This is a genomic window from Pseudomonas viridiflava, assembly GCF_900184295.1.
In the GTDB taxonomy this organism is placed as follows: domain Bacteria; phylum Pseudomonadota; class Gammaproteobacteria; order Pseudomonadales; family Pseudomonadaceae; genus Aquipseudomonas; species Aquipseudomonas viridiflava.
In genome coordinates this window covers 5255759-5313429 of sequence record NZ_LT855380.1, presented here as the reverse complement: position 1 = coordinate 5313429, position 57671 = coordinate 5255759, and the positions used below count along the sequence as shown (strand labels likewise).

Here is a 57671-nt window from a genome sequence, read left to right as displayed (position 1 = left end):
CGAGCTGGGAGGCTGCCAGCGTTCTGGGGCGCGACAGCCTTTTTCGATCCCGCGATTCCGGGCGGAACTGGTTTTTTAGCAATAACTGCCTATAGTCTGGCCCAGTTAGGCCGATAAGGAGAAGAAGAGTTTCAAGAACTTCCGGACTGTCCCTGAACCCGACTCAGTAAAGTATTTTCTCCTATGGCTAAAATTATCGGCATCATTGTCGTTTTCGCGAGTGTCCTCGGCGGATACGTCCTGTCTCACGGCAAGATCATGGCCCTGTTTCAGCCCTACGAGGTGTTGATCATCGGCGGTGCTGCGCTGGGTGCATTTCTGCAGGCCAACCCTGGCCACATGACCATGCACGTGTTCAAGAAGTCGCTGAAAATGTTCGGCACACGCTTCACCCACGCCTATTACCTTGAGGTGCTGGGGCTGGTTTACGAGATCCTCAACAAGAGCCGTCGCGAAGGCATGATGGCGATTGAAGGGGATATCGAAGAGCCGGCCGCAAGCCCCATCTTCGCCAAATACCCAGGTGTACTGAAAGATGAACGCATGACGGCGTACATCTGCGATTACCTGCGCATCATGTCCTCGGGCAACATGGCTCCCCACGAGCTGGAAGGCCTGTTCGACATGGAACTGCTGAGCATGAAGGAAGAGCTCGAGCATCCGTCGCACGCCATCACCGGTATTGCCGACGGCATGCCCGGTTTCGGTATCGTCGCGGCGGTACTGGGTATCGTAGTGACCATGGCGTCCCTGGGGTCGGGCGACAAGGCGGCCATCGGCATGCACGTAGGTGCGGCACTGGTGGGTACCTTCTTCGGTATTCTCGCGGCTTATGGTTTCTTCGGTCCGCTGGCCACTTCCCTGGCTCACGATGCCAAGGAAGAAATGAACGTCTACGAATGCATCAAGGCTTCTCTGGTGGCCTCGGCCTCCGGCATGCCGCCTTCGCTGGCCGTCGAGTTCGGCCGCAAGGTTCTGTATCCGCTGCATCGCCCCAGCTTCAGTGAGCTGGAACAAGCGGTTCGCGGTCGCTAAGCCATGGAAAATAATCAGCCGATAATCATCAAGCGCGTCAAGCGCTTCGGTGGAGGGCATCACGGCGGCGCCTGGAAAATCGCCTTTGCCGACTTCGCGACGGCCATGATGGCGTTCTTCCTGGTGCTGTGGCTGATGTCGTCCGCCACGCCCGAGCAGTTGATTGCCGTGGCCGGTTACTTCAAGGATCCGGTCGGGTTCTCCGACAGCGGTTCGCCCTACGTGATCGACCTGGGCGGCTCGCCGGAAATGTCGCCTAACCAGACGCTCAACCCTGAAGTGAAGACCACACCTTCGCCGGATACGGTGCCGATCGAGTCCGACACCTCGGAATCCAAGGCTGAAGAGGTCGAGCAGGAACGTCTCGAAATGCTTCTGCAGGAATTGCAGAACAAGGTCGAAGAGAACCCGCAACTGCAGAAATTCAAGGACCAGATTCTGTTCGAGATCACGCAGGACGGTCTGCGCATCCAGATCATGGATGCTGACAACCGGCCGATGTTCGACTCCGGCAGTGCGCGCTTGAAGCCTTACTTCGAAGACATTCTGCTGGCGATGGCTGACACCATCAAAAGCGTGCCCAACAAGATCAGCATCAGCGGCCATACCGATGCCACGCCGTTCGTAGGCAATGGCGGATTCGGCAACTGGGAACTGTCGGCCAACCGGGCCAACGCTGCGCGCCGTGCTCTGGTTGCAGGCAGTTATCCGGATCCGCAGGTGGCCCGCGTGGTCGGTTATGCCTCATCGGCGCTTTATGACCGTGAGAACCCGACCAACCCCGTGAACCGTCGTATCGATATCGTTGTGCTGACCAAGAAGGCCCAGGAACGTATTGAAGGTGCTCAAAACTCTGGTGGTGCCCCGCAGGTGCCTGCTGCTCCGGCAGCACCGGGTGCAGTGCCTGGCGCTTCGACGGCGCCAGCGCCGGTCGATCCGCAGGCCTATGCCCAGCCCCATGAGATCCGGCAGAAGCTGAACATCTTCGATCAGGGCACGCTGAAGGTCGAGCCGACCCAGAACTGAGTCCTGACACCTACAAAAATGCCGCGATCATCGCGGCATTCTTGTTTTCGGCAGAACGTCGGCGCAGACAGGTATCAGTAGCTGTCTTCCGGCAGGCTGGCGATGATCGAGCGATAGCTGTTCATGCGTTGCTGCTGAACGCGCCCGTCTTCGAGTGCCTTGAGCAGAGCGCAGCCCGGTTCGCGGTCGTGCTTGCAGTCGCGGAAACGGCATGTGCCGATCAGGTCGTTGAACTCGATGAAGCCCGCCTCCACGTCGGCGCGGCTGACATGCCCCAGTCCGAATTCACGGATGCCGGGCGAGTCGATGAGGTCGCCGCCACGCGGAAAGTGGAACAGTCGCGCAGTGGTTGTGGTGTGCGTGCCCTGGCCGGACAGCTCCGACAACGGGCCGACACGCGTCCCGACTTCAGGCAGCAGGCTGTTGACCAGCGAGGACTTGCCCACGCCGGACTGACCCACGAACACGCTGATGTGGCCATCCAGGCGCGCCTGCAACTGCTGCATGCCGTCGCCGTGATGCGCAGACACTTCCAGCACCGGGTAACCCAGCGTGCGGTAGACCGCCAGCAAGGCGTTGAGCGCAGGAGCGTTCTGCTCGTCGATCAGGTCAGCCTTATTGAGCAGCAACAGCGGATGAATCCCGGCATGCTCGGCGGCGACCAGATAACGGTCGATCAGGTTGGCATGCGGCTCGGGCATCGGGGCGAAGACAATGACGATCAGGTCGACGTTGGCTGCCACCGGCTTGAGCTGGCCGCGTGAATCCGGACGGCACAGTTCGGTGGTGCGGGGCAGTTGGGCGACGATGACGCCGATGCCCTGATTGCCGGCGCGCCAGACCACGCGATCACCGGTCACCAGTGCGGGCAGGTTGGCACGCAAGTGACAGCGGAACACCTGGCCTATCTGTTCGCCTTCCTGGGCCTCGACTTCGACCTGAACGCCGAAGTGGGCGATCACCAGACCGGTCTGTTCCGGGCCGAGGTCACCGCCTTCGAGTGTTTCGAGCGCGACAGACTCGCGTTTCGCAGCGCGGGCAGCACGTTCGCCCTGAATCTTTTCGATGCGCCAGTTCTGACGACGATTGAGTTGGCGTTTGGCCATGGGTGTTCCGATGTGATGAAGCAGATGAATAGGCAGTACGTTGAATCGGGCGGCAGTCTAGCACGGCCGGGTAAGCTAAACTGCGCGCCTACGCTGAGGAGTCGTCATATGCAGAACAAGCAGAACCTTATCTGGATCGACCTGGAAATGACCGGTCTGGACCCTGACACCGATGTCATCATCGAAATGGCCACGATCATCACCGATAGTGAGCTGAACACCCTGGCCGAAGGTCCGGTACTCGCGATTCATCAGAGCGATGAGACGCTGGCGCGAATGGACGAGTGGAACACCCGTCAGCACGGCGGCTCGGGCCTGACCCAGCGCGTACGTGAAAGCACGGTGACGATGGCGGATGCCGAGGCGCAGACTCTGGCCTTCATCATGCAATGGGTGCCTGAGCGCAGTTCGCCGATCTGTGGCAACAGCATCTGCCAGGACCGTCGCTTCCTGTACCGCCATATGCCGACCCTGGAACACTACTTTCACTACCGCAACCTTGACGTCTCCACACTCAAGGAGCTGGCTGCGCGCTGGTCGCCGAACCTCAAGTTCCAGAAGGGCAGTACGCACTTGGCGCTGGACGACATTCGCGAGTCGATTGCCGAACTGCGCTTTTACCGCGAGCACTTCATCAAGTAACACGTGAGGCCAGTGCAGCGAATGAATCTTCGCTGCACCCTTTCAGTGCATAAGCCTTTCGGCGCACAACGGCGCTGGTTAAACTGCGCGCCCTTGTCGCCGAGTCGTCACCATGTTGCTGATGCTTTACCTGATTGCAATCACTGCTGAAGCCATGACCGGCGCACTGTCTGCCGGACGACGCGGCATGGACTGGTTTGGCGTGGTGCTGATCGCCTGCGTTACTGCGTTGGGTGGCGGTTCGGTACGTGATGTGCTGATCGGCCATTACCCGCTGACCTGGGTCAAACACCCGGAATACCTGGTGCTGACTAGCATTGCGGCGCTGGTGACCATTTTCATCGCCCCGCTGATGCGGCATCTGCGCTCGCTGTTTCTAGTGCTCGATGCGCTCGGGCTGGTGGCCTTCACATTGATTGGCTGCATGACTGCGCTGGAAGCCGGGCACGGCATGCTGATCGCGTCGGTGTGCGGGGTGATTACCGGTGTGTTCGGCGGCATCCTGCGGGACATCTTCTGCAACGATATTCCGCTGATCTTCCGTCGCGAGCTGTACGCCAGCGTCTCGTTCCTCGCCGCGTGGTGCTTCCTGCTGTGCGGTTATCTGGAGTTGCCTTCCGAACAAAGCGTGCTGATCACCCTGTTCGGCGGCCTGCTGCTGCGCCTGCTGGCGATCCGTTTCCACTGGGAAATGCCCAAGTTCGTCTACAAGGATGAGCCTTGATCTGATGGGCGCTCTAACGCGCGTGGGTGCGGGGGCTTTACTGATCGCACATGCGTCAGGAGCGACCATGCCTGCCCAGCGCCCACGCCACATGTTCTCTGACCATCTCGGATGGATAATCACGCCGGGCTTCCAGCGCTTCTATCACGGGAATGGTCGAAGGTGCGTTGCCCAGTCCGACCGCCAGATTTCTCAGCCAGCGTTCATACCCGGCCCGTCGCAAGGGTGAGCCTTCGGTGCTGCTCAGAAATTTATCCTCGTCCCACAGAAACAGCTCGGCCAGCCCCGCGTTGTCCAGGTTGTGGCGCGGCTGAAAGTCGCTCTGGTCGGTAGGGCGGGCGAAGCGGTTCCAGGGGCAGACGATCTGGCAGTCATCACAGCCGAATACCCGATTCCCAATCAAAGGGCGCAGCTCTTCGGGGATGGAGGTCTTCAGCTCGATGGTCAGGTAGGAGATGCAGCGGCGCGCATCCAGCACGTAAGGACCGACAAAGGCTGCTGTGGGACAGATGTCGAGACACGCCGTGCAGCGCCCGCAATGTTCGGTGGCGTGTGGCGGATCGACCGGCAGCGGGATGTCCACAAACAGCTCGCCGAGAAAGAAAAAACTGCCAGCCTTGCGATTGAGCACCAGCGTGTTCTTGCCGATCCAGCCCAGCCCGGCCTGTTCGGCGATTGCTTTTTCCAGCACCGGCGCGCTGTCGACGAAGGCCCTGAAGCCAAAGGGGCCGATGGCTTGCTGGATGCGCTCTGCCAGTTGCTGCAGGCGTTTGCGGATAAGCTTGTGGTAGTCGCGTCCCAGGGCGTAGCGGGATACGTAGGCTTTTTCAGGCTCGCTCAGGCGCTGAGCCATTTCCGTGTCGCCTGGCAGATAGTCCATGCGCAGCGATACTACCCGCAGCGTTCCCGGCACCAGCTCTTCAGGATGGGAACGTTTGCTGCCATGGGCTGCCATATAGTCCATTTCGCCGTGATAGCCCGCTTCGAGCCAGCGCTGCAGATGCTGCTCATGCTCTGCCAGATCGAGCCCGGAGATGCCGACTTCCTGAAAGCCGAGCTCACGGCCCCACGCCTTGATCGATTGCGCAAGGGTGACAAGGTCGTCAGCGGTGGGAAGTTCAGCGGTAATAGCGGACATGCGCAGAGAGAAACCAGAGACAAGGTGCGTATAATTCTGCCAGACATCGGAGCCTAGAGACGCATGTTAGACACGAAACCCGAATTACCCGACGCGCTGTACAGCGCTGCGCAGGTGCGTGACCTCGATGCCCGGCTGATTGCCGCAGGCACGCCAGGCTTCGAATTGATGCAGCGTGCCGCGCACGCAACCTGGCGGGCGATCCGCAGGCGCTGGCCCGAAGCGAGCGAGCTGACGGTGCTGGCCGGGCATGGCAACAACGCCGGAGACGGTTATCTGGTGGCCTCGCTGGCCCACAAGACCGGCTGGCAGGTGCGGGTTCTGGCCGTCGGTGATCCTGCTGCGTTGAAGGGCGACGCTGCACTGGCCTACGCCGCTGCGTCGGGCGTCAATATCCAGCCCTGGGCCAATCAGGCCATGGCTGGCATTGTGGTGGATGCTCTTCTGGGAACAGGTCTGCAGGGTGATGTGCGCGATCCTTATCGTTCAGCTATCGAGGCGATCAATGCCAGCGGCTTGCCGGTGGCGGCGGTGGATATTCCCTCGGGCTTGTGTGCCGATACCGGGCATTGCCTGGGTGTCGCCGTCCGAGCAGACCTCACCGTGACATTTATCGGCCTGAAAATGGGCATGCTGACCGGCGATGCCCCCGATCTGATCGGGCAACTGATCTTTGATGATCTACAGGCCGACAAGGCCATCGTCGCCCAAGCGCCGGTAACTGCAAAACGACTCGACAAAACCAGCCTGCCTTTTCTGGCGCCTCGACCGCGCACGGCTCATAAAGGTATGTACGGCCGCGTGCTGATCATCGGTGGAGATCACGGTTTTGGCGGTGCTGCATTGTTGAGCGCCGAAAGCGCTTTGCGCAGCGGGGCAGGCATGGTCACGCTGGCGACCCGCACCGAACATGTGCCCGCCGCGCTGACGCGCATGCCCGAGATCATGAGCGCAGGCATCCACTCGGCCAACCAGCTCATGACGCTGATCGAGGCAGCCAGCGTACTGGTTGTCGGGCCTGGTCTGGGTCAGGATAGTTGGGGGCGCAGTCTGCTGTCTGCTGCGGCCAATGCAGATCGGCCGCAGGTCTGGGATGCCGATGCGCTCAATCAACTGGCAACCGGGCAGGTGGTCCTGCCGAAGAACAGCGTTATCACCCCGCATCCCGGTGAAGCGGCGCGCCTGCTGGGTATCAGTACTCAGGAGGTGCAGAACGACCGCGCCGCTGCAGCTCACGCGCTGGCGCGTAAATTTAACGCCGTCTGCGTGCTCAAGGGCTCAGGGAGTCTGATCGCCGATGTCGAGGGGCGACTGGCGCTGTGTGATCGCGGTCACCCTGCCATGGCCACTGCGGGCCTTGGCGATGTGCTGGCCGGGCTGACCGGTGCGCTGATGGCTCAACACATGAGTGCGTTCGATGCGGCCTGTCTGGCGGTGTGGCTGCATGCCAGTGCCGGTCAGAAAATCGGTGCATCGGGGCGTGGCATGGCAGCCAGCGATATTATTCCCGCCATTCGTCAGTTACTGGAGGAGCTGAAACCGTGTCTGATTTAACGCTGCATGTGATTGGCGAAGAGGCCATGATGGCTTTCGGTGCACGCCTCGCGCAGGTCTCCGAGGGTGTAGGCGTCATTTTTCTGGACGGGGATCTGGGCGCGGGCAAGACCACGCTTTCGCGAGGCCTGATACGTGGATTCGGGCACGAAGGGGCTGTGAAGAGCCCGACCTTCACCCTCGTTGAACCCTATGAAATAGGGACGATCAAGGTTTTCCACTTCGACTTGTATCGCCTGGTCGATCCGGAAGAACTGGAGTTCATGGGCGTGCGTGATTACTTCGACGGTGACTCACTTTGTCTCATTGAGTGGCCCCAGCGTGGTGCAGGCTTTTTGCCAAAGCCTGACCTGACCATTACCATTAGCCCGCACGGAGAAGGTCGTTCCGTGATATTGAGCCCCACGGGTTCGCGTGGCGAACGCTGGTGTGCCACTTTGGCTTTGGAATTCAAATAGATATGGGGTTAGGTATGCGCATGCGCGCGCTGGTTACTGTAGTAGGTCTGCTGTTGATGGCCTTGGCTGTCGAAGCGCTGGCCGCTACGCAAGTACGAAGTGTCCGCTTATGGCGAGCGCCGGACAACACTCGGTTGGTATTCGACCTTTCAGGACCTGTCCAGCACAGCGTATTTACCCTGACTTCACCTGACCGTCTGGTGATCGACATCAATGGTGCGACATTGGGCGGACCGCTCAATGTGTCGACCGCCAACACGCCGATCACCAGCATGCGCTCTGCGCAGCGCACTGCGACCGATCTGCGCGTGGTCATCGACCTCAAAAAGGCCGTGACGCCGAAAAGTTTCACGCTGGCGCCGAATCAGCAGTACGGCAACCGCCTTGTGGTTGATCTGTTCGACAACGCTGCCGACGCCAACCCGACGCCAGTGCCGACGATTGCAGACACCCCTGCGAACACTGCGCCTGCGGTGCCGATCAGCCCGTCCAAGCCTGAAGTCAAGCTGACGCCGGTGCCCAATGGCAAGCGCGATATCGTGGTCGTGATCGACGCCGGTCATGGCGGTGAAGACCCGGGTGCTTCCGGCAGGGGCGGTGAGAAAGAGAAAAACGTGGTGCTGTCGATTGCGCGTGAGCTCCAACGGCAGATCAATGCCGAGAAGGGCTATCGCGCCGAGTTGACGCGAACCGGCGACTACTTCATCCCGTTGCGCAAACGAACCGAGATCGCCCGCGCCAAGGGGGCCGACCTGTTCGTTTCCATTCACGCCGACGCTGCGCCGTCCACGGCGGCCTTTGGCGCGTCGGTGTTCGCCCTGTCTGATCGTGGTGCAACGTCCGAAACCGCACGCTGGCTGGCGGACAGTGAAAACCGTTCCGACCTGATTGGTGGTGCCGGTGCCGTGAGTCTCGATGACAAGGACCGCATGCTGGCGGGCGTACTGCTCGACCTGTCCATGACGGCATCGCTGTCTTCGAGCCTGAACGTCGGCCAGAAAGTCCTGAGCAACATCGGCCGGGTGACTTCGCTGCACAAATCCCGTGTCGAGCAGGCAGGCTTCATGGTGCTCAAATCGCCGGACATTCCGTCGATCCTGGTGGAAACCGGCTTTATTTCCAATGCCAACGAAGCCAACAAGCTGTCCTCGGCCTCGCATCAACAGGCACTGGCGCGCTCGATCAACTCCGGCGTGAAGCAGTTCTTCCAGCAGAACCCGCCACAGGGCACTTACATCGCCTGGCTGCGAGACAACGGCAAGCTGGCCCAGGGCCCGCGCAACCATGTCGTACGCTCCGGCGAAACGCTGGCCATGCTGGCCGCACGTTACGACATGAACATCGCCACATTGCGCAGCGCCAATGGCCTGAAGTCCGATGAGTTGAAAATCGGTCAGGACCTGCGCATTCCGAGCTCCGAGGTTGCAACACAGCCATGAATGATGAAGCCGTCAGCAGCGACCTTCTGCTCGAAGGCATTGAGCCGCAAGTCGAACAGGCCATCCTGAACGCCGCTCGCATCGAACTGCTCAGTCCTCGACTGGCGAACCAGATTGCGGCGGGCGAAGTGGTCGAGCGCCCTGCGTCGGTGATCAAGGAGTTGCTGGAAAACAGCCTCGATTCCGGTGCGCGACGCATTGACGTCGATGTCGAGCAGGCCGGTATCAAGCTGCTGAAAGTGCGCGACGATGGCAGCGGTATCTCTTCGGATGACCTGCCCTTGGCGCTGGCGCGCCATGCGACGAGCAAGATCCGCGATCTGGAAGACCTTGAACGCGTGATGAGCCTGGGCTTTCGCGGTGAGGCCCTGGCATCGATCAGTTCGGTGGCACGTCTCACCCTGACGTCTCGCACCCGTGACGCCGATCAGGCCTGGCAGGTCGAGACCGAAGGCCGCGACATGGCGCCTCGCGTGCAGCCTGCTGCGCATCCGGTCGGCACATCGGTTGAAGTGCGTGATCTGTTTTTCAACACGCCTGCTCGCCGCAAGTTTCTCAAGGCTGAAAAGACTGAATTCGATCATCTGCAGGAAGTGATCAAGCGCATGGCGCTCGCTCGTTTCGACGTGGCTTTCCATTTGCGTCATAACGGCAAGACCATTCTCAGTCTGCACGAAGCCCATGACGACACCGCTAGAGCGCGTCGCGTGTCGGCCATCTGCGGACCGGGCTTTCTGGAGCAGGCGCTGCCGATTGAGATCGAGCGCAACGGTCTGCATCTGTGGGGCTGGGTCGGATTGCCGACGTTCTCTCGCAGCCAGGCAGATCTGCAGTATTTCTTCGTCAATGGCCGAGCAGTGCGCGACAAACTCGTCGCCCATGCGGTGCGTCAGGCGTATCGCGATGTGTTGTTCAATGGCCGTCACCCGACCTTCGTGCTGTTTTTCGAAGTCGATCCGGCGGCTGTAGACGTCAACGTTCACCCGACCAAGCACGAAGTACGCTTCCGTGATGGTCGCACCGTGCACGATTTCCTGTACGGCACGCTGCACCGTGCGCTGGGTGACGTTCGGCCTGAAGATCAGTTGTCCGGCAGTGCACCTGTGACAGCGATTGTGCGTCCGACCGGCCCCGAAGCGGGCGAGTTCGGGCCGCAGGGCGAGATGCGTCTGGCCAATAACGTGCTCGAACAGCCGCAGGGCGAGACCTATGCACGTCCCGCAGGCTCTGGCTCGGGCGGCGGCTATCAGTATCAATACTCGCCGCGACCTGCTTCGCCGGGTGCGCCAGTCGCCGAAGTGCAAAGTGCCTACCGCGAGTTTTTCGCGCCGCTGCCGGGCACCACGCCGACGTCGTTGCCAGAGTCGCCTGCTGATATTCCACCGCTGGGTTATGCGCTCGCGCAGCTCAAAGGCATCTACATCCTGGCTGAAAACGCCCACGGACTGGTGCTGGTGGACATGCACGCCGCCCATGAGCGGATCATGTACGAGCGCCTGAAAATCGCCATGGCCAATGAAGGCCTTAGCGGACAGCCGCTGCTGGTGCCCGAGTCCATCGCGGTCAGTCAGCGCGAAGCGGACTGCGCTGAAGAACATCTGGCGACCTTCCAGCGCCTGGGTTTCGAATTGCAGCGTCTTGGCCCCGAGACGCTGGCCATCCGACAGATCCCCGCCTTGCTCAAGCAGGCCGAGGCCAACCGGCTGGTCAGCGATGTGCTCGCGGACCTGATGGAATATGGCACCAGTGACCGGGTGCAAGCGCACATGAACGAGCTGCTGGGCACCATGGCCTGTCATGGCGCGATCCGAGCCAACCGTCGTCTGGCGATCCCGGAAATGAACGGCTTGTTGCGCGACATGGAAAACACCGAGCGCAGCGGGCAATGCAACCACGGTCGTCCTACCTGGACCCAGATGGGGCTCAACGATCTGGATAAATTATTCCTGCGCGGACAATGAATGAATGCTTTACCTCCGGCCATCTTTCTCATGGGGCCAACCGCAGCGGGCAAGACCGATCTTGCAATCGAACTCACCAAGGTCCTGCCGTGTGAGCTGATCAGCGTCGATTCGGCGCTGGTCTATCGCGACATGGACATCGGCACGGCCAAGCCTTCCAAGGCGCAACTGGCCGAATTTCCGCACCGCCTGATCGACATACGCGACCCGTCTCAGAGCTATTCGGCGGCTGATTTTCGTACTGACGCACTGGCCGCCATGGCTGAAATCACCGCCCGGGGAAATATTCCTTTGCTGGTGGGCGGCACTATGTTGTATTTCAAGGCTCTATTGGACGGACTGGCGGATATGCCGGCGGCGGATGCGCAGGTTCGGGCACAGCTCGAAGCCGATGCGCTGGCCCATGGCTGGCAGTGGTTGCATGATCAATTGGCGGTGGTCGACCCGGTGTCGGCGGCACGTATTCACCCCAACGATCCGCAGCGATTGATCCGTGCACTGGAGGTTTATCGCGTCAGCGGAACGAGCATGACCGCACACCGCGAGCAACAAACTGCGCAAAGTACCGAAGCAGCGGCATCGGGGCGTCAGCAATTGCCCTATACTGTCGCGAATCTTGCGATAGCTCCGGCTGATCGCAAGGTACTGCATGACCGCATCGCACTACGTTTTTTGCAAATGCTGGACCAGGGGTTTCTGGACGAAGTACTGGCATTGCGCTCACGAGGCGACCTGCATTCAGGTCTGCCATCGATACGAGCCGTCGGTTATCGCCAGGTCTGGGATCACCTGGATGGAAAGCTGACACGGGATGAAATGCAGGAGCGCGGCATCATTGCAACGCGCCAACTGGCCAAACGGCAATTTACCTGGCTTCGCAGCTGGGAGAATTTGCACTGGTTGGACAGCCTGGCCAGCGACAATCTGCCACGCGCCTTGAAATACCTGGGATCGGTCTCCATATTGGGCTGAGTCCTTGCAATAGCCGTCTATCCTTGGGGGGTGGCCGGTAAGCCAATCGAATTCGATTTATTATTTATTGATCCTTAAAGGAGTGCGGCACATGTCAAAAGGGCATTCGCTACAAGACCCTTACTTGAATACCTTGCGTAAAGAGAAGGTCGGGGTATCGATCTACCTGGTCAACGGTATCAAGCTGCAGGGCACGATCGAGTCTTTCGACCAGTTCGTCATTTTGCTGAAAAACACTGTCAGCCAGATGGTTTACAAACACGCTATTTCCACCGTCGTACCGGTTCGTCCGATTCGTCTGCCCAGCGCCACCGACGCTGACGGCGCCGATGCCGAGCCAGGTAACGCCTGATAGGAGTCTGCCTTGTTCTTTGAGCGCCACAGCGGTGGTGAACGTGCGATTCTCGTTCACCTGGATGGTCAGGACCCTGAGGCGCGCGAAGATCCGCAGGAGTTTCAGGAGTTGGCCATGTCGGCTGGCGCCGATACCGTCGCGTTTATCAACGTGCCGCGTCATCGGCCATCCGCCAAATACCTGATTGGCTCTGGCAAGGTCGAGGAGCTTCGCGACCAGGTCAAGGCCGAGCAGGCCGACATCGTGATTTTCAATCACACCCTCACGCCCAGTCAGGAACGTAACCTCGAACGTGTTTTCGAGTGTCGCGTGCTTGATCGCACCGGTCTGATTCTGGATATCTTCGCCCAGCGCGCACGGACCCATGAAGGCAAGCTGCAGGTCGAACTGGCCCAGCTTGAGCACATGAGTACCCGTCTGGTGCGAGGCTGGACTCACCTTGAGCGTCAGAAGGGTGGTATCGGCCTGCGTGGGCCGGGTGAAACCCAGCTCGAAACGGACCGTCGTCTGCTTCGGGTTCGTCTGCGCCAGATCAAGGGCCGTCTCGAGAAGGTTCGCAGTCAGCGTGATCAGGCCCGTCGCGGCCGTCGTCGCGCCGACATCCCTTCGGTTTCGCTGGTGGGCTACACCAACGCCGGCAAATCCACACTGTTCAACGCCGTGACCGATTCCGACGTGTTCGCAGCCGATCAGCTGTTCGCCACGCTGGACCCGACGTTGCGTCGTCTGCAACTCGACGACCTGGGCCCCATCGTGCTGGCCGATACAGTGGGCTTCATTCGCCACCTGCCGCACAAACTGGTCGAAGCCTTCCGCGCCACGCTTGAAGAATCGAGCAACTCCGATTTACTGCTGCATGTGATCGACTCCCACGAGCCGGACCGCATGTCGCAGATCGAGCAGGTCATTGCCGTGCTCGGCGAGATCGGTGCCGAGGGCTTGCCGATACTTGAGGTCTATAACAAACTCGATCTGCTTGAAGGCGTAGAGCCTCAGATACAGCGTGATGCCGATGGCAAGCCGCAACGTGTCTGGGTGTCTGCCCGGGATGGTCGTGGGCTGGACCTGCTCAAGCAGGCCGTAGCCGAACTGCTGGGTGACGACCTGTTCGTCGGCACCCTGTGTCTGCCTCAGCGTCTTGCCCGGCTGCGCGCCCAGTTCTTCGAGCTGGGTGCCGTGCAGAGCGAGACGCACGACGAGGAAGGCTCAAGTCTTCTGGCAGTGCGTATACCGCGCGTTGAACTCAATCGTCTGGTGACTCGCGAAGGATTGCAGCCGCTGGAGTTCATCGAGCAACACACTTTGCAATAAAAGCACGGGAAAGCCGTTGTACGGCTTTCGCGGGCATTCTGTAGCATGGGGCGGCGCGCCGATGGTGCGTCTTTGCTTTATCAGATGGAGAGCGCTATGGCTTGGAATGAGCCGGGTGGCAACTCGAATAATCAAGATCCCTGGGGTGGTAAACGCCGTGGCGGCGACCGCAAGGGGCCACCTGATCTCGACGAGGCCTTCCGTAAGCTGCAGGAAAGCCTGAATGGGCTGTTCGGCGGCGGTAAGAAACGCAGTGGTGATGGCGGCAGTGGCGGCAGTTCGGGCAAGGGCGGCGGCTTCGGTCTGCTCGGCATCGGCCTGGTCGTGCTTGTCGCTTTCTGGCTTTACAGCGCGATCTATGTCGTCGACGAACAGGAACAGGCGGTTGTACTGCGTTTCGGCCAGTACCACGAAACCGTGGGTCCGGGTCTGAACATCTATTTCCCGCCGTTCGATCGCAAGTACATGGAAAACGTGACTCGCGAGCGTGCCTACAGCAAGCAGGGCCAGATGCTCACCGAAGACGAGAACATCGTCGAAGTGCCGCTGACCGTGCAATACAAGATCAGCAATCTTCAGGATTTCGTCCTGAACGTCGATCAGCCTGAAATCAGCCTGCAGCACGCCACTGAAAGTGCGTTGCGCCATGTTGTGGGTTCCACGGCGATGGATCAGGTGCTGACCGAAGGCCGTGAACTGATGGCGAGCGAGATCAAGGAGCGCCTGCAGCGTTTCCTCGACACCTACCGCACCGGTATCACCGTGACTCAGGTCAACGTGCAGAGTGCTGCTGCGCCGCGTGAAGTGCAGGAAGCGTTCGATGACGTGATTCGTGCTCGTGAAGACGAGCAGCGTGCACGCAACCAGGCGGAAAGCTACGCCAACGGTGTGATCCCGGAAGCCCGTGGTCAGGCCCAGCGTATTCTTGAAGACGCCAACGGTTATCGCGACGAAGTGGTTTCCCGTGCCAAGGGTGAGGCTGACCGCTTTACCAAGCTGGTCGCCGAATACCGCAAGGCACCTGAAGTGACCCGTCAGCGTCTGTACCTGGACACCATGCAGGAAGTCTTCAGCAATACCAGCAAGGTCCTCGTGACCGGTGATAAAGGGCAGAACAATCTGCTGTATCTGCCACTCGACAAGATGATGGAAAACAGTCGCAGCGGTACCGGTAACACCTCGAGTACCGGTGGTTCATCCGCGACTGGAACTGATGCCGGCGTGCGAGCGGCCGATACTCAGCAGCGCGATGTACGTACCAGGGAGAGTCGCTGATGAGCAATAAATCGCTGATCACCCTAATTGTTGGTGTAGTACTGGCAGTCATTGCCTGGAACAGCTTCTACATCGTGTCCCAGACCGAACGCGCAGTTCTGCTGCAATTCGGTCGCGTGGTGCAGGCTGATGTCCAGCCGGGCCTTCACGTGAAGGTTCCTTACGTGAACCAGGTGCGCAAGTTCGACGGCCGTCTGCTGACCCTCGATGCTCCGACCCAGCGTTTTCTGACGCTGGAGAAGAAAGCCGTGATGGTCGACGCTTACGCCAAATGGCGCGTGAAGGATGCCGAGCGTTTCTACACGGCAACTTCCGGTCTGAAGCAGATTGCCGACGAGCGTCTGTCGCGCCGTCTGGAATCGGGTCTTCGTGACCAGTTCGGTAAGCGCACCCTGCACGAAGTCGTGTCGGGTGAGCGTGACGCACTGATGGCGGACATCACCGGTTCCCTGAACCGCATGGCCGAGAAAGAGCTGGGTATCGAAGTGGTCGACGTTCGCGTCAAGGCCATCGACCTGCCCAAGGAAGTGAACCGCAGTGTTTTCGAGCGCATGAGCACCGAGCGTGAGCGTGAAGCCCGTGAGCACCGTGCCAAGGGTAACGAGCTGGCTGAGGGCATCCGTGCCGACGCCGATCGTCAGCGTCGTGTGCTGCTGGCCGAAGCCTATCGCGAGTCTGAAGAAGCGCGCGGTGATGGTGATGCCCAGGCAGCGGCGATCTACTCCAAGGCCTACGGTCAGGATCAGGAGTTCTATGCGTTCTATCGCAGCCTGCGCGCCTACCGTGAAAGCTTCGCGAACAAGAGTGACATGCTGGTGCTTGACCCGAACAGCGAGTTCTTCCGCTATCTGGAAAAAGCCAAGCCGTAATATCTGGCTGTAATAAATTACCCCGCCGGGCGGCAAAACCGTCCGGTGGGGTGATCGTTCGGTAAAACGTGTGTATCATGCGGCAGCCGGGAAATTCCCGGCTTTTTTGCGTCTGCACGATTGATTGGCTGAAGCCCGCGTGGCGATCGGCAAGATTTTTCGAGGAAAGTGGTCTGCAAGGCCTGTCTCGGGCGTTTGTCGTGCCCGTCATACAGCGCACCACTTTCTGCTTCACTCAAGGCTGGCCTCATGGCTGGCCGCCCGGATCACAGGGGAAAGGCGTAATGGCAACGGTTGACCGCTGGCTGCTACCAGATGGCATCGAAGAAGTACTGCCACCGGAAGCGGCGCGCATTGAAGTAGCGCGCCGCCAGGTGTTGGATCTGTTTCAGAGCTGGGGCTATGAGTTCGTCGTCACCCCGCATATCGAGTATCTGGAGTCTCTGCTGACTGGCGCAGGCTCGGATCTGGATCTGCGCACCTTCAAGGTCATCGATCCGCAATCGGGTCGGCAGATGGGCTTCCGTGCCGACATCACGCCGCAGGTTGCGCGCATCGATGCACACACCCTCAAGCGTGAAGGCCCGAGCCGTCTGTGCTACGCAGGCAGTGTTCTGCATGCCCAGCCGCGCGCGCTGTCGTCTTCGCGCAGCCCGATCCAGCTCGGTGCCGAGCTGTACGGCGATGCAAGCCCGAGCAGTGACGTTGAAGTGATCAGCCTCATGCTCGCCATGCTGCAACTGGCCGATGTGCCGGATGTGCATATGGATCTTGGGCATGTCGGTATCTACCGTGGGCTGGCGCGTGCTGCCGGTCTGTCGGGCGAAGTCGAGCAACAGCTGTTCGATGCGCTGCAGCGCAAGGCCATCGATGAAGTGATCGCCCTGACGGCCAATCTGCCGCAGGAGCTGGCGTCGATGCTGCGTGCGCTGGTCGACCTTTGTGGTGGTCATGAAGTCCTGGCTGCGGCCCGTGATCGTCTGGCCGGTGCGCCGGAACCCGTGCTCGCTGCGCTGGACGATCTGGTGAGCATCGCCGACCGCCTCGCAGCGCGCTTCCCGCAGTTGCCGTTGTATTTCGATCTCGGTGAGCTGCGTGGCTATCACTACCATACCGGCGTCGTGTTCGCGGTCTTCGTGCCGGGCGTCGGGCAGTCGATTGCCCAGGGCGGTCGCTACGACGACATCGGCGCCGACTTCGGCCGTGCGCGTCCGGCCACCGGCTTTTCCACTGACCTGAAAACCCTGGTCACGCTGGGGCAGGCAGAAATCGTATTACCGTCCGGTGGCATCTGGATGCCGGACAGCACGGATGCAGCACTCTGGCAGCAGGTTTGCCAGTTGCGCAGCGAAGGTCAACGTGTGGTTCAGGCGTTGCCTGGGCAGCAGGTAAGCGCGGCACGTGAAGCCGACTGTGACCGGCAATTGATTCAGCATGGCGAGCACTGGCAGGTAATGCCGCTGGCTTCTTGAGTATTCCTGCCGGCCGCCGCCGGCACCAAGTTTGCGTGAATGAGGACGAGTGTTATGGGTAAGAATGTCGTAGTCCTGGGCACCCAGTGGGGTGATGAGGGCAAAGGCAAGATCGTTGATCTGCTGACCGAACATGCTACCGCCGTAGTTCGCTATCAGGGTGGCCACAATGCGGGTCACACCCTGGTGATCGACGGTGAGAAAACCGTATTGCACCTGATTCCGTCCGGTGTACTGCGCGAAGGCGTGCAGTGCCTGATCGGTAACGGTGTGGTGGTTGCTCCCGACGCACTGCTGCGTGAAATCATCAAGCTGGAAGAGAAAGGCATTCCGGTGCGCGAGCGTCTGCGCATCAGCCCTTCCTGCCCGCTGATCCTGTCGTATCACGTTGCGCTGGATCAGGCGCGTGAGAAGGCCCGTGGCGAGTTCAAGATCGGTACGACCGGTCGCGGCATCGGCCCGGCTTACGAAGACAAGGTTGCACGTCGCGGTCTGCGCATCGGCGACCTCTTCCACCGTGAGCGTTTCGCGTCCAAGCTGGGCGAGTTGCTGGATTACCACAACTTCGTGCTGGTCAATTACTACAAAGAGCCTGCGATCGATTTCCAGAAGACACTCGACGAGTGCATGGAATACGCCGACATGCTCGAACCCCTGATGCTCGACGTCACCGCCACGCTGCATGAGATGCGTCGCGACGGCAAGGACATCATGTTCGAAGGCGCTCAGGGTTCGTTGCTGGACATCGACCACGGCACCTATCCGTACGTCACCAGCTCCAACACCACGGCTGGCGGCATCGCCACCGGTTCGGGTTTCGGTCCGATGTATCTGGATTACATTCTGGGTATCACCAAGGCTTACACCACGCGCGTCGGCTCGGGTCCGTTCCCTACCGAGCTGTTCGATGACGTTGGCGCTTTCCTGGCCAAGCGTGGCCATGAGTTCGGTGCTACCACCGGTCGTGCCCGTCGTTGCGGCTGGTTCGACGCCGTCATTTTGCGTCGTGCTATCGAAATCAACAGCATCTCGGGCCTGTGCCTGACCAAGCTGGACGTGCTCGACGGTCTTGAAACCATCAACATCTGTGTGGGTTACAAGAACGAAAACGGCGCGGTGATCGACGCGCCGACCGATGCCGACAGCTACCTGGGTCTGGAGCCGGTCTACGAGCAGATGCCAGGCTGGAGCGAATCCACGCTGGGCGCTCAGACGCTGGAGCAGTTGCCAGCCAATGCGCGCGCTTACATCAAGCGTGTCGAAGAGCTGGTAGGCGCACCTATCGACATCATCTCGACCGGTCCTGATCGCAACGAAACCATCGTTCTGCGTCACCCTTTCGCGTAACACGTCGTCAGCTGCAAAAAGAAGGGCCGCCATGTGCGGCCCTTTTTTGTAGCTCATTCAGAGCATGGGCACGGCACCACTGATCGTTCCTCACGCTCTGCGTGGGAATGCCGCTCAGGACGCTCCGCGTCCGATCCTCTCGGGACGGGCGAAATGTGAATTGCATCGCGGCACGGCCCTTGCTATACAAACGACAGAAAAGTGCCACTATTTTAATGGCGCTCAGGTTGGAGGGATTCTCCTGTGTCGGCTGTGTTATCTCTGTTGCAAAGTCGTTTGCTGCGCCCGGTGTTCATTGCACTGGGCATCGCCCTTTTGGTGCAGGTGGTGGTCGCGGTTGCGCTCACCCGGAGCACGGTCACCGCGCTTGAAGCGGATCTGGCCAATCGTCTGGGGGTAGATTCGCAACATGTCTCTTCCGAGCTGGAGCGGGCGAGTAGTGAAGTGACATCCAGTCTGGATGCGCTTTCTACCAGTACCCGTCAGCGTCTCAGTACCGGCCTGTCCACGCGTCTGAAAGAAGAGCAGGCGCAACTGCGCGCTACGCTGGAAAAAGACCTCAAGGAATCCGCCACTGATATGGCAGAACTGCTGGCTGCGGTTGCGCCGCGTGCCATGTGGGATAACGACACACCGACACTTTCCGAATTTGCCCGTCGTGCGCAGCGCAATCCCAATGTGCTGTTCGTGGTGTATGACGATGCGGCTGGCGAGCACCTGACGCGCTACATGAACCGCGACAATCCCCTGGTCAAGGCGCTTCTCGCCAAGGGGGAGGGCGAGCGGGCGATGGACAAGATTCTCAACGCTGCGAAAAACGATCCGTCGGTGTATTACGTCGAAGCCTCCATCAGTCCTAACGGTGTCGAGATCGGCAAGGTGCGCATGGGCGTCTCGACGGCGACGGTCGAGGAAAACCTGGCTGCGCTGGACAAGCGTTTCGCCACGTTGATCACCAGCGGCGAGCAGTTGGTATCAGAAAGCCTGGCGGGTGCTTCAAAAGACAGTTCTGCGGCGCTGCGCACTCGTCTGGAGTCCGCGCAAACAGCAGCAACCGCGATGGCCAGCAATACCCGTTCTGCCGTTCAGGGCGCGGCTCAAACCTTGCGCTGGAATATCGCCGTCGGACTTGCCGTCATCGGTCTCGGCGTTCTGCTTTTGCTGGCGGTGGTGCTGGGCCGTCGTGTGGTCAGTAAGCTGCATCTGCTGATCGCGGCGCTCAATGACCTGGCAGCAGGTGAGGGCGACCTGACGCGCCGGGTGAAGCTCGACAGCAACGACGAGATCGGCGACATGTCGGCTGCGGTCAATCGTTTCATCGACAAGCTTCAGCCCATCGTTCGAGAAGCAGGCGAGGTGGCGCAACTGACCGGTGTCGAAATCGGTGCCATGAGCCAGCGAAACGCGGGCGCCGATGCCGCAGCCGCGTTGCAGCGAGACGAGGTGGCTGCCAGCCTGCAAGCGCTTGAACAAATGGCTGATGAGGCTCAAGCGGAAAGCCAGGCCATGCAGGAAGCGCTGCGTCAGGTCATCGACATCAAGCAGGCAACCGATGAAAACACGCGTACGTCCAATCAGGTTGGCGGGCTCATAGAAGCGCTGGCCGGTCAGGTGGAAACCGGTGCTCAGGTGATCGAGCGTCTGGCGCGGCAGAGCGAGCAGATCGAGGTGGTGCTTGAAGTGATTCATGGCATCGCCGAGCAGACCAACCTGTTGGCCCTCAACGCAGCCATCGAGGCAGCGCGCGCAGGCGAGACCGGCCGCGGCTTTGCCGTGGTGGCTGACGAAGTCCGCGCCCTGGCCAGCAAGACCCAGAGTTCAACCGGTGATATTCAGGAGCACATCACCAAGTTGCAGGCCGGTGCCAAAGAGGCGGTCGCAACCATCGGTCTGGCCGGGCGTCAGGCGAAGGAGGGGCTGGCCGTGCTGCGTGACAGCGCAAGGCTGCAGCAAACCGTGCAGGCCTCGGTCGAGCAGGTGCATGCAGCAATTGGTCTGGCCACGCGAGCAGCGGAACATCAGGCGCAGGGCGCCCATGCGGTGAAAGGACGTGTTGAAGTGATTCATGCACAGGCCGAGAAAGCCGCCCAGGCGGTGGTGGAGACGACGGCAAGCGGCCGAACGCTGGACAAGCTTTCGGTGCGTCTGAAGGCGAGTCTTGGGCAGTTCAGGGCTTAGCTCCAGCCTGCGCGGCAGGTGTTGTAGCACCTTTTCATTTTGGGGCAACTATGAGTTCTGTGAGTAGCCAACAAGGGGCCTTGAAAGGTTAATGCTCTATGGAGATCGTCGCTGAAGGGGCGGGGATCCAGCGCCAAGCGCTGAAACTATGGAGAACTTTCAATGGTCACCAAGAAAAAAACCAGCAAAAAACCTGCGCTTCTAAGTAAGCCGTTTCCGCCGTTCATAGGTGAATTGCCTGATGTCGTGCTCAAGAGCGTCGGGGTTGAAGTGGATCTGGATGCCAAGGCTACCCCTGCCGGAGTGTCGGGGGCGATTTACAACATGGCGGGTGGTCCGTTGCGCGTCAGCGTCACTGCGGGTACATCATCTGCTTACGATCATCTTCCTTTTGTTTCCGGAGATAAGGTTACGCTTGAGCTTTCAGCGGGAGGAGGTTCAGGCGTTATCTGGAGTGACTCATTCACCGCAAGGTTCAGGTATATCCACGATCCACGGGGGACTTATTCCGGGGACTACCGCACGTTTTATATTTCTGCCGATGAGGTGAAGGCTTACGCAGGAAAAAAACTGGCTCTCACGTGCAGTGCGCAAAGTCCGGGCGGCAAGCTGCGTGTCTCCAGCCCATTGGAGTTTTTGATCCGCGGCTTGCCCGTGTCCGACGAGGACGCTGCGACCACGCCTGAGCAAAGCAGTGTCGCATTGCCTGGTCCAGTGGTTCTGGAGGCGATCAGCGATACGGTAGACCCGGACAACCTCAGCTCGCGGGGTGAGTTGAAATACATCACGGTTGCGATCGACTACCCAATGGAGCTTGACGACATCGTCAGATTGTCCATGACAGGGCGGGATGTCGATCAGAACGAAATTGTCTTCACGGACAGGGATCGTCCGATCAGTGAGTCCAATCTTGCACGGCGTCCGCTGACCATCACCTTTCTGGAGGAGCAGATCAAGCCTTTGATCGGAGGAGTCATCGTTCTCTCTTACCAGGTCGCAAGAAAGGGCGTCTGGCAGAGTTCTCCGGTAAAAGTGATCAGTATCGGGCCGAGCCTGGCCGGATTGCCGCCCTTTATCAATGAAGTCAAAGACGGTCGCCTGGATCCGGGCCTTATTGCTCAGTCAATCGATGTGCACATCCCGTCTGCGGGTACGAGAGTGGGAGACAGAATCACGCTTTACTGGAATGACTCCTCGCGAAAGAGGCCGTTCAGGGATAAGGCGACAGTGACGCAGCTCAATGTGGACGGTGACTTGTCATTCGATGTTTATGTGGATGAGGTCATACAGTTCAATCGCGGCAAAATCGTCACTCTTTTCTATACGATCGAGCGAGGTTCGGAGGGGGGTAGCAAGGCGACCTACAGGTCCGGCGATTACCGGTTTTTTGTCGGAAGCGAGCAGGAGCAGCGTACTGCGGGCTCTGCAATCTCTGTGGCCCCCAAAGTCAGTGGTCTCAGTGCAGGTGCCGTTGATCCTTCGCTGGTCGATGCGGGAGTTGGCGTGACTGTTCCTTTTTCCGATACTCAGGAGGGAGACAGCGTGACGGCCTTCTGGCAGACAGGTAGCGAAACGCCTTCGCCGATAGGGACTGTTCTGGTCGACGCCAGCAACGTTGACACTGATCTTTCATTTATGGCTCCTGCCGAGGTTGCAAAGGCAGCGCTCAATAAAAAGGTCAGCGTTTACTATGTGATCACTCGCAAGTGGACAGGAACTGCCGAGCAGAAAATCCGGTCTCGGGAAGTGATGTTCAGTGTGGGTGTCATTGCGGCTTCGGGGGCTCTTCCCGCGCCAGAGATCAGCCACGCTGAATACGACGTTCTTGATCCTATGGATGTTCTTGATGGTGAGACAGTGGTTGTCCGGCCTTACCCCACAATAGCCATCGGAGATCGGGTCAGACTTTTCTGGGTAGGAATGGAGGGGGCGGGGACGCCGGAATTGCCGGAGCAAGTTGTCAGTGATGTGAGTAAGCCGCTGATATTTACCATCCCGTCTTCAGCTATCGGCTGGAGTATGGGTGCGGATGTCTGGGTTTATTACCAGGTATCGCGCAACGGTGTTGCCAAGCCAATGGAGTCCGAGCCATCAGTTATCGAAGTGGAAATGCTCGGCTACGACCACTTGAGTACTCCTGTGGCTGATCAGGCTTCCGGGGGATTGTTGGACTTGTCCGAGATATCCACCCATATCACCTTCTCGTTGAAAGCATGGCCGTTCATCCAGGCAAAACAAAGAATATGGTTTTCGCTTGAGGGTGTGGATAAAAACGATGCGCCCTGGAAGGTTTATTTGTGGATCGCCAGAAGAGTCACTGCGCAAGAAGTTTCCCAGGGATTGAAAGCAAAAATTCCGTATCACAGATTCGGCAGCGTCAAGGACGGCAGCAAGATCAATGTTTACGCAAGCGTGACGTACGATGGCGACTTCAGTGAAAAATACGCTGACAAATTCCCCGTGCTGACCTTGACTGTCAGGCAGCCGACGCCCGTTGCTCCTGCCCAATTGAGCATCCTGCCCCTGAACATGACGTTGACTGCTGCTTACCCGCCTCAGGGCAGTACGCCTGTGGGCGAGGCGGCTCAGCTCAAGCCAATAGGGGGTACAAAGCCTTATCGCTTTAAGTCAGACGATCCGAGCGTTGTTCATGTAAGTGAGCTGGGCGTCGTCAAGGCAGTGAACAATGGTGATGCCGTCGTATCGATACATGATGCGACGGGTGCGAAGGTGGACGTGAGTATTTACGTCGAAGGTTTTCCTGAGCTTTATATGCTGGACCGGGATACTTACGAAGAGTGCGAGGCCTGGGCAAAAGAGGATGGGTTGACGATTCCGGCGCTGAGTGATTTGCGGCGTGTATGCACTGATCCAGGCAGGCCGATGGATTTCAGTGATGTTTCTCCACCCATTCTCTGGGCAAGTGATACGGATCAGGATCAAACCTACCGGACGCTTTATCTGCCGTTGGAGGATGTAGCGCGCATTGTTGACAGATCCAGTGCCGATCTCATGACGGCGTACGGCTCGGTAATCGTATTTCAAGCTCAGTATGAGGATGAGTAGGGCGAGGAGTAATCGAGCGCTCTAATCCAGCGACCGATTGGAGTCGCCAACGGCGGGCGTGAAGAAGTCATTGTCCGGAAAGCAAAAAACCGAGCCATTGGCTCGGTTTTTTTGAATTGGTGCCCAGAAGAAGACTCGAACTTCCACGACCTTGCGGTCACCAGCACCTGAAGCTGGCGTGTCTACCAATTTCACCATCTGGGCAGTATCAGCGACGTCGCCGTTGCTGATGGGGCGCACTATACGGCGATCGTTTTATTCTGTAAACCCCTGTTTTGATTTAATAATCAAAACCCCAGAATGCAAAAACCCGCTTTCGCGGGTTCTTGTGTGACATCAACCTGTTGTAGGCTGTTGCCTTGAATTGGTGCCCAGAAGAAGACTCGAACTTCCACGACCTTGCGGTCACCAGCACCTGAAGCTGGCGTGTCTACCAATTTCACCATCTGGGCAGTATCTTGAGGCCTTGGCCTGTCGATGGCGCGCACTATACGGAGCGTCTTTTGGGCTGTAAAGCCCATCGATGAAAAAAACTCCAAAAATTTCGCCAGCGGCGTGAATCGGGTCTTTCAGGGCAGTTTCAAGCGTTTTCAGTGAGCTGATTGAGCGTGAAATTTCCCGTTTCATAAGGTCTATGCCAAACTAACCCCTATATATACAAGGTGAAAACTATCTAATGGCCGATTGGCAGTCCCTCGATCCCGAGGCCGCTCGTGAAGCGGAAAAATACGAAAACCCTATTCCCAGCCGTGAGCTGATCCTTCAGCACCTTGCCGAGCGTGGTTCGCCGGCCAGTCGCGAGCAACTGGTCGAAGAGTTCGGCCTGACCACTGAAGACCAGTTCGAGGCTCTGCGCCGTCGCCTTCGTGCGATGGAGCGCGACGCTCAATTGATCTACACACGTCGTGGCACTTATGCGCCAGTGGACAAGCTCGACTTGATCCTCGGCCGCATCTCCGGCCATCGCGACGGCTTCGGCTTTCTGGTCCCTGATGACGGTTCCGATGACCTGTTCATGAGCCCGGCGCAGATGCGTCTGGTGTTCGACGGCGACCGTGCCTTGGCTCGCGTTTCCGGTCTGGACCGTCGCGGGCGCCGTGAAGGCGTGATTGTCGAGGTCATTTCCCGTGGTCACGAATCCATCGTGGGTCGCTACTTCGAAGAGAGCGGCATTGGTTTCGTCATTCCGGACAATCCGAAAATCCAGCAGGAAGTGCTGGTGACACCGGGTCGCAACAACGGCGCGAAGATCGGGCAGTTCGTCGAGGTGAAAATCACCCATTGGCCAACGCCGCGCTTCCAGCCGCAAGGCGATGTGGTTGAAGTGGTCGGCAACTATATGGCGCCGGGCATGGAAATCGACGTCGCGCTGCGCACCTACGACATTCCTCATGTATGGCCTGAAGCCGTGCTCAAGGAAGCGGCGAAACTCAAGCCGGAAGTCGAGGACAAGGACAAGGAACACCGCGTCGATCTGCGTCACCTGCCGTTCGTGACCATCGACGGTGAAGATGCACGCGATTTCGACGATGCCGTCTATTGCGAAGCCAAGCCGGGCAAGCTGCGTCTGTTCTCCGGTGGCTGGAAGCTCTACGTGGCGATTGCCGACGTATCAAGCTACGTGAAGATTGGCTCTGCCCTGGATGCCGAATCCCAGGTGCGCGGCAACTCGGTGTACTTCCCCGAGCGTGTCGTGCCGATGCTGCCTGAGCAGTTGTCCAACGGCCTGTGCTCGCTGAACCCGCACGTCGATCGTCTGGCCATGGTCTGCGAGATGACCATCTCCAAGACCGGCGAGATGACGGATTACGTGTTCTACGAGGCTGTTATCCATTCCCATGCGCGCCTGACCTACAACAAGGTCAGCACGATTCTGGAGCAGCCGAAAACGGCTGAGGCCAAGAGTCTGCGTGGCGAATACGGCGATGTCGTTCCGCATCTCAAGCAGCTTTATGCGTTGTACAAAGTGCTGCTGGGCGCGCGCCATGTGCGTGGTGCCATTGACTTCGAAACGCAGGAAACCCGGATCATCTTCGGTTCCGAGCGCAAGATTGCCGAGATTCGTCCGACCACGCGCAACGATGCTCACAAGCTGATCGAGGAGTGCATGCTGGCGGCCAACGTGGCCACCGCTGAATTCCTGAAGAAGCACGAAATCCCTGCGCTGTATCGCGTGCACGATGGCCCGCCGCCAGAGCGTCTGGAAAAGCTCCGTGCTTTCCTGGGTGAGCTGGGTCTGTCATTGCACAAGGGCAAGGATGGTCCGACCCCGAAGGATTATCAGGCGCTGCTTGAAACCGTTCGTGACCGTCCGGACTACCATCTGATCCAGACCGTGATGCTGCGTTCGTTGAGCCAGGCTGTGTACAGCTCGGACAACAACGGCCACTTTGGTCTGAACTACGAAGCCTATACGCACTTCACCTCGCCGATCCGTCGTTACCCGGATCTGCTGACTCACCGTGCGATTCGCAGTGTGATCCGTTCCAAGCAGGACACGCCGCACGTGCGTCGTGCCGGTGCTGCAACTATTCCGAAAGCGCGCATCTATCCGTACGACGAAGCGTTGCTGGAGCAAATGGGCGAACAGTGCTCGATGAGCGAGCGCCGTGCCGACGAAGCCACCCGCGACGTGGTGAACTGGCTCAAGTGCGAATACATGAAAGACCGCGTCGGCGAGTCGTTCCCGGGTGTGATTACGGCCGTCACCGGCTTTGGTCTGTTCGTCGAGCTGACCGATATCTATGTCGAAGGTCTGGTGCACGTCACTGCCTTGCCAGGTGACTACTACCACTTCGATCCGCTGCACCATCGTCTTGCCGGCGAACGCACCGGGCGTAATTTCCGCCTGGGCGACACGGTAGAAGTGAAGGTCATGCGCGTCGATCTGGATGAGCGCAAGATCGACTTCGAGATTTCCGAGAAGTCTGCCGCGACCACTTCTTCGCCGGGCCGCAAGAGCCGTGGCCAGGAAACTGCAGCGCCTGCTGCTGCCGCCGAAAAGGAAAAGGCTCCGGCCAAATCCGGGCGTCGTACAGCGGCTACCAAGGAAGCACCGGTCGAGGCCTATCGCCCGAGCGACGCTGCGGCGAAGAACGCAGAAGTGCGCAAGAGCCGTGAAATGAAAAAAGCCCTTCTGGCTGAAGCGAAGGGTGGTAGCAAGGCGTCGTCGGGAAAGTCTGAAAGGCCTGATTCGGGCTCTGCACCTTCTTCAGGCAAGACCAGTAAACATCGTAAAGGGGGCTCGTCGAAAACGGGCTCCGCGTCATCGTCCAAGGGCGGTAGCGTTCGTAAACCCAAGGCCAAGTCATGAGTCAGCTGGAAAAAATCTACGGCGTGCATGCCGTAGAAGCGTTGCTTCGTCATCACCCGAAGCGGGTCAAGCACATCTGGCTCGCTGAGGGTCGCAGCGATCCGCGCGTTCAGGTGCTCGTCGAGCTGGCGGGTCAGAATCGCGTCACCATCGGCCAGGCCGAGCGCCGCGAAATGGACGCCTGGGTTGAGGGTGTGCATCAGGGCGTTGTGGCCGATGTCAGTCCGAGCCAGGTCTGGGGCGAAGCAATGCTCGATGAGCTGCTGGATCGTACCGAAGGCCCGCCTTTGTTGCTGGTGCTGGATGGTGTGACCGATCCGCACAACCTGGGTGCCTGCCTGCGTACCGCCGATGCCGCAGGTGCGTTGGCGGTTATCGTTCCCAAGGACAAGTCGGCAACGCTGACACCGGCTGTACGAAAAGTAGCCTGTGGCGCGGCGGAGGTGATCCCGCTGGTGGCTGTGACCAACCTGGCGCGTACGCTGGAAAAGCTGCAGCAGCGCGGCCTGTGGGTTGTCGGTACGGCGGGGGAGGCTGAGCAGGAGTTGTATCAGCAGGACCTGACTGGCCCGACGATCATCATCATGGGTGCCGAAGGCAAGGGCATGCGTCGCCTGACCCGCGAGCACTGCGATTATCTGGTGCGCCTGCCCATGGCCGGTAGCGTCAGCAGCCTGAACGTATCCGTGGCGACAGGCGTTTGTCTGTTCGAAGCGCTGCGTCAGCGCAGCGCCAAGGCGACCGGCAAGAAGGGCTGATAATCAGCTTTTGATTGATCGTGTCCACGCCTGAGCGTGGACACGATCATCTGCTCCGCCTAGGCACTGGTGATCTGTTCAAATAATCACCAATTGCCTTGCGCCCCACACGACCCTTCTCTACAATTGCGCCCCTTGCTGTCATGGCAGGCGCGCATGTGCCTGTTCCTGAGCAAGACCAACAGTGTCATTCACTCCTTGTCTGACCGCTTTCGGCGGCAGGCTACAACCCGTAAGGAGCATTCATGCGTCATTACGAAATTATCTTTTTGGTCCACCCGGATCAAAGCGAGCAAGTCGGCGGCATGGTAGAGCGTTACACCAAGCTGATCGAAGAAGACGGCGGCAAAATCCACCGTCTGGAAGATTGGGGCCGTCGTCAACTGGCTTACGCAATCAACAATGTTCACAAGGCTCACTACGTGATGCTGAACGTTGAGTGCTCTGGCAAGGCTCTGGCCGAGCTGGAAGACAACTTCCGTTACAACGATGCTGTGATCCGTAACCTGGTCATCCGTCGCGACGAAGCCGTAACTGGCCAGTCCGAGATGCTCAAGGCTGAAGAAAACCGCAGTGAGCGCCGTGAGCGTCGTGACCGTCCTGAGCACTCCGACAGCGCCGATGGCGATGACGGCGACAACAGCGACGTTAGCGATAACGCTGACGAGTAATCCACGGACCTTTTGAGGAGCCAATTACATGGCACGTTTCTTCCGTCGTCGTAAATTCTGCCGCTTCACCGCTGAAGACGTCAAAGAGATCGATTACAAAGATCTCAACACTCTGAAAGCCTACGTATCCGAGACCGGCAAAATCGTTCCAAGCCGTATCACTGGTACCAAAGCACGTTATCAGCGTCAGCTGGCCACCGCTATCAAGCGCGCCCGCTTCCTGGCCCTGCTGGCCTACACCGACAGCCACGGCCGCTGAGACCAGGTAGTCGACAAAACGTAACAAGGGATAGAAAGCATGCGTGCCCTGGCTGAATTCATCATGCGCGGCCGTATGCAGGCCACTCTCGTAGTGGCTGGATGTGCGGCATTGCCGCTGTTTTTCTGGTTGAGTGCTGCCGCAGGATGCCTTGTGCTTCTGCGGCGCGGGTTCAGTGATGCCGTTGGTGTCCTGTCCTGGGCTCTGCTGCCGGCCTTGGTCTGGTGGTATTTCGGCGAACCACGTGTAGCCATGGTGCTGGCTGGTTCGCTGAGCTTGGCAATGGTGTTGCGTGCCAGCGAGTCCTGGGTCCGCGTGCTGCTGGTCAGCGTAGCGTTGGGTGTGGTGTATGCAGTGGTTCTGGGTGCGGTTTTTGGCGAACCCATTGAAGCGATGTCGCAGGAGTTGCAGAAACACCTGCCGGCGATGCTCTCTGGGCTCTACGAGCAAATGAACGTAGAAGAACGCGCGCGTCTGGGAGCATTGATTGCCCCCGTCCTGATCGGCCTGATAGCGGCCTTGCTGCAAATCGTCAGTGTGCTGAGCCTGATTCTTGGGCGCTACTGGCAAGCGTTGTTGTACAACCCTGGTGGTTTCGGGCGTGAATTTCGCGCCGTGAGACTCCCGCTGGTACCGTCGTTGGTGCTGTTGGTGTGCATGCTTGTCGGGCCGAATTTCGGTCCGCAGATGGCAATGCTTACACCGCTCTGCAGCGTACCTCTGGTATTTGCAGGGCTGGCATTGATACACGGACTGGTCGCTGAAAAGCGCTTGTCCAGGTTCTGGCTGGTAGGGATGTACATCACGCTGCTGGTGTTCATGCAGCTGATCTATCCGTTGCTCGTGGTAATTGCCATTGTCGACAGCCTGATTGATTTTCGCGGTCGCCGGGTATCGAAAGATTCCGGCAATGGTCCTGCGAACGGTGAAGGTTAAAAGTTAAGAGGATTTCCACATGCAACTGATCCTTCTGGAAAAAGTCGCCAACCTGGGCAACCTGGGCGACAAAGTAAACGTTAAGGCCGGTTACGGTCGTAACTACCTGCTGCCTTACGGCAAAGCCACCGCTGCAACCGCTGCCAACCTGGCTGCGTTTGAAGAGCGTCGTGCCGAGCTGGAAAAACTGGCCGCGGACAAGAAAGCATCTGCCGAAACTCGCGCTGCCCAACTGGCTGAGCTGGAAGTGACTATCACTGCCACCGCTGGTGACGAAGGCAAGCTGTTCGGTTCGATCGGCACCCACGACATCGCTGATGCACTGACCGCCTCTGGCGTTGAAGTTGCAAAAAGCGAAGTTCGTCTGCCGAACGGCACTATCCGCAACGTTGGCGAATTCGACGTAGCCGTGCACCTGCACAGCGACGTAGAAGCGACCGTACGCGTTGTCGTAGTGGCTGCTTAAGCAGTACGTAATCGTCTGGCGGCATCGCCGTCAGAGGATTAACATCGGGCACGATCCTGTTCACAGGTCGTGCCCTTTGTCTTTGTGGCATCCCTATTCTGTAAACCTCGAATTCAAGTGGCCATGAACGAAATCTCCAGCCCTGAGCAATACGATCTGCAAACCGCTGCCCTCAAGGTGCCGCCGCATTCCATCGAGGCCGAACAGGCTGTACTCGGTGGTCTGATGCTGGACAACAACGCCTGGGAGCGGGTGCTCGATCAAGTCTCGGATGGCGATTTCTATCGACATGACCACCGCCTGATCTTCAGGGCTATCGCTCGTCTGGCCGACCAGAACAGCCCGATCGACGTGGTTACGCTGGCCGAACAGTTGGACAAGGAAGGGCAGACCTCACAGGTCGGCGGCCTTGGCTACCTCAGTGAGCTGGCGAAGAACACGCCGTCGGTTGCCAACATCAAGGCCTATGCGCAAATCGTTCGTGCGCGGGCAACCTTGCGGCAATTGATCGGCATCAGCACCGAAATTGCCGACAGTGCGTTCAACCCCGAAGGCCGCACCGCCGAAGAGATTCTTGACGAGGCCGAACGGCAGATCTTCCAGATTGCCGAAGCGCGGCCCAAGACTGGCGGTCCGGTCAGTGTTAACGACCTGCTGACAAAGGCCATCGACCGTATCGATACACTGTTCAACAGTGATAACGCGATCACCGGCCTGTCCACCGGTTATACCGATCTGGATGAAAAGACCAGCGGCTTGCAACCGTCCGACCTGATCATCGTTGCCGGTCGTCCGTCGATGGGTAAGACCACCTTCGCGATGAACCTTGTCGAGAACGCCGTGTTGCGCAGCGACAAGGTCGTGCTGGTCTACTCCCTCGAGATGCCAGGCGAATCGCTGATCATGCGTATGCTGTCGTCGCTGGGTCGTATCGACCAGACCAAGGTGCGTGCCGGTCAACTGGATGACGACGACTGGCCGCGCCTGACGTCGGCCGTCAACCTGCTCAATGACCGTAAGCTGTTCATCGATGACACGGCGGGTATCAGCCCTTCGGAAATGCGCGCCCGTACCCGTCGTGTAGTGCGCGAGCATGGCGACGTGGCCATGATCATGATCGACTACCTGCAGTTGATGCAGATTCCGGGATCGAGCGGTGATAACCGCACCAACGAGATTTCCGAGATTTCCCGCTCGTTGAAAGCGCTGGCCAAGGAATTCAACTGCCCGGTCATCGCCCTGTCGCAGCTCAACCGATCTCTGGAACAACGCCCGAACAAGCGCCCGATCAACTCCGACCTCCGGGAATCCGGAGCGATCGAGCAGGACGCCGACGTCATCATGTTCGTGTATCGGGACGAGGTGTATCACCCGGAGACCGAGCACAAGGGCATTGCCGAAATCATCATCGGTAAACAGCGTAACGGCCCCATCGGTACCACGCGTCTGGCGTTCATCGGTAAATACACCCGCTTCGAGAACCTCGCGCCGGGCAGTTACAATTTCGACGACGATTGATTGCTCGACCAGTCCTGCGTTCTGCGCTCAGACGCGCAAAAATAGCCAGGCCGAGAGTGTCTGACTGGATGTGAACCTGCGGGAGGCGGCTTGCCGGCGATGGCGTCAGTTCGGTCGCTGATGTGTCGCCTCAAGGAGCGCATCGCCGGCAAGCCGCCTCCCACAGTCCGTTGGCTGCCGCAAGATTTGTGAGAAACGCCAAGCGTTCTGCGTGGTTATGCCGTCGAAGGCGCTCCACGTCCCGATTCGCGAACATCATGGAGTTGCATCGCTCCATTCAATTCCGACCGCCGCAGTCGGACTTGATCAAAAAATGTGCTATATTCCGCGCCCGCGATTTTTCCAACGTGCAAACGTAGGTCCTGAACATGCAAGCAGCCAAGCCGTTATTTGACTATCCCAAGTACTGGGCCGAATGTTTCGGACCAGCACCCTTCCTGCCCATGAGTCGGGAAGAGATGGATCTGCTTGGCTGGGATTCCTGCGACATCATCATCGTGACCGGTGATGCGTACGTCGATCACCCGTCGTTCGGCATGGCGATCATCGGGCGTCTGCTCGAGTCCCAGGGCTTTCGCGTGGGCATCATTGCCCAGCCCAACTGGCAGTCTAAAGACGACTTCATGAAGCTCGGCGAGCCGAACCTGTTCTTCGGTGTCGCTGCCGGCAACATGGACTCGATGATCAACCGCTACACTGCGGACAAGAAAATTCGCTCCGATGATGCCTACACGCCAGGCGGCATGGCGGGCAAGCGTCCGGACCGCGCGAGCCTGGTCTACAGCCAGCGCTGCAAAGAAGCCTACAAGCACGTGCCTATCGTGCTCGGCGGTATCGAAGCCTCGCTGCGTCGTATCGCGCACTATGACTACTGGCAGGACAAGGTTCGCAACTCGATCCTGATCGACGCCTGCGCCGACATTCTGCTGTACGGCAACGCCGAGCGTGCGATTGTCGAAGTCGCCCAGCGCCTGTCCTATGGCCAGAAGGTTGAAGACATCACGGATGTGCGCGGCACCGCGTTCATTCGTCGTGACACGCCGCAAGGCTGGTACGAAGTCGACTCCACGCGCATCGACCGTCCGGGCAAGATCGACAAGATCATCAACCCGTACGTCAACACCCAGGACACTGAAGCCTGCGCCATCGAGCAGGAAAAAGGCCCGGTTGAAGACCCGAACGAACCCAAGGTTGTGCAGATTCTCGCCAGCCCGCGCATGACCCGTGACAAGACAGTCATTCGTCTGCCGTCGGTGGAGAAAGTGCGTAACGACGCCGTTCTGTATGCCCACGCCAACCGCGTGCTGCACCTGGAAACCAACCCGGGCAACGCCCGTGCGCTGGTGCAGAAGCATGGCGAAGTGGACGTCTGGTTCAACCCGCCGCCCATTCCGATGACCACCGAAGAAATGGACTACGTGTTCGGTATGCCCTACGCACGTGTTCCGCATCCTGCGTACGGTAAGGAAAAAATTCCGGCCTACGACATGATCCGCTTCTCGGTGAACATCATGCGTGGCTGCTTCGGCGGCTGCACCTTCTGCTCCATTACCGAGCACGAAGGCCGCATCATTCAGAACCGTTCCGAAGAGTCGATCATTCGCGAAATCGAAGAGATCCGCGACAAGGTGCCTGGCTTCACCGGCGTCATCTCCGACCTCGGCGGGCCGACCGCGAACATGTACCGCATCGCCTGCAAGAGCCCGGAAATCGAATCCGCTTGCCGCAAGCCGTCCTGCGTGTTCCCTGGCATCTGTCCGAATCTGAACACCGATCACTCCTCGCTGATTCAGCTGTATCGCAGTGCGCGTGCCTTGCCGGGCGTGAAGAAGATCCTGATTGCTTCGGGTCTGCGTTACGACCTGGCTGTCGAGTCGCCGGAGTACGTCAAGGAGCTGGTGACGCACCACGTCGGCGGTTACCTGAAGATCGCCCCGGAACACACCGAGGAAGGTCCGCTCAATCAGATGATGAAGCCGGGCATTGGCAGCTATGACAAGTTCAAGCGCATGTTCGAGAAGTACACCAAGGAAGCGGGCAAGGAGCAGTACCTGATTCCTTACTTCATCGCGGCCCACCCGGGCACCACCGATGAAGACATGATGAACCTGGCGCTGTGGCTCAAGGGCAATGGCTTCCGTGCTGATCAGGTGCAGGCGTTCTACCCGTCGCCCATGGCCACCGCCACGGCCATGTACCACTCGGGCAAGAACCCGCTGCGCAAGGTCACGTACAAGAGCGACGCGGTCACCATCGTCAAGAGCGAGGCGCAGCGTCGTCTGCACAAGGCGTTCCTGCGCTACCACGATCCGAAAGGCTGGCCGATGCTGCGTGAAGCACTGGAACGCATGGGCCGCTCCGACCTGATCGGCTCGGGCAAGGATCAACTGATTCCGCTGCATCAGCCTGCAACCGACAGCTACCAGAGTGCGCGTCGCAAGAACTCGACACCTGCCGGCAGTCACAAGGTTGCCAAGGCGGCCAAGACCACGCTGATCCAGACCCAGCACACCGGCCTGCCGCCACGCGGCAGTGACGGCAGCAAGCCATGGGACAAGCGCGAGGAAGCCAAGGCCGCCGCCATGGCTCGCAACAAGCAGGCTGCCAAGGAACGTATGGAAGCGGCCAAGGGCGGGAAGGGCAAAGGCGGCAAACCAGCCCGCAAGCCAGTGGTGCCGCGCTAGGTCACTACAAGCGGATGCGGAGCTTATACACAGGCCTGCCTCGACACTGATCGTGCCCATGCTCTGCATGGGCGTGCATCCCGTGACGTTCTGCGTCACATCACGGCCGGACGCAGAGCGTCCTGAGAGGCGTTACCACGCTGGAGCGTGGGAACGATCAGTGTCGCCGGGCCTTCCGGGACGCTCCGCGTCCCACCGGCACTGATTACTCGGATCAGGCAGCTTTCCCCGCAGCTTCCTCGCGTCAATCAGATACTTCACCTCCCGTCTCATCCCTCTGCCACACTGTCTGCCACATTATCGTGCGACCCTTGCACGCTCGGCGTCGGCTGGCGCGATTTTGGTGCCTTGTCCGCTCAGGCGCGTATTGCCAGCGTCGCAGGCGCAGGACTTTGGCCGGATGGCATAAGTCTTGCGCGGATCATTTACCGTTCAGGCTCGCAGGAGGCACGCCGTGTCGATTCATATTGCCTTGCACCACGTCACGCATTACCGCTACGAACGCGCCGTCGAACTGGGTCCGCAGATTGTTCGCCTGCGCCCGGCGGCCCATAGCCGCACGCGTGTGCTGTCCTACTCGCTGAAAGTGCAGCCTGAAAACCACTTCATCAACTGGCAGCAGGACCCGCAGGGCAACTACCTGGCACGTCTGGTCTTCCCCGAGAAAACCGACGAGTTTCGTGTCGAGGTCGATCTGGTCGCCGAGATGGCGGTCTTCAATCCGTTCGATTTCTTCCTCGAACCCTATGCCGAAAACATCCCGTTCCTGTACGCCAGCGAAGAGCAGCGCGAGCTGGCGCCGTATCTGGAAAAACTGCCGCTGACGCCTAAATTCCAGGCGTACCTGGACAGCATCAGCCGCGAACCGATACCGGCCATCGACTTTCTGGTCGGGCTCAACCAGCGCCTGAGCCAGGACGTTGCATACCTCATCCGCATGGAGCCGGGCGTACAAACACCCGAGTACACGCTGGAAAACGCCTCAGGCTCCTGCCGCGACTCGGCGTGGTTGCTGGTGCAGTTGCTGCGCCACTTGGGCATGGCGGCGCGTTTTGTGTCGGGTTATCTGATTCAGCTCAAGGCCGACGTCGCCGCACTGGACGGTCCGTCCGGCACTGACGTCGACTTCACTGACCTGCACGCCTGGTGCGAGGTTTATCTGCCGGGTGCTGGCTGGGTCGGTCTGGACGCGACCTCCGGTCTGTTTGCGGGCGAAGGGCATATTCCGTTGGCGTGCAGCCCGGAACCGTCTTCTGCCGCGCCGATCAGCGGGCTGGTCGAACCGTGCGAAACGCAGTTCAGCCATGAAATGTCGGTCGAGCGGATCTGGGAAGCGCCACGCGTTACCAAGCCTTACACGGAAGAGCAATGGCAGGACATTCAGGCCCTGGGTCATCAAATCGATGCTGACCTGCAACGCGACGACGTGCGCCTGACCATGGGCGGCGAGCCGACCTTCGTTTCCATTGATGATCGTGACGGCGAGGAATGGAACACCGCCGCGCTCGGCCCGAAAAAACGCGAGCTGTCAGCCGAGCTGTTCCAGCGCATGCGGGCGCATTACGCACCGCTGGGCATCGTGCACTTCGGACAGGGCAAGTGGTATCCGGGCGAGCAACTGCCGCGCTGGTCGCTGAACTGCTTCTGGCGCAAGGACGGCCAGCCGGTCTGGCACAACGACGCGTTGATCGCCAGCGAGACTGAAGACTACGGCGTCACGGGCGAACTGGCAGGGCGCTTTCTGGCCAGCGTCGCCGAGCGGCTGAAGCTGCCGACCCGCTTCGTGTTTCCGGCCTACGAAGACAATTATTACTACCTGTGGCGCGAAGGCGCGCTGCCGATGAACGTCACTGCCGAGGATTCAAGGCTCGGCGACGAGATGGAGCGTGCCCGTCTGCGCAAGGTCTTCGCGCAGGGCCTGGACAAGGTCATCGGTCAGGTGCTGCCGTTGGCGCGTACCGCTGATGGCGACAGTTGGCAGAGCGGACGCTGGTACCTGCGTGACGATCATTGCCGCCTGGTGCCGGGCGATTCGGCGCTGGGCTATCGTCTTCCGCTGGCTTCGCAGCCTTGGGTCAAGGCGGCCGAGTACCCGTTCATTCATCCGACCGACCACAATCAGGCCTTCCCGGAGCTGGATGACAGCGACTCGCTGATCTCGCAGCTCAAGTCCTCCGACACCGATGCCGAGCGCGCGCCCAAGCTTGATGAGTCTGCCGACTGGCTGACCCGCACAGCCCTGTGTGCCGAAGCCCGTGACGGGCGTCTGTACCTGTTCATGCCGCCGCTGCAGAAGCTTGAGGAATACCTCGAACTGGTCGCGGTGATCGAAGCGACGGCCGAAGAGTTGAAGTGTCCGGTGTTGCTGGAAGGCTACGAGCCGCCGAGCGACCCGCGTCTGTGCAACTTCCGCATTACCCCGGATCCGGGCGTGATCGAAGTGAACGTGCAGCCGTCCGCCAGTTGGGATCAGCTTGTTGAACGCACCGAATTTCTTTACGAGCAGGCGCGCCTGACGCGGCTGACCACCGAAAAATTCATGATCGACGGGCGCCACACCGGGACAGGCGGCGGCAACCACTTCGTCATGGGTGGCGCAACACCTGCCGACTCGCCGTTCCTGCGCCGTCCCGATCTGCTGCGCAGCCTGATCAGCTACTGGCACAATCACCCGTCGCTGTCGTACCTGTTTTCTGGCCTGTTCATCGGCCCGACCTCGCAGGCCCCGCGCATCGACGAAGCGCGTAACGACTCGCTGTACGAGATGGAAATCGCCTTCTCGCAAATGCCCGAGCCCGGTGAAGAAGTGGCGCCGTGGGTCGTGGACCGTTTGCTGCGCAACCTGTTGATCGACGTGACCGGCAACACACACCGCGCCGAGTTCTGCATCGACAAGCTGTACTCGCCTGACGGTGCGACCGGGCGTCTGGGTTTGCTGGAACTGCGTGCTTTCGAGATGCCGCCGCATGCGCGCATGAGTCTGGCCCAGCAGTTGCTGTTGCGCGCACTGGTGGCGCGCTTCTGGCGTGAACCCTATGCGCCCGCCAAGCTGGCGCGCTGGGGCACGCAGTTGCATGACCGCTTTATGTTGCCGCACTTCATCGAGCAGGATTTCGCTGACGTCGTGGCCGACCTCAACAGCGCCGGTTATCCGGTGCGTGCCGACTGGTTCGCGGCGCACCTGGAGTTCCGTTTCCCGAAAGTCGGTGATTACGCCGTCAATGGTATCCAGCTCGAATTGCGTCAGGCGCTGGAGCCTTGGCATGTGCTGGGTGAAGAGGGTTCGGGCGGTGGTGCAGTGCGTTACGTGGATTCGTCACTGGAGCGCCTGCAGGTGCATCTCACCGGCCTGCCGCCGCAGCGCTACATGCTGACCTGCAATGGCATTCCCGTCCCGCTGCAGCCAACCGGTCAGGCGGGCGAGTTCGTCGCGGGCGTGCGTTATCGCGCCTGGCAGCCAGCCAACTGCCTGCAACCGACCATCGGTGTGCATGCGCCATTGGTCTTCGACCTGCTCGACACCTGGATGCACCGCTCACTGGGCGGCTGCGAGTATCATGTCGCCCATCCGGGCGGGCGCAACTATGAAACCCTGCCGGTCAACGCCAACGAAGCGGAAAGCCGCCGCATGTCGCGTTTCTTCCGCATTGGCCATACACCGGGCAAATTGGAGGTCCCGTCGCTCAACATTAACGACGAACTGCCGATGACGCTGGATATGCGCCTGCACTGAGTCTGCGTCAACAGTGAGTCGGGTGCGCACGGACGTGACACCTGACCGCTTCATTTGAAGTCCTTTTTGCTGCCCTGCCGAGCCTTCCATGCCCGACTTGCTTGACCGATACCCGCTGTCCGAGGGTACCTACCACGAGATGCTCGATGCCGACGGGACAGTTCGTCCTCATTGGCGGCGTCTCTACGAGCACATGCGACGCAGCTCGCCTGCGCAGCTGACCCAGCGTCAGGCACTGCTGACCCGGCAGATTCAGGAAAACGGCGTGACCTACAACGTCTATGCCGATCCCAAGGGCGCTGACCGTCCGTGGGAACTGGACTTGTTGCCGCACATCATTCCGGCTGACGAATGGGCGCATGTGGCGGCCGGTATCGCTCAGCGCGGACGGCTGCTCAATGCGGTGCTTGCCGACCTGTATGGCCCGCAGACCCTGATCGCCCAAGGGCTGCTGCCAGCCGAGCTGGTCTTCGGGCATAACAACTTTCTGTGGCCGTGCCAGGGCGTCAAGCCGCCCGAGGACACGTTCCTGCACATGTACGCCGTTGATCTGGCGCGCACGCCCGATGGTCGCTGGTGGGTGACCGCTGACCGGACTCAGGCGCCTTCCGGTGCAGGTTATGCGCTGGAAAACCGCCAGATTGTCGCTCGTGCCTTGCCGGAAACCTACCGTGATCTGCAGGTGCGGCATTTATCCGGTTTCTTCGGTGCCTTGCAGCAGACGCTGGCGCGCCAGGCGCCTACCAGCAATGAAGCGCCGCTGATCGTGCTGCTGACGCCGGGGCGGTTCAACGAAAGCTATTTCGAACATCTGTATCTGGCGCGGCAGCTGGGTTATCCACTGGTGGAAGGCGGCGACCTGACGGTGCGTGACGCTACGGTGTTTCTGAAGACCCTCAGCGGTCTTCGCCGGGTGCACGCCATCATGCGTCGTCTGGACGATGACTTCTGCGATCCGCTGGAGCTGCGTACTGACTCGGCACTGGGCGTGCCGGGGCTGCTGGAAGCCGTGCGTCAGGGCAATGTGCTGGTGGCCAACGCCCTGGGCAGTGGTGTGCTGGAGTCGCCGGGTCTGCTGGGCTTTCTGCCGAAAATCTGCGAATACCTGTTCGGCGAGGAACTGATCCTGCCGTCCGTGGCGACCTGGTGGTGCGGCGAGCCGCCCGTGCTGGCGCAGGCACTCGAAAAGCTTCCTGAGCTCCTGATCAAACCTGCGTTTCCGTCGCAGCATTTCGTGCCCGTATTCGGCCGCGACCTGGACGATGAGCAACGCAAGGCGCTGGCCGCGCGCATGCAGGCCCGGCCTTATGCCTACGTCGCGCAGGAACTGGCGCAGCTGTCTCACGCGCCCGTTCTGCAGGCCGATGGCGAAGCCTTGCAGCCGCGCGCTATCGGCATGCGGGTGTACGCTGTCGCGGGCCTTGATGGTTATCGTGTTTTGCCGGGCGGTCTGACGCGCGTGGCAGCCGATGCCGATGCGGACGTGGTTTCGATGCAGCGTGGCGGTGCCAGCAAGGACACCTGGGTGCTGGGTGAGCGCTCCTACAGTGGCGTGCATGCCGGCGAGCCTTTGAAAGGCCAGCGCGCATTGGGCGTCTATGACCTGATCCGGCGCGATCCCTACCTGCCGTCGCGGGTTGTGGAAAACCTGTTCTGGTTCGGGCGTTACTGCGAGCGCTGCGACGACAGCGCGCGCCTGCTGCGCATCATGTTCACCCGCTATGTCGACGATGATGATCCGCAAGCCTTGCAGGCTGCCGTGACGCTGGCCGAAAGTCTGGGTGTGCTGCCCGAGGCCGAGGAAGACGAAACGCTGCAACATCGTCTGCTGACGGCGTTGTTGGGCGATGAGTGGCCGTTCAGCCTGCGCGCCAACCTGCAACGTCTGCAGTGGGCGGCCTCGCAAGTGCGCGGCAAGCTGTCCCGAGAGAACTGGCAGGCACTGGTCGAGTTGCAGCGCGAAGCCATGAGCCTGGAATCCGAAGACCCCGACTTCGGCGAGTTGCTGGATTTCCTCAACCGTCTGGTGATGTCGCTGGCCGCGCTGTCCGGTTTTGCGCTGGATGACATGACCCGCGATGAGGGCTGGAGCTTTCTGATGATCGGGCGACGTATCGAGCGCCTCAAGTTTCTCAGCATGAGCCTGGCGGCGTTCCTGCGTGGCACCACTGTGTCGGATCAGGCCGGCCTGGAGTGGCTGCTGGAGCTGGGCAACAGCAGCATCACCTATCGTTCGCGCTACATGGCCGTGCCGCACCTGATTCCGGTGCTGGACCTGTTGTTGCTCGATGACCAGAACCCCCACGCCGTGCTGTTTCAGCTCAAGCTGGTGCAGCGCTCGTTGCGCCGCTTGAGCGACAACTTCGACGCGCCGCGTGACAACAGCCTCACGGTTATGGCGCAGCGTCTGGCGGCTTTCGATCTCGGCAGCCTGGAAAATCCGCTGTTCGGTCAGAGCAGCATCGATGCGGTGCTGGACGGTCTCGCGGACCTCTTGCAAGGCATCGGCGAAAGCGCCGGTCAAGCCTCTGATCGTCTGGCCTTGCGTCACTTTGCCCATGTCGATGACGTCAGCCAACGCACGGTGTCCGTCTGATGAGCGCCCTTTACCAGATTTTCCATGACACGCATTACAAGTACGACAGCCCGGTGTCGCTGGCCCAGCAACTGGCACACCTGTGGCCGCGCAGCAGTCCTTGGCAGCGTTGTACCGAGCAGAGCCTGGAGATTTTTCCGACGCCTACCACGCGCCGCGATGAGCTGGACGTGTTCGGCAATCCGCTGACCCGGCTGGCCTTCGAACGTCCGCACGACGAATTGCAGGTCAATGCACGTCTGCAGATCGAGGTGCTGGAACGGCCGTATCTGGACTTCAACCTGTCGCCGGAATGGGAAGTCACGCGTAGCGCGCTGACCTACAGCGCCAAGCCGATGAGCGCTGATGTGCTGGAAGCCTGTCGCTACCGCTTCGAATCGCCCTACGTGCACTTGAAGCGCTCGTTTGTCGAGTTCTCGCAGGATTGCTTTCCACCGGGGCGGCCGTTGCTGCTCGGTGTGCAGGCACTGATGGAAAAGATATTCGACGAGTTCACCTTCGACAGCGAGGCCACCCAGGTGGCGACGCCGTTGGTGGAAGTGCTGGAGCGCAGGCGCGGCGTCTGTCAGGACTTCGCGCACCTGATGCTTGCCTGTCTGCGTTCCCGTGGGCTGGCGGCGCGTTATGTCAGCGGCTATCTGCTGACCCAGCCACCCCCCGGACAGCCTCGCCTGATCGGTGCGGACGCCTCGCATGCCTGGGTGTCGGTGTTCTGTCCTGCGTCGGGCTGGGTCGATTTCGACCCGACCAACAACGTGCAGCCTGCGCTGGAACACATCAGTCTGGCGTGGGGACGCGACTTCTCCGATGTATCGCCATTGCGCGGTGTCATTCTGGGTGGCGGCACGCATGACCCCGAAGTGCGGGTCACGGTCATGCCGGTCGCCTGAGCCGCGCTTAATTCCCGGTGTCCGCCAAACGTTTATTACTCGGCGGCATCGACCCATTCAGACGCTATGCCGGGCCCGGTCGTACGCATCGTGCGGACAACTGGCGCTTGCGCCACAGGCGTAAGCGGCGAGCAGACTGCGAAACAGACTATTGAGTTGCATGAAGGTCTTTCCATGGGGAGGTAGATGTGCCGATGGTAGAGTGGCGCTCCGTGTCTGGCTGTTTGATTGTTTCGATGGCACCGATAGCTCGTGCGCCTTTCGCTCGCCATTGGAACCCCGCCGCCGTTCGACGCTCTGTTTTCAATCGTCACTTTTAAATCTGAAGTACCTGCCCTGGAGATTCAAATGATCCGCAAGCTTGTAGCGATTTCCCTGTTGACGCTGGCCAGTGGTCAACTGCTGGCGGCCGAGTGTTCCACCACCATCGACTCGACCGATCAGATGATGTATGACAAGAAAGCCATCGAGATCGACAAGAGCTGCAAGAGCTTCACCGTCAACCTCACGCACTCCGGCAGCCTGCCGAAGAACGTCATGGGGCATAACTGGGTGTTGAGCAAGAAGGCCGACGCTCAAGGCGTGACCACTGACGGCATGAGCGTTGGAATCGACAAGGACTACATCAAGGAAGGCGACCCACGTGTCATCGCCCACACCAAAATCATCGGCGCGGGTGAGAAGGACTCGGTGACCTTCGATGTCTCGAAGCTCGATCCTGCTGAAAGCTATGAATTCTTCTGCACGTTCCCTGGCCACATCGCGATGATGAAAGGCAGCGTAACGCTGAAGTAATTGGCAAACCGTAATGATCGTTCCCACGCTCTGCGTGGTAACGCCTCTCAGGACGCTCCGCGTCCGCTCAGTTACTGATAGGTCGCTTCAGAAAAAGCTTCGCCGGCAAGCCGCCTCCCACCGGCCGTGGTCGCAACAAGACTCGGGTATAGCGCTGAGCACAAGCATGGGCATGATCGGCGTGCTTGAGATCACGCTGATCGTTCCTACGCTCCGCGTGGGAATGCCGCTCAGGACGCTCCGCGTCCGCTCTCGAATGTGGCGCAGATGCGTGGACAAGCTCCAGCGTTATCCACGTCATGCGCTCGGCTCACTGAATCCGCAATCTGTGCCATTTGTGACGCGGAGCGTCACGGGCTGCATGCCCACGCGATGGGCACGATCATCAGTGTTTGACAGACTTGTTTATAACGATGAGCGCATAGGCACGATCATCGCTGCTGCGCCTCAGGGCGCGTAAGGCTGTTCGCGCTTGTGCTGGGTCTTGGCGTAGGTGTCGCAAATGATTTTGAACGCCTCTTCGCGTACCGGCTGGCCGTGCAGGAAGGCGTCGATCTCGGCGTAGGTCACCCCGTGCGAAGCTTCGTCCGGTTTGCCGGGAGACAGGTCTTCCAGGTCTGCCGTCGGCACCTTCTCTACCAGTGATTCGGGCGCGCCGAAGTGGCGGGCAATGGCCCGTACCTGATGTTTCACCAAGCCGCTGAGCGGTGCCAGATCGCACGCGCCGTCGCCGAACTTGGTGAAGAAACCCATGACCGCTTCCGCTGCATGGTCAGTCCCGATCACCAGACCCTGATAGGCACCGGCAATGGTGTATTGAGCGACCATGCGCATGCGCGCCTTGGTGTTGCCCAGCACGAAATCCACGGCGCTGGCAGGGTGCCCTTCGAACGCTTTCACTTCAGATGCGAGCGCCTTGACGCTGGGGCCGATGTTGATGGTATGGCGCTCGTCCGGCTCGATGAAGTCCACCGACGCCTGCGCTTCATGCTCGTCAGCCTGCACCATATAAGGCAGGCGCACGGCGACGAAGCGATAACTCGTGTCGCCGGTGCTCTCACGCAGTTCCTTGACGGCGCGCTGGGCCAGCAGGCCAGCAGTCAGCGAGTCGACGCCGCCACTGATGCCCAGCACCAGATTCTTGAGGCGGGCGTTCTGCAGGCACTGCTTGATGAAATCGACGCGGCGGGCGACTTCGGTTTCCAGAGCATTCTGGTCCGCGAACGGTGGCTGGACCTTGAGCTGTTCAGCAATCTGGCGCTGTACGGCGTGCATGATTCACTCCTCGTAGGTAGTCAAACTCAAACAGATTTATCAGAAGGCGGCAGGTCCGGCACCTTGAATACATGTCGCAGGTAGGCGACGAAGTTCGGATCCTTGCATTGCGCCTTGCCGGGCTCGTCGGAAATCTTTGCCACGGGCTGGCCGGCGCAGGCCGTCATTTTCAGCACCATGTTCATGGGGGCAATGCCGGGGATGTCCGCCGTCAGATTGGTGCCGATACCAAAACTGACATTGATGCGCCCGCGCAGTGCCCGGAAAATCTCCAGCGCCTTGGGCAGGTTCAGACCATCCGAGAACACCAGGGTCTTGCTCATCGGGTCGATGCCGAGTTTCTGGTAATGCAGGATGCATTTTTCGGCCCACTTCACCGGGTCGCCCGAGTCGTGCCGCAAGCCATCGAACAGCTTGGCGAAGTACAGATCGAAATCGGTCAGGAATGCGTCGGTGGTGATGCAGTCAGTCAATGCGATGCCCAGCAGTCCGCGGTACTCGCGCACCCAGCAATCAAGCGCGGCAATCTGGCTGTCGATCAGGCGCGGCCCGAGTTGCTGATGGGCCATGATCCATTCGTGGGCCATGGTGCCCAGCGGTTTCAGGTCCAGCTGACGCGCCAGATGCACATTGCTGGTGCCCACGAACTGCCCCGGGAAGTCATTCTTGAGCACGCCCAATACTTCTTCCTGCACGCGATACGAAAAACGCCGACGCGTACCGAAATCGGCGACCTTGAGCTCGGCCAGTTCATCCGGTGCGGCGTTGGTGCTCAGCCATTCGAACTTGTCGTAGAGCCGCTCGCGGGCCTGGCTGAGCAGGATCTTCGGGTAACGATGACGGTTGCGCACTTCGCTGACAATCGCCAGCAACGGCACTTCGAACATAATCACGTGCAACCACGGGCCATGCAGGCGAATGCACAGCTCGTCGTTCTCGATACTGGTCTTCACGTAACGGGTGTTAAAGCGGAACAGCCCCAGAAAGCGCAGAAAGTCGGGCTTCATGAACGTGATGCGTTCCATGAATGCCAAATGCTCGGGGCTCAGTGACAGCTCGCACAGCAGCTCGATCTGATGCCGTATTTCGTCCAGATAGGGCCGAAGGTCTTCACCGTTGCGGCAGCGAAACTCCCATTCCACGTCGACGTTGGGGTAGTTGTGCAGGACGGCTTGCATCATGGTGAGTTTGTAAAAATCGGTATCGAGCAGACTCTGCACGATGCGATTGGAGAAGGCGCTCTCGCTCATTGTTTCGGGTCTCCAGAGCAGCCGGTAAACATGGGGCTCGCGACTTCCTGTCCTGTTGCCACGGAAAGCTCACGGCCTGCTGGGTGGGCATTGTCGCCCTTAACTGGCCGGCTGATCCAACTGTTCGAGCATCCATTGCAGGAAAACCCTTATTTTGGGCACGTCGGCGGTGTGCTCCGGATAGGACAAGTAATAGGCATTGTTGGTGCTGGGCATTGCGAAATCCCATGCAATTACCAGCTTGCCTTCAGCCAGTTCTTCCTCCACCAGAAAGCGCGGCAGCAGCGCGACACCGCAGCCGACCTGGGCGGCGCGGATGCACATGTAGAAGGTTTCAAAACGCGGGCCGTGATAACTGTGATCGGTGTGATAGCCCTGACTTTCGAACCATTCATGCCAGGCCTGCGGGCGGAACGCGTTCTGCAGCAGGACCAGTTCGCTCAGTTGCCTCGGGTCGGTAAAGGGCGTTTCGGGCAGGCTGTCGGGCGAGCAGACCGGGATCAATTCTTCACCGAACAGCTTCACACTTTCTGCGCCAGGTATCGCAGCCTGACCGAAGTAGAACGAGACGTCGCAGCGGCCCTTGATCAAGTCATCCGACTCCTGCTCGTTGAGCAGGTCCAGATGGATATGCGGATGACGCAGGCGCCAGCCCTTTAGGCGCGGCACCAGCCATCGTGCACCAAAGGTCGAGGGCGTGGACACGCGCAGCACCTCCGTTTCCCCTCCATAGGAACGCAGGAAGTGCGTGGACATCTCGACCTGATTGAGGATCTTGCGCACCTCGGCCAGGTACAGCGAACCGGCGGGCGTCAACTGCAGCCTGCGTCGAACGCGCTGGAACAGCAGGTGCTGGACCAGCTCTTCAAGCTGCGCCACCTGCTTGCTCACTGCGCTCTGGGTCAGGTTGAGCTCTTCGGCGGCGCGGGTGAAGCTCAAATGCCGGGTCACCGCCTCAAAACATTGCAGCGCAGCGATCGATGGCAGGTGACGTTTGTTAAGCATGAATGGGCTTCTCTTTTACAAGACGTGATGCATGAGTAATCGGAATGATATCTCGCCTAAAGGTCATTTGTTGCCCCGCTGAAGGCCGGTTATTACTACGTCGTTCGCATTACCGCAAAGGAGAGACGCGAGTTGCCTGCTGATTGAATAGGCATGAGGGCATTTTTCGCCAGATCCACTAGCCTCAAATGGTGCGTCTCGTAGCGTTTGCGCACCGGGCGTGTGCACTTCGGTGACGTACGTTGTTACACGCGGGTTGCACGTCGGCCAATGTTCGGGTTGCTGTCCATCATCGTCCGGGTTGCTCTTTCATGAGGTGGGTTGCACCTTTTGCCATTAGAGCGGTTGCACGGCCTGTGGGCAACGAGATCAGGTCATTGAATGACAAGCCAAACGTGACATTTTCCGGAATAAAAAACTGATGGCACGTCCCTTGCTCTAGGCAAAGGCGTAGTCGCAGTGCCAATTAAAAAAACCAGGAGCACCACTCATGTCGCATACGTTTTACAGGAAAGGCTTTCTGACAATCGCAGTCGCTACTGCATTGGGCGTGTCTTCGTTGGCGCAGGCTGACGTGAAAATTGGCGTGGCGGGTCCAATGACCGGTGCCAACGCATCGTTCGGTCAGCAGTACATGAAGGGTGCGCAGGCTGCGGCTGATGCCATCAATGCCGCAGGCGGTGTGAATGGGGAGAAGATCGTCCTGGTCGCGGGCGACGATGCCTGTGAACCCAAGCAGGCCGTGGCCGTTGCCAACCGTCTTGTGGATCAGGAAAAGGTAGTGGGCGTTGTCGGCCATTTCTGCTCGTCTTCCACCATTCCGGCTTCCGAGATCTACAGTGATGCGGGCGTCATCGCTATCACTCCTGGCTCCACCAACCCGCAGGTCACCGAGCGTGGCCTTAAAGAGATGTTCCGCATGTGTGGCCGTGACGACCAGCAGGGTGTCGTCGCCGGTGATTACATCGTGGATGTCCTGAAGGGCAAGAAAGTCGCGGTCATCCACGACAAGGACACCTATGGCCAGGGCCTGGCCGATGCCACACAGACGCAACTGAAAAAGCGCGGCGTGACACCGGTCCTGTATGAAGGCTTGACCCGTGGCGAGAAGGATTTCAGCGCGCTGGTCACCAAGATCCGCTCGACCGGTGCCGATGTGGTCTACTTCGGCGGCCTGCACCCTGAAGCCGGTCCACTGGTTCGTCAAATGCGCGAGCAGGGCCTGAAGGATGTCCGGTTCATGTCCGATGACGGTGTCGTGACCGACGAACTGGTGACCACCGCAGGCGGCGCACAGTACGTCGATGGCGTGTACATGACCTTCGGCGCCGACCCTCGCATGCTGCCAGACAGCAAGGCGGTCGTGGACCAGTTCCGCAAATCCGGCTACGAGCCTGAAGGCTACACCCTGTACGCCTATGCTTCCGTTCAGACGCTGGCGGCTGGCTTCAATGGTGCCAAGTCCACCAAGGGCGACAAGGCAGCCGAATGGCTCAAGAATCATCCGGTCAAGACCGTCATGGGCGAAAAGGCCTGGGACAGCAAGGGTGACCTGAAAGTCTCCGACTACGTGGTGTACCAGTGGGACAAGGACGGCAAATACCACCAGCTTGAAAAACAGAAATAAGACGGACGTGTGTCGACCGTGCTCGCTCCAGGTGAGCACGGGCTGACAAATGGATGGGCTCGCCCATGAGCGGGCCTGCATTTTCTGTTGCTTTCGGACCCGTTCGCCGCGCCTCACGAGGGCCCGGCGGACGGAATGCTGAGCTGCCTTTCAAGTGTGTGAGCGTGCGTGATGGACGGTATCTTCCTGCAGCAAATGATCAACGGACTGACACTCGGGTCGGTCTACGGTCTTATAGCCATCGGCTACACGATGGTTTACGGCATCATCGGCATGATCAACTTCGCCCACGGCGACGTGTACATGATTTCCGCCTACCTGGCCGCGATCGGCCTGGCGGTACTGTCTTTCTTTGGACTTGAGTCCTTTCCATTCCTGATCCTCGGGACGCTGATCTTTACCATTGTTGTAACGGGCGTTTACGGGTTCGTGATCGAGCGTGTGGCCTACAAGCCGCTGCGCAACTCGACCCGGCTGGCGCCGCTGATCAGCGCCATCGGTATTTCGCTGATTCTGCAGAACTATGCGCAGATCAGTCAGGGCGCGCGACAGCAGGGTGTTCCAACGTTGCTTGAAGGCGCCTGGCGCTTCGAGATCGGCACCGGCTTCGTGCAGATCACCTACACCAAGATCTTCATCCTCATCGCCGCCTTCGTCGGCATGGGCGTGCTGACCTACATCATCAAGTACACCAAGCTGGGCCGCATGTGCCGCGCGACCCAGCAGGACCGCAAGATGGCGTCGATCCTGGGGATCAACACCGACCGGGTCATCTCCTACGTGTTCATCATCGGCGCGGCCATGGCGGCGCTGGCGGGCGTGCTGATCACCATGAACTACGGCACATTCGACTTCTACGCAGGCTTCGTGATCGGCATCAAGGCGTTCACTGCCGCCGTATTGGGCGGGATCGGCTCACTGCCTGGCGCGATGCTTGGCGGTTTGATTCTGGGGGTTGCCGAGTCGCAGTTCTCCGGTCTGATCAACTCCGACTACAAAGACGTGTTCAGTTTCGGCCTGCTGGTATTGATCCTGATTTTCCGTCCCCAAGGCCTGCTGGGTCGCCCACTCGTGGCGAAGGTATAAGTATGTCCGCTCCTATCGCTAAACCTGTTGATATCAAGAAAAGCCTGATCGACGCCGTGGTGGCCGGATTGCTGGCGCTGATCGTGTTCGGTCCTATCGTCGGCATCGTGCTCGATGGCTACAGCTTCAACCTGCAGCCGACCCGTGTGGCCTGGCTGGTGGCGATCGTCATGCTCGGGCGCTTCCTGATGAGTCTGTTTCTGCAGACGCCCAGGGGCGTGCGTATCTCCCAGAGCTTCGAGAGTTCGGGGTCGGGCGTGCACGTGCTCAAACCCGATCACAAGTCGAGCCTGTACTGGATCATTCCGGTGCTGATCGTGATCGCCATCGTGTTTCCGATTTTCGCCAACAAATACCTGCTGACCGTGGTCATTCTCGGGCTGATCTATGTGTTGTTGGGGCTGGGCCTGAACATCGTGGTCGGTCTGGCCGGGCTGCTCGATCTGGGCTACGTGGCGTTCTATGCCATCGGTGCCTACGGCCTTGCGCTGGGCTACCAGTATCTCGGGCTGGGATTCTGGTCGGCCTTGCCACTGGCGGCCATTGCGGCGGCGCTGGCGGGCTGCATTCTGGGCTTTCCGGTGCTGCGCATGCATGGCGACTATCTGGCCATCGTGACGCTGGGCTTTGGCGAGATCATCCGTCTGGTGCTCAACAACTGGCTGTCGTTCACTGGCGGCCCGAACGGTGTGCCGGTGCCCTCGCCAACGTTTTTCGGCCTGGAGTTCGGCCGGCGTGCGAAGGACGGCGGAGTGCCGATCCATGAGTACTTCGGCTTCGATTACAACCCGGACCTGAAATTCCTGTTCATCTACACCGTGCTGTTCCTCGTGGTGCTGGCCGTGCTGTTCGTCAAGCATCGCCTGACGCGCATGCCGATTGGCCGTGCCTGGGAAGCGCTGCGTGAAGACGAAATCGCCTGCCGCTCGATGGGCCTCAACCACGTGCTGGTCAAGCTGTCGGCTTTCACCATTGGTGCGTCAACGGCAGGTCTTGCGGGTGTGTTTTTCGCAAGCTATCAGGGCTTCGTCAACCCGACCTCGTTCACCTTCTTCGAATCGGCGCTGATTCTGGCCATCGTGGTGCTCGGCGGTATGGGATCGACGGTAGGTGTGGTGATCGCAGCCTTCGTGTTGACCGTTGCGCCTGAACTGCTGCGCAGCTTCTCTGAGTATCGCGTGCTGCTGTTCGGGATTCTGATGGTATTGATGATGATCTGGCGGCCACGCGGCCTGATCCGCATCAGCCGTACTGGTGTGGTTCCGCGCAAGGGTGCGCTGGTCAAGGAAGGAGCCACGCAATGAGCAATGAAGTGATTCTTTCCGTCGAACACCTGATGATGCATTTCGGCGGCATCAAGGCCCTCAGCGACGTGAGCCTCAAGGTTCGCCGCAACTCGATCTTCGCCCTGATCGGCCCCAACGGCGCGGGCAAGACCACGGTCTTCAACTGCCTGACCGGTTTCTACAAGGCCACTGGCGGGCGTATCGAGCTGCATACCCGTGGCAAGACCACCAACGTCATCAAGCTGCTGGGCGAGCCGTTCAAGGGCAGCGACTTCGTGTCGCCGACAAGCTTCCTGAGCCGCGTGTACTACAAGATGTTCGGCGGCACCCACCTGGTCAACCGGGCGGGTCTGGCGCGGACGTTCCAGAACATTCGCCTGTTCAAGGAAATGTCGGTGGTCGAAAACCTGCTGGTCGCCCAGCACATGTGGGTCAATCGCAGCCTGATCAGCGGGATCCTCAATACTCGCGGCTACCGCAAGGCCGAGGAAGACGCACTCAACACCGCGTTCTACTGGCTTGAAGTCGTGGATCTGGTGGATTGCGCCAACCGTCTGGCCGGTGAGTTGTCCTACGGGCAGCAACGCCGTCTGGAAATCGCCCGGGCGATGTGCACGCGTCCGCAGGTGATCTGCCTGGATGAACCCGCCGCAGGCCTCAACCCGCAGGAAACCGAAGCCCTGAGCGGCATGATCCGTCTGCTGCGCGATGAGCATGACATGACCATCGTGCTTATCGAGCATGACATGGGCATGGTGATGGGTATCTCCGATGACATTGTGGTGCTTGACCACGGCAACGTGATTGCCGCGGGCGGACCGGAGCAGATCCGCAACGATCCGAAAGTGATCGCCGCGTACCTGGGCGCTGATGAAGAGGAATTGGTATGAGCAAGCCGATCCTCGAACTGAAAGAGATCGATGTGTTTTACGGGCCGATCCAGGCCCTCAAGAAGGTATCGCTGCACATTGGCGAAGGCGAGACGGTCAGCCTGATCGGCTCCAATGGGGCGGGCAAGTCCACGCTGCTGATGTCGATTTTCGGTCAACCGCGTGCGGCCAGCGGGCAGATCATCTATCAGGGCACCGACATCACTCAGAAGTCGTCGCACTACATTGCCTCCAACGGCATTGCGCAGTCGCCGGAAGGACGGCGGGTGTTCCCCGACATGTCGGTCGAGGAAAACCTGATGATGGGCACCATCCCGATTGGCGACAAACACTCGGCTGAAGACATGCAGCGCATGTTCGACCTGTTTCCGCGCCTCAAGGAGCGTCGTAACCAGCGCGCCATGACCATGTCCGGTGGCGAGCAGCAAATGCTGGCCATCGCCCGTGCCCTGATGAGCCGTCCGAAGTTGCTGCTGCTCGACGAGCCGAGCCTGGGCCTGGCGCCAATCATCGTGAAGCAGATCTTCGCCACCCTGCGTGAACTGGCTGCGACCGGCATGACGATCTTTCTGGTCGAGCAGAACGCCAACCATGCGCTGAAGCTGTCTGACCGCGCCTATGTGATGGTCAACGGCGAGATCCGCCTGTCCGGCACCGGACAGGAATTGCTGGTCAATGAGGAGGTCAGGAACGCCTATCTGGGCGGTCACTGACGGTCTGGCAACTCGTGCTGTTTCAACCGTGCGCCCCGGGTGTTTTGCACTCGGGGCGTCGCTTTTCAGAATTGTGGAAAACAATTTTGACGGACCTTGGAAGTGCGACATAAAACCGCTGCAAACGGTTGTTTTGTCACGCTTTCGACTTGTTCAGGATTACTGTGGATCCGACTGTTAATAACTTGGGAGTATTTAGCTGCAGGCCTTTATGCATAAGGGTTACAGCGAAGTGTTCAAAAATCGTACAGGCGGTTTTCAGCTTTCATTCGGGCCGTTTGTCAACTGTCTGAAGGCTGGTTGTTCATACAGTTTATCCGCCTGTTCAACCTGTGGATAACTCTGTGGGCAAGCGTTGGAAAGAGTGGGGTAGGCGGCACGGATGCTGGGCTGTAGGCCATCATCCGTTCACACGACCGTCATCATTCGTTTGCCCTGCTGATCAAAGTCAAGGAAAAAACTTTGCATGCCTTGCTACAGGCCCCGGTCTGCGGGTGATGCAGCGTTTCAGAGTTGCCCCCGGATTTTGTGGGTCTGACTGTGGATAACGTGGGCAAAACTGCCTGCAGGCCTTGCTGCGTATGGCTTTGCTTGAGGTGTGTGTTTTTTGTACAGCTGATTGGCCTGGTCGCGGGATTTATCCCCAGGCTTGATCCAGAGCATTCGTGACGGGCATGCTTCCTTTTTCGCTTTATTTATTAACAGGCTGCGCCGCTTTAACGAGCAACAGGCTGCGCCATGTCAGGAGAACGAGATGACTTCCACCGTATTCATTACAGGCGCCACTTCCGGGTTTGGCGAGGCGTGCGCGCGTCGTTTCGCTGAAGCTGGCTGGTCGCTGGTGCTGACCGGCCGCCGCAAGGACCGCCTGGACGCGCTGAGCGCCGAGTTGTCGAAGCAGACCAGGGTTCACACGCTGGTGCTGGACGTGCGTGACCGTGCGGCCATGGAAAGCGCTATCGCCGAGCTGCCGGAAGAGTTCGCCACAATTCAGGGCCTGATCAACAACGCAGGTCTGGCGCTGGGCATTGATCCTGCGCCCAAGTGCGATCTGGATGATTGGGACACCATGATCGACACCAACGTCAAAGGCCTGGTCTACACCACACGCCTGCTGCTGCCGCGCCTGATCGCACATGGCCGCGGTGCCAGCATCGTCAACCTGGGCTCGGTGGCCGGTAACTACCCGTATCCGGGCGGCAACGTGTATGGCGGCACCAAGGCGTTCGTCGGGCAGTTCTCGCTCAACCTGCGCAATGACCTCGTCGGAACAGGCGTGCGAGTCACCAATCTGGAGCCAGGTTTGTGCGAAAGCGAGTTCTCGCTGGTACGTTTCGGCGGTGATCAGGCCAAATACGATGCGACCTACGCGGGTGCAGAGCCGATCCAGCCGCAGGACATTGCCGATACGATCTTCTGGATCATGAACACACCGGCCCACGTCAACATCAACAGTCTGGAATTGATGCCGGTCAGCCAGACCTGGGCGGGCTTCGCGATCGACCGCAATCGCGGCTGATCAGTCTTTCTCGGGCGTAGGCGGCGGGAAGGCCGTGACAAAGCGGTTTTCCAGATAGTCCGCCAGCCCGATGTAGCAGGTAGCCAGATGGTAGGGTGTGGTCGATGGCATGTCGCTGCGGCTCACCGTGCCATCGGTGTCGACACACTCGTTCCAGCCGGTCGCATGCAGGAAGCGCTGTTCGAAGTCGAGCAGTTGCTGGCTGAGCGCTGACTCGCACTCCGGCCGCAAAGCCATCGCCCGCAAGTACTCAGCCTGCGCCCAGATGCGCTGGGTGCTGTCCTGCACCTTGCCATCCAGCGTCAACGTTGCCGTGACAGCTCCGTTCTGTGGATCCACGCCCTGTGCCTGCGCATGGGCGAACGCACGGGTCATGGAGTCATGCAACGGCCTGCCGTGCATCTCGGGTGACGATTCGAGCAGGAAGAACCATTCGAACTGATGCCCCGGTTCATACCAGTTATCCACAGCGCCCAACGGCTTCTCGAGCATGACGCCCGTGGTTTTATCCACAAAGCGCTGCTGCATGTTAACGGCCAGCGCGTCCATCGCCGCCTGCGTCGCCGGGTCGGCGCGCACCGACAGCGTTGCCAGAAAGGCTTCTGCCAGGTGCATCAGCGGGTTCTGCAACGGGCCTGTGCCGAGCGTGGACCAGTCTTCATCCAGTTGCGACTCGTACAAGCCCTTGCCGTCGGCAAAGCGCTCGGCAACGACGTTGAGCGCTGCGTTGAGCACGGACTCCGCAAGCGGATCCTTCGACTTCGCCCAGTAATGGGCGCAGGCGAAGATGATGAAGGCGTGGGTGTACAGATCCTTGCGACGGTCCAGCGGTTTGCCCTGTGGGTCGATGCTGTAAAACCAGCCGCCATGCTCGCCGTCGTGGAAGTGCTGCTGCAACGAGCGGAACAGTGCACCGGCGCGTACAGCGGCGTCTGGTATCTCGTTGTGATCGATCAGGCTGGAAAACAGAAACAGCTGCCGCGCGCAGGCCATGGCCCGATAGCGTTGGGGTGGCAGCGGTTGATGGTTGGCATCCAGGGCTTCATACGGCAGCGCCAGTTGCGCATTCCAGCCGGGGCCTTGCCAGAGCGGCACGATCACCTTCAGGAAGTGCGCCTGCAAGGCAGCGAAGACCGAGGTCATGTCAGGCGTGGGGGCGGAGCTGGAAGCATGGGGCATCGGCTGTCGTCGCGGCTGTATCGAGATGCGCGACATGTTAGCAGGATTGCCGGGCAAGTCTCGATGGGCCTTGCTGATCATGCCTGTGATGCAACCTCAACACCGGACGCGGAGCGTCCTGAGAGGCGTTCCCACGCGGAGCATGGGAACGATCAGTAGAGGCGTGATCAGGAAAAAATCAGCCTGCCAGCAACCAGACGCCTGTCGCGGCAGACGCGGCACCGGCCAGGCGCACCAGCGGCGCTGCGGCTTGCGGCAGTACGCGAACGACCGCGTAGCCAACGGCGTGCAGGGCTGCGGTGGCGGCAACGAAACCTGCTGCGTAGGCCCATGGGCTGGACATCTCCGGCAGCTCAAGACCATGTGCCACGCCGTGGAACAGTGCGAACATAGCGGTCGCGGCAACGGCAAGAGCCACTGGTGGACGAACGGCCAGCGCGACGGCTAGGCCCAGCGCCAATACCGACGCCGCAATGCCGCTTTCCAGTGCAGGCAGGTTCAAACCTTCAAAGCCTAGTACCCCACCAATCAACATGGTGCCGACGAAGGTGCAAGGCAGAGCCCAGCGTGCGGAGCCTTGTTGCTGTGCGGCCCACAGACCGACGGCGAGCATCGCCAGCAGGTGATCCAGACCGCCAATCGGGTGGCTGATACCAGCAATCAGGCCATTGTCGCCGTGGCCGGGATGCGCCAGCGCCAGCGTCGGGACCAGCAGGAGGGCGAGGGCGCCGAGGACTTTTTTGTAGTTCATCGAGGGTTTCCTTGTCGTGGGATCAGGCGGCCGCGTTGAGCAGGCCCTGGCGTTCAATGAAGGCAATGATCTGTTCAAGACCCTGGCCGGTTTTCTGGTTGCTGAAGACGAACGGTTTTTCACCGCGCATCCGGCGGGTATCGCTGTCCATCATCTCCAGCGAGGCGCCTACCAGCGGCGCGAGGTCGATCTTGTTGATCACCAGCAGATCGGATTTGCAGATGCCCGGACCGCCCTTGCGTGGCAGCTTGTCGCCTGCCGACACGTCGATCACATAGATGGTCAGGTCGGACAGCTCCGGACTGAAGGTGGCGGACAGGTTGTCGCCACCGGATTCGACGATGATCAGATCCAGACCTTCGAAGCGGCGGTTGAGTTGGTCAACGGCTTCCAGATTGATCGAGGCGTCTTCGCGAATAGCGGTATGCGGGCAGCCGCCGGTCTCCACGCCGATGATGCGCTCGGGCGCCAGTGCCTCGTTACGCACCAGAAAGTCGGCGTCTTCGCGGGTGTAGATATCGTTGGTCACGACCGCGAGGTTATAGCGGTCACGCAACGCCAGACACAGAGCCAGGGTCAGGGCCGTCTTGCCGGAGCCGACCGGGCCACCAATGCCGACGCGCAGGGGTTGGCTGTTCATTGAGTTCTCCAGAGGTACTTATCAGGACCGGAATAACCGGCTGTATTGACGTTCGTGGGCCATGCTCGCCAGTGACAGGCCAAAGGCCGCACTGCCGTAATGGCGGATATCCTGTTCAGTGGCATTGGCCTGCGCCTGCTGCAACAGCGGCAGCAGCTCGCTGGTCAGGCGCTGTGCAGCCTGCTGGCCGAGCGGCAGTGTCTTCATCAGCACTGCCAGCTGGTTTTCCAGCCAGCTCCAGAGCCAGGCAGCCAGCGCATCCTGCGGGCTGATCTGCCAAGCGCGGGCGGCCAGCGCCCAGCCCAGTGCCAGATGCGGCTCGGTTATCTGTTCCAGAAAGCCCCGCGCGCAGCGGTCCAGCTCCGGCAGGCCGTTGAGCAGCTGTTGCAGGGAATAACCCATCTGCCGGCTTTCCAGATGCAGTTCGCGGGTTTCCCGGCTGGCGCGATGTTGCTCGCTGAGCTGCAGCAATTGCCCCCAGTCTTCGTCCGCCGCCGCCTGGCAGTGCGCCAGCAGGAGCGGCGCTTCAAAGCGCGCCAGGTTGAGCAACAACTGATCGCCGATCCAGCGAGCGGCTGTCGGTGGATTGGTCACGATGGACTGTTCCACCGCCATCTCCAGACCCTGGGAATAGCTGTAGCCGCCAATCGGCAACTGCGGACTGGCCAGGCGCAAAAGCGCCCAGGCGCTGTTCACGTGCGCACGCCGAACTGGTGCAGGCGAGGGGGATAATTGAAATCCTCTTCGCCAGCGCGTGAATGGTGGTGCCCGCCGCCATAGGCACCATGTTCCGGCTGGAACGGCGCTTCGATGGTTTCGGTGGTCGCACCCAGTTGATCGAGCATGGCCTTGAGTACGTAGTCGTCGAGCAGTCGTAGCCAACCGTCGCCGACTTGCAGGGCCACGTGGCGATTGCCCAGGTGATAGGCCGCGCGGGTCAGTTCGAAAGTGCTGCTGCAGGTCACGTGCATCAGTTTTTCGGGGCGGGCGCAGACGCGCACGATGCGACCGTCTTCGGCCTGGAGAAACTCGCCATCGCGCAGGGGCGATTGTCCGCGTTGCAGGAACAGCCCCACGTCTTCGTTTTCTGCACTGAAGCAGCGCAGACGGCTCTTGCTGCGCGCCTCGAAATTCAAGTGCAACTCGGCGGCCCATTCGGCCTGAGGTTCGATTCGGTTGTGAATCACCAGCATCAGATAGCTTCCAGCCAATTGCGATGCCTCAAAGCAGAGCAAGGGGCTTGCCAACAGTGCAGGGAGTGGGAAATGGCTGACGGAACGGGATTATCGATTGAAGGTCGTGTGCGTTTTTGGTGCGTTAAAGGGTGAGTGATTCAAATTGGTGCAATCGAGTGGGGTGACAGCTCTGGCCATATGCGTTTCGGCAAGTACGCCGGGACGCAGGGCGTCCTGAGAGGCATTCCCACGCGGAGAGTGAGGAACGATCATTCTCAGACGCTAATTGATCACTCATGACTGCCCAGACCGCGCCAGTGCCGTGCGCCGATGAAGATGAAGCGCAGCTGCTGGGTAATCTTGGCTTGTGGCGTAAGGTGCGGTGCGAGCGAAGCGGGCGGAGGGTCGATCAGTTCGGGTAGCATGGCGAAAACGCTTTTGACGACAAGGTCGGCGATGATCGACAGCGATTCGGCATTCAGATGCTTCCACTTGGGCATTTTGGCCAGGTCGGCGGTCAGGTCGGCGCTGATGCCTTCGCGCAGTGCGCCCAGTGCCTGACGAACCTTGAGCGAGCCGCCGTACTGTTCCCGCGCCAGAAACAGGAACTGCGAGCGGTTGGCGGCCACACGTTCCAGAAAGATCTTTACCGACGCACGAATCAGCCCGCCCATGGCGAATTCGTTGTGCCGCACCAGGCGGATGGTTTCACGAAAGGTCTGACCGAC

General features: G+C 59.8%; 46 protein-coding genes, 2 tRNA genes and 1 pseudogene (1 of these 49 cut by a window edge). 36 read left to right on the top strand and 13 right to left on the bottom strand.

Features of this window, described 5'->3' with window-relative positions; genetic code table 11:
* The first annotated feature begins 183 nt into the window (after window positions 1-183).
* The gene (motA, locus tag CFBP1590_RS23905) at window positions 184-1035 is read left to right on the top strand and encodes a flagellar motor stator protein MotA (protein ID WP_004883544.1); all 852 of its coding nucleotides are present in this window, start codon (window positions 184-186) and stop codon (window positions 1033-1035) included.
* A 3-nt stretch (window positions 1036-1038) separates the two neighbouring features.
* Window positions 1039-2061 carry a flagellar motor protein MotB gene (gene motB / locus CFBP1590_RS23900; protein WP_088236050.1) on the top strand — a complete coding sequence of 341 codons (1023 nt, stop codon included), beginning with the start codon at window positions 1039-1041 and terminating at the stop codon, window positions 2059-2061.
* A 74-nt stretch (window positions 2062-2135) separates the two neighbouring features.
* Here the strand turns inward: motB and rsgA are convergent, their stop codons facing one another.
* Window positions 2136-3167 carry a small ribosomal subunit biogenesis GTPase RsgA gene (gene rsgA, locus CFBP1590_RS23895; RefSeq protein ID WP_025996892.1) on the bottom strand — a complete coding sequence of 344 codons (1032 nt, stop codon included), beginning with the start codon at window positions 3165-3167 and terminating at the stop codon, window positions 2136-2138.
* Window positions 3168-3275: 108 nt separating this feature from the next.
* Between rsgA and orn the strand changes: the two genes are divergently transcribed.
* Both orn and CFBP1590_RS23885 read left to right on the top strand, forming a co-directional pair.
* Window positions 3276-3809: an oligoribonuclease gene (gene orn, locus CFBP1590_RS23890; RefSeq protein ID WP_004883550.1), complete on the top strand. Its 534-nt coding sequence runs from the start codon at window positions 3276-3278 to the stop codon at window positions 3807-3809.
* A 112-nt stretch (window positions 3810-3921) separates the two neighbouring features.
* Window positions 3922-4533, top strand: coding sequence for a trimeric intracellular cation channel family protein (locus CFBP1590_RS23885; RefSeq protein ID WP_004883552.1), 612 nt, complete (start codon window positions 3922-3924; stop codon window positions 4531-4533).
* A gap of 55 nt (window positions 4534-4588) precedes the next feature.
* Here the strand turns inward: CFBP1590_RS23885 and queG are convergent, their stop codons facing one another.
* A complete protein-coding gene (gene queG, locus CFBP1590_RS23880; protein WP_058431402.1) occupies window positions 4589-5671 on the bottom strand; it encodes a tRNA epoxyqueuosine(34) reductase QueG in 1083 nt (360 codons plus the stop codon).
* A 63-nt stretch (window positions 5672-5734) separates the two neighbouring features.
* On the opposite strand from queG, the gene CFBP1590_RS23875 reads away from it, so the two are divergent.
* The 14 genes and pseudogenes from CFBP1590_RS23875 to CFBP1590_RS23815 all read left to right on the top strand — a co-directional run bounded on the left by CFBP1590_RS23875 (window position 5735) and on the right by CFBP1590_RS23815 (window position 23928).
* Complete coding sequence (locus CFBP1590_RS23875) at window positions 5735-7225, top strand: NAD(P)H-hydrate dehydratase (protein ID WP_088236049.1); 1491 nt, start codon at window positions 5735-5737, stop codon at window positions 7223-7225.
* A complete protein-coding gene (gene tsaE, locus CFBP1590_RS23870) occupies window positions 7213-7683 on the top strand; it encodes a tRNA (adenosine(37)-N6)-threonylcarbamoyltransferase complex ATPase subunit type 1 TsaE (protein WP_058431404.1) in 471 nt (156 codons plus the stop codon). Before CFBP1590_RS23875 ends, tsaE begins: the two co-directional genes overlap by 13 nt.
* 14 nt (window positions 7684-7697) lie before the next feature.
* Window positions 7698-9122, top strand: coding sequence for an N-acetylmuramoyl-L-alanine amidase (locus tag CFBP1590_RS23865; protein ID WP_025996896.1), 1425 nt, complete (start codon window positions 7698-7700; stop codon window positions 9120-9122).
* Window positions 9123-9184: 62 nt separating this feature from the next.
* Window positions 9185-11083, top strand: coding sequence for a DNA mismatch repair endonuclease MutL (mutL, locus tag CFBP1590_RS23860; protein ID WP_032664009.1), 1899 nt, complete (start codon window positions 9185-9187; stop codon window positions 11081-11083).
* Window positions 11084-12055: a tRNA (adenosine(37)-N6)-dimethylallyltransferase MiaA gene (gene miaA, locus CFBP1590_RS23855; RefSeq protein ID WP_004883564.1), complete on the top strand. Its 972-nt coding sequence runs from the start codon at window positions 11084-11086 to the stop codon at window positions 12053-12055.
* 91 nt (window positions 12056-12146) lie between these two features.
* On the top strand, window positions 12147-12407 hold the full coding sequence (gene hfq, locus CFBP1590_RS23850) for an RNA chaperone Hfq (protein ID WP_002551819.1): 261 nt from the start codon (window positions 12147-12149) through the stop codon (window positions 12405-12407).
* A 12-nt stretch (window positions 12408-12419) separates the two neighbouring features.
* Window positions 12420-13721 carry a ribosome rescue GTPase HflX gene (hflX, locus tag CFBP1590_RS23845; protein WP_004883568.1) on the top strand — a complete coding sequence of 434 codons (1302 nt, stop codon included), beginning with the start codon at window positions 12420-12422 and terminating at the stop codon, window positions 13719-13721.
* Between the two features lie 96 nt (window positions 13722-13817).
* Window positions 13818-14996 carry an FtsH protease activity modulator HflK gene (gene hflK / locus CFBP1590_RS23840; protein WP_025996899.1) on the top strand — a complete coding sequence of 393 codons (1179 nt, stop codon included), beginning with the start codon at window positions 13818-13820 and terminating at the stop codon, window positions 14994-14996.
* The gene (gene hflC, locus CFBP1590_RS23835) at window positions 14996-15865 is read left to right on the top strand and encodes a protease modulator HflC (RefSeq protein WP_004883571.1); all 870 of its coding nucleotides are present in this window, start codon (window positions 14996-14998) and stop codon (window positions 15863-15865) included. The genes hflK and hflC overlap by 1 nt, the downstream gene beginning before the upstream one ends.
* Window positions 15866-16149: 284 nt before the next feature.
* Complete coding sequence (locus tag CFBP1590_RS23830) at window positions 16150-17337, top strand: ATP phosphoribosyltransferase regulatory subunit (protein ID WP_025996900.1); 1188 nt, start codon at window positions 16150-16152, stop codon at window positions 17335-17337.
* A 54-nt stretch (window positions 17338-17391) separates the two neighbouring features.
* Window positions 17392-18684, top strand: a complete 1293-nt coding sequence (locus CFBP1590_RS23825) for an adenylosuccinate synthase (RefSeq protein ID WP_025996901.1) — start codon at window positions 17392-17394, stop codon at window positions 18682-18684.
* A 579-nt stretch (window positions 18685-19263) separates the two neighbouring features.
* Window positions 19264-19956, top strand: a pseudogene (locus tag CFBP1590_RS28605) (methyl-accepting chemotaxis protein); the annotation flags it as partial.
* Between the two features lie 21 nt (window positions 19957-19977).
* Window positions 19978-20862, top strand: coding sequence for a methyl-accepting chemotaxis protein (locus tag CFBP1590_RS28600; protein ID WP_371306699.1), 885 nt, complete (start codon window positions 19978-19980; stop codon window positions 20860-20862).
* 162 nt (window positions 20863-21024) lie between these two features.
* On the top strand, window positions 21025-23928 hold the full coding sequence (locus CFBP1590_RS23815) for a hypothetical protein (RefSeq protein WP_088236047.1): 2904 nt from the start codon (window positions 21025-21027) through the stop codon (window positions 23926-23928).
* A 117-nt stretch (window positions 23929-24045) separates the two neighbouring features.
* Here CFBP1590_RS23815 and CFBP1590_RS23810 read toward each other — a convergent pair.
* Window positions 24046-24132 (bottom strand) — tRNA-Leu (locus CFBP1590_RS23810).
* A 161-nt stretch (window positions 24133-24293) separates the two neighbouring features.
* Window positions 24294-24380: transfer RNA gene (locus tag CFBP1590_RS23805), tRNA-Leu, on the bottom strand.
* Window positions 24381-24604: 224 nt separating this feature from the next.
* Between CFBP1590_RS23805 and rnr the strand changes: the two genes are divergently transcribed.
* The 12 genes from rnr to azu all read left to right on the top strand — a co-directional run bounded on the left by rnr (window position 24605) and on the right by azu (window position 42547).
* On the top strand, window positions 24605-27241 hold the full coding sequence (gene rnr / locus CFBP1590_RS23800; RefSeq protein ID WP_088236046.1) for a ribonuclease R: 2637 nt from the start codon (window positions 24605-24607) through the stop codon (window positions 27239-27241).
* Entirely contained in the window at window positions 27238-27999 is a 762-nt protein-coding gene (gene rlmB / locus CFBP1590_RS23795) for a 23S rRNA (guanosine(2251)-2'-O)-methyltransferase RlmB (protein ID WP_004883581.1), read from the top strand. The genes rnr and rlmB overlap by 4 nt, the downstream gene beginning before the upstream one ends.
* A gap of 245 nt (window positions 28000-28244) precedes the next feature.
* The gene (rpsF, locus tag CFBP1590_RS23790) at window positions 28245-28670 is read left to right on the top strand and encodes a 30S ribosomal protein S6 (RefSeq protein WP_004883583.1); all 426 of its coding nucleotides are present in this window, start codon (window positions 28245-28247) and stop codon (window positions 28668-28670) included.
* 28 nt (window positions 28671-28698) lie between these two features.
* Window positions 28699-28929, top strand: coding sequence for a 30S ribosomal protein S18 (gene rpsR / locus CFBP1590_RS23785; RefSeq protein ID WP_002551829.1), 231 nt, complete (start codon window positions 28699-28701; stop codon window positions 28927-28929).
* Window positions 28930-28968: 39 nt separating this feature from the next.
* Window positions 28969-29865, top strand: a complete 897-nt coding sequence (locus tag CFBP1590_RS23780) for a YybS family protein (protein WP_025996904.1) — start codon at window positions 28969-28971, stop codon at window positions 29863-29865.
* A 19-nt stretch (window positions 29866-29884) separates the two neighbouring features.
* The gene (gene rplI / locus CFBP1590_RS23775) at window positions 29885-30331 is read left to right on the top strand and encodes a 50S ribosomal protein L9 (RefSeq protein WP_004883587.1); all 447 of its coding nucleotides are present in this window, start codon (window positions 29885-29887) and stop codon (window positions 30329-30331) included.
* Between the two features lie 123 nt (window positions 30332-30454).
* Complete coding sequence (dnaB, locus tag CFBP1590_RS23770) at window positions 30455-31849, top strand: replicative DNA helicase (RefSeq protein WP_004883590.1); 1395 nt, start codon at window positions 30455-30457, stop codon at window positions 31847-31849.
* Between the two features lie 368 nt (window positions 31850-32217).
* A complete protein-coding gene (locus CFBP1590_RS23765; protein WP_088236045.1) occupies window positions 32218-34533 on the top strand; it encodes a YgiQ family radical SAM protein in 2316 nt (771 codons plus the stop codon).
* Window positions 34534-34987: 454 nt separating this feature from the next.
* Complete coding sequence (locus CFBP1590_RS23760; protein ID WP_088236044.1) at window positions 34988-38266, top strand: transglutaminase family protein; 3279 nt, start codon at window positions 34988-34990, stop codon at window positions 38264-38266.
* Window positions 38267-38354: 88 nt separating this feature from the next.
* Window positions 38355-40862, top strand: coding sequence for a circularly permuted type 2 ATP-grasp protein (locus CFBP1590_RS23755; RefSeq protein ID WP_088236043.1), 2508 nt, complete (start codon window positions 38355-38357; stop codon window positions 40860-40862).
* The gene (locus CFBP1590_RS23750; protein WP_029242996.1) at window positions 40862-41752 is read left to right on the top strand and encodes a transglutaminase family protein; all 891 of its coding nucleotides are present in this window, start codon (window positions 40862-40864) and stop codon (window positions 41750-41752) included. Before CFBP1590_RS23755 ends, CFBP1590_RS23750 begins: the two co-directional genes overlap by 1 nt.
* Window positions 41753-42100: 348 nt before the next feature.
* On the top strand, window positions 42101-42547 hold the full coding sequence (gene azu / locus CFBP1590_RS23745) for an azurin (protein WP_004883598.1): 447 nt from the start codon (window positions 42101-42103) through the stop codon (window positions 42545-42547).
* Window positions 42548-42994: 447 nt separating this feature from the next.
* On the opposite strand, the gene nadE is transcribed toward azu, so the two are convergent.
* From nadE to CFBP1590_RS23730, 3 genes are all read right to left on the bottom strand, one after another.
* Entirely contained in the window at window positions 42995-43822 is an 828-nt protein-coding gene (gene nadE, locus CFBP1590_RS23740) for an NAD(+) synthase (protein ID WP_029241380.1), read from the bottom strand.
* Between the two features lie 26 nt (window positions 43823-43848).
* Window positions 43849-45072 carry a nicotinate phosphoribosyltransferase gene (pncB, locus tag CFBP1590_RS23735; RefSeq protein WP_029241381.1) on the bottom strand — a complete coding sequence of 408 codons (1224 nt, stop codon included), beginning with the start codon at window positions 45070-45072 and terminating at the stop codon, window positions 43849-43851.
* Window positions 45073-45171: 99 nt separating this feature from the next.
* A complete protein-coding gene (locus CFBP1590_RS23730; protein ID WP_029241382.1) occupies window positions 45172-46077 on the bottom strand; it encodes a LysR substrate-binding domain-containing protein in 906 nt (301 codons plus the stop codon).
* A gap of 490 nt (window positions 46078-46567) precedes the next feature.
* Between CFBP1590_RS23730 and CFBP1590_RS23725 the strand changes: the two genes are divergently transcribed.
* The 6 genes from CFBP1590_RS23725 (at window position 46568) to CFBP1590_RS23700 (ending at window position 53198) form a co-directional block, all read left to right on the top strand.
* The gene (locus CFBP1590_RS23725; RefSeq protein WP_004883611.1) at window positions 46568-47704 is read left to right on the top strand and encodes an ABC transporter substrate-binding protein; all 1137 of its coding nucleotides are present in this window, start codon (window positions 46568-46570) and stop codon (window positions 47702-47704) included.
* Window positions 47705-47875: 171 nt separating this feature from the next.
* Window positions 47876-48790: an ABC transporter permease subunit gene (locus CFBP1590_RS23720; RefSeq protein WP_004883614.1), complete on the top strand. Its 915-nt coding sequence runs from the start codon at window positions 47876-47878 to the stop codon at window positions 48788-48790.
* A 2-nt stretch (window positions 48791-48792) separates the two neighbouring features.
* Window positions 48793-50094 carry a high-affinity branched-chain amino acid ABC transporter permease LivM gene (livM, locus tag CFBP1590_RS23715; RefSeq protein ID WP_029241383.1) on the top strand — a complete coding sequence of 434 codons (1302 nt, stop codon included), beginning with the start codon at window positions 48793-48795 and terminating at the stop codon, window positions 50092-50094.
* Window positions 50091-50966, top strand: coding sequence for an ABC transporter ATP-binding protein (locus CFBP1590_RS23710; protein ID WP_029241384.1), 876 nt, complete (start codon window positions 50091-50093; stop codon window positions 50964-50966). Before livM ends, CFBP1590_RS23710 begins: the two co-directional genes overlap by 4 nt.
* Window positions 50963-51679 (top strand): ABC transporter ATP-binding protein, encoded by a 717-nt coding sequence (locus CFBP1590_RS23705; RefSeq protein WP_029241385.1) that lies wholly within the window; start codon window positions 50963-50965, stop codon window positions 51677-51679. The genes CFBP1590_RS23710 and CFBP1590_RS23705 overlap by 4 nt, the downstream gene beginning before the upstream one ends.
* Before the next feature lie 754 nt (window positions 51680-52433).
* Complete coding sequence (locus CFBP1590_RS23700; RefSeq protein ID WP_043305335.1) at window positions 52434-53198, top strand: SDR family oxidoreductase; 765 nt, start codon at window positions 52434-52436, stop codon at window positions 53196-53198.
* Here the strand turns inward: CFBP1590_RS23700 and CFBP1590_RS23695 are convergent, their stop codons facing one another.
* The 6 genes from CFBP1590_RS23695 to CFBP1590_RS23670 form a co-directional block, all read right to left on the bottom strand.
* Window positions 53199-54413, bottom strand: coding sequence for an AGE family epimerase/isomerase (locus CFBP1590_RS23695; protein ID WP_088236462.1), 1215 nt, complete (start codon window positions 54411-54413; stop codon window positions 53199-53201).
* Window positions 54414-54555: 142 nt separating this feature from the next.
* Window positions 54556-55128, bottom strand: a complete 573-nt coding sequence (locus CFBP1590_RS23690; RefSeq protein ID WP_004883625.1) for a HupE/UreJ family protein — start codon at window positions 55126-55128, stop codon at window positions 54556-54558.
* A gap of 22 nt (window positions 55129-55150) precedes the next feature.
* Window positions 55151-55768 carry an urease accessory protein UreG gene (gene ureG, locus CFBP1590_RS23685; RefSeq protein ID WP_003347890.1) on the bottom strand — a complete coding sequence of 206 codons (618 nt, stop codon included), beginning with the start codon at window positions 55766-55768 and terminating at the stop codon, window positions 55151-55153.
* A 21-nt stretch (window positions 55769-55789) separates the two neighbouring features.
* Entirely contained in the window at window positions 55790-56464 is a 675-nt protein-coding gene (locus tag CFBP1590_RS23680) for an urease accessory protein UreF (protein ID WP_088236042.1), read from the bottom strand.
* Window positions 56461-56961 carry an urease accessory protein UreE gene (gene ureE, locus CFBP1590_RS23675; RefSeq protein WP_004883631.1) on the bottom strand — a complete coding sequence of 167 codons (501 nt, stop codon included), beginning with the start codon at window positions 56959-56961 and terminating at the stop codon, window positions 56461-56463. The genes CFBP1590_RS23680 and ureE overlap by 4 nt, the downstream gene beginning before the upstream one ends.
* 272 nt (window positions 56962-57233) lie before the next feature.
* A protein-coding gene (locus CFBP1590_RS23670; RefSeq protein WP_004883632.1) for a TetR family transcriptional regulator crosses the window boundary here: on the bottom strand, window positions 57234-57671 show its 3' portion. Its footprint extends 195 nt past the window's final position; only the last 438 of its 633 coding nucleotides appear in the window; its start codon lies beyond the right edge, outside the window — the gene reads right to left on this strand; the stop codon is at window positions 57234-57236.

Excerpts from the sequence above, each read along its gene's own strand:
- CFBP1590_RS23815 (WP_088236047.1), top strand. The coding sequence starts at position 21,025 with ATGGTCACCAAGAAAAAAACCAGCAAAAAACCTGCGCTTCTAAGTAAG.
- CFBP1590_RS23720 (WP_004883614.1), top strand. The coding sequence starts at position 47,876 with ATGGACGGTATCTTCCTGCAGCAAATGATCAACGGACTGACACTCGGG.
- CFBP1590_RS23765 (WP_088236045.1), top strand. The coding sequence starts at position 32,218 with ATGCAAGCAGCCAAGCCGTTATTTGACTATCCCAAGTACTGGGCCGAA.
- CFBP1590_RS28600 (WP_371306699.1), top strand. The coding sequence starts at position 19,978 with ATGTCGGCTGCGGTCAATCGTTTCATCGACAAGCTTCAGCCCATCGTT.
- livM (WP_029241383.1), top strand. The coding sequence starts at position 48,793 with ATGTCCGCTCCTATCGCTAAACCTGTTGATATCAAGAAAAGCCTGATC.
- CFBP1590_RS23750 (WP_029242996.1), top strand. The coding sequence starts at position 40,862 with ATGAGCGCCCTTTACCAGATTTTCCATGACACGCATTACAAGTACGAC.
- CFBP1590_RS23705 (WP_029241385.1), top strand. The coding sequence starts at position 50,963 with ATGAGCAAGCCGATCCTCGAACTGAAAGAGATCGATGTGTTTTACGGG.
- CFBP1590_RS23710 (WP_029241384.1), top strand. The coding sequence starts at position 50,091 with ATGAGCAATGAAGTGATTCTTTCCGTCGAACACCTGATGATGCATTTC.
- miaA (WP_004883564.1), top strand. The coding sequence starts at position 11,084 with ATGAATGCTTTACCTCCGGCCATCTTTCTCATGGGGCCAACCGCAGCG.
- ureG (WP_003347890.1), bottom strand. The coding sequence starts at position 55,768 with ATGAACAGCCAACCCCTGCGCGTCGGCATTGGTGGCCCGGTCGGCTCC.
- CFBP1590_RS23885 (WP_004883552.1), top strand. The coding sequence starts at position 3,922 with ATGTTGCTGATGCTTTACCTGATTGCAATCACTGCTGAAGCCATGACC.
- rplI (WP_004883587.1), top strand. The coding sequence starts at position 29,885 with ATGCAACTGATCCTTCTGGAAAAAGTCGCCAACCTGGGCAACCTGGGC.
- azu (WP_004883598.1), top strand. The coding sequence starts at position 42,101 with ATGATCCGCAAGCTTGTAGCGATTTCCCTGTTGACGCTGGCCAGTGGT.
- hflK (WP_025996899.1), top strand. The coding sequence starts at position 13,818 with ATGGCTTGGAATGAGCCGGGTGGCAACTCGAATAATCAAGATCCCTGG.
- CFBP1590_RS23780 (WP_025996904.1), top strand. The coding sequence starts at position 28,969 with ATGCGTGCCCTGGCTGAATTCATCATGCGCGGCCGTATGCAGGCCACT.
- rlmB (WP_004883581.1), top strand. The coding sequence starts at position 27,238 with ATGAGTCAGCTGGAAAAAATCTACGGCGTGCATGCCGTAGAAGCGTTG.
- rnr (WP_088236046.1), top strand. The coding sequence starts at position 24,605 with ATGGCCGATTGGCAGTCCCTCGATCCCGAGGCCGCTCGTGAAGCGGAA.
- pncB (WP_029241381.1), bottom strand. The coding sequence starts at position 45,072 with ATGAGCGAGAGCGCCTTCTCCAATCGCATCGTGCAGAGTCTGCTCGAT.
- motB (WP_088236050.1), top strand. The coding sequence starts at position 1,039 with ATGGAAAATAATCAGCCGATAATCATCAAGCGCGTCAAGCGCTTCGGT.
- CFBP1590_RS23730 (WP_029241382.1), bottom strand. The coding sequence starts at position 46,077 with ATGCTTAACAAACGTCACCTGCCATCGATCGCTGCGCTGCAATGTTTT.
- CFBP1590_RS23695 (WP_088236462.1), bottom strand. The coding sequence starts at position 54,413 with ATGTCGCGCATCTCGATACAGCCGCGACGACAGCCGATGCCCCATGCT.
- CFBP1590_RS23755 (WP_088236043.1), top strand. The coding sequence starts at position 38,355 with ATGCCCGACTTGCTTGACCGATACCCGCTGTCCGAGGGTACCTACCAC.
- orn (WP_004883550.1), top strand. The coding sequence starts at position 3,276 with ATGCAGAACAAGCAGAACCTTATCTGGATCGACCTGGAAATGACCGGT.
- motA (WP_004883544.1), top strand. The coding sequence starts at position 184 with ATGGCTAAAATTATCGGCATCATTGTCGTTTTCGCGAGTGTCCTCGGC.
- rpsR (WP_002551829.1), top strand. The coding sequence starts at position 28,699 with ATGGCACGTTTCTTCCGTCGTCGTAAATTCTGCCGCTTCACCGCTGAA.
- CFBP1590_RS23875 (WP_088236049.1), top strand. The coding sequence starts at position 5,735 with ATGTTAGACACGAAACCCGAATTACCCGACGCGCTGTACAGCGCTGCG.
- dnaB (WP_004883590.1), top strand. The coding sequence starts at position 30,455 with ATGAACGAAATCTCCAGCCCTGAGCAATACGATCTGCAAACCGCTGCC.
- queG (WP_058431402.1), bottom strand. The coding sequence starts at position 5,671 with ATGTCCGCTATTACCGCTGAACTTCCCACCGCTGACGACCTTGTCACC.
- CFBP1590_RS23700 (WP_043305335.1), top strand. The coding sequence starts at position 52,434 with ATGACTTCCACCGTATTCATTACAGGCGCCACTTCCGGGTTTGGCGAG.
- hflC (WP_004883571.1), top strand. The coding sequence starts at position 14,996 with ATGAGCAATAAATCGCTGATCACCCTAATTGTTGGTGTAGTACTGGCA.
- CFBP1590_RS23830 (WP_025996900.1), top strand. The coding sequence starts at position 16,150 with ATGGCAACGGTTGACCGCTGGCTGCTACCAGATGGCATCGAAGAAGTA.
- nadE (WP_029241380.1), bottom strand. The coding sequence starts at position 43,822 with ATGCACGCCGTACAGCGCCAGATTGCTGAACAGCTCAAGGTCCAGCCA.
- CFBP1590_RS23690 (WP_004883625.1), bottom strand. The coding sequence starts at position 55,128 with ATGAACTACAAAAAAGTCCTCGGCGCCCTCGCCCTCCTGCTGGTCCCG.
- hfq (WP_002551819.1), top strand. The coding sequence starts at position 12,147 with ATGTCAAAAGGGCATTCGCTACAAGACCCTTACTTGAATACCTTGCGT.
- CFBP1590_RS23865 (WP_025996896.1), top strand. The coding sequence starts at position 7,698 with ATGCGCATGCGCGCGCTGGTTACTGTAGTAGGTCTGCTGTTGATGGCC.
- CFBP1590_RS23825 (WP_025996901.1), top strand. The coding sequence starts at position 17,392 with ATGGGTAAGAATGTCGTAGTCCTGGGCACCCAGTGGGGTGATGAGGGC.
- rpsF (WP_004883583.1), top strand. The coding sequence starts at position 28,245 with ATGCGTCATTACGAAATTATCTTTTTGGTCCACCCGGATCAAAGCGAG.
- CFBP1590_RS23725 (WP_004883611.1), top strand. The coding sequence starts at position 46,568 with ATGTCGCATACGTTTTACAGGAAAGGCTTTCTGACAATCGCAGTCGCT.
- rsgA (WP_025996892.1), bottom strand. The coding sequence starts at position 3,167 with ATGGCCAAACGCCAACTCAATCGTCGTCAGAACTGGCGCATCGAAAAG.
- ureE (WP_004883631.1), bottom strand. The coding sequence starts at position 56,961 with ATGCTGGTGATTCACAACCGAATCGAACCTCAGGCCGAATGGGCCGCC.